This window comes from Streptodolium elevatio (assembly GCF_053592165.1).
This window is the reverse complement of the sequence record NZ_JBSFVE010000008.1, coordinates 115,344-173,014: the sequence shown is the minus strand read 5'-3', so window position 1 is coordinate 173,014 and position 57,671 is coordinate 115,344. Positions and strand designations below refer to the sequence as shown.

The 57,671-nt window shown below is 72.1% G+C and carries 43 protein-coding genes (1 of these 43 only partly in view); 30 read left to right on the top strand and 13 right to left on the bottom strand.

Annotation, left to right across the window (positions count from 1 at the left end; all coding sequences use genetic code 11):
* Positions 1 to 392, top strand: the 3' portion of a protein-coding gene (locus ACWD12_RS17075; protein WP_450100166.1) for an aminotransferase class IV family protein. 436 nt of this gene lie to the left of the window's left edge; only the last 392 of its 828 coding nucleotides appear in the window; its start codon lies off the left edge, out of view; it ends in the stop codon at positions 390 to 392.
* 87 nt (positions 393 to 479) lie between these two features.
* Here ACWD12_RS17075 and ACWD12_RS17070 read toward each other — a convergent pair whose 3' ends face one another.
* Positions 480 to 1,928: an APC family permease gene (locus ACWD12_RS17070; RefSeq protein WP_450100165.1), complete on the bottom strand. Its 1,449-nt coding sequence runs from the start codon at positions 1,926 to 1,928 to the stop codon at positions 480 to 482.
* Positions 1,929 to 2,281: 353 nt separating this feature from the next.
* On the opposite strand from ACWD12_RS17070, the gene ACWD12_RS17065 reads away from it, so the two are divergent.
* Positions 2,282 to 3,226 carry an NAD(P)H-dependent flavin oxidoreductase gene (locus ACWD12_RS17065; protein WP_450100164.1) on the top strand — a complete coding sequence of 315 codons (945 nt, stop codon included), beginning with the start codon at positions 2,282 to 2,284 and terminating at the stop codon, positions 3,224 to 3,226.
* On the opposite strand, the gene ACWD12_RS17060 is transcribed toward ACWD12_RS17065, so the two are convergent.
* Complete coding sequence (locus tag ACWD12_RS17060; RefSeq protein ID WP_450100163.1) at positions 3,187 to 4,035, bottom strand: phosphatase PAP2 family protein; 849 nt, start codon at positions 4,033 to 4,035, stop codon at positions 3,187 to 3,189. The genes ACWD12_RS17065 and ACWD12_RS17060 overlap by 40 nt on opposite strands.
* A 352-nt stretch (positions 4,036 to 4,387) precedes the next feature.
* Between ACWD12_RS17060 and ACWD12_RS17055 the strand changes: the two genes are divergently transcribed.
* On the top strand, positions 4,388 to 4,873 hold the full coding sequence (locus tag ACWD12_RS17055) for an STAS domain-containing protein (protein WP_358353886.1): 486 nt from the start codon (positions 4,388 to 4,390) through the stop codon (positions 4,871 to 4,873).
* A 237-nt stretch (positions 4,874 to 5,110) separates the two neighbouring features.
* On the opposite strand, the gene gabT is transcribed toward ACWD12_RS17055, so the two are convergent.
* Positions 5,111 to 6,466: a 4-aminobutyrate--2-oxoglutarate transaminase gene (gene gabT, locus ACWD12_RS17050; protein ID WP_450100162.1), complete on the bottom strand. Its 1,356-nt coding sequence runs from the start codon at positions 6,464 to 6,466 to the stop codon at positions 5,111 to 5,113.
* A gap of 237 nt (positions 6,467 to 6,703) precedes the next feature.
* On the opposite strand from gabT, the gene ACWD12_RS17045 reads away from it, so the two are divergent.
* The 11 genes from ACWD12_RS17045 to ACWD12_RS16995 all read left to right on the top strand — a co-directional run bounded on the left by ACWD12_RS17045 (position 6,704) and on the right by ACWD12_RS16995 (position 23,999).
* On the top strand, positions 6,704 to 9,109 hold the full coding sequence (locus tag ACWD12_RS17045) for a hypothetical protein (RefSeq protein ID WP_450100161.1): 2,406 nt from the start codon (positions 6,704 to 6,706) through the stop codon (positions 9,107 to 9,109).
* A gap of 128 nt (positions 9,110 to 9,237) precedes the next feature.
* Positions 9,238 to 10,923 (top strand): PucR family transcriptional regulator ligand-binding domain-containing protein, encoded by a 1,686-nt coding sequence (locus tag ACWD12_RS17040; RefSeq protein WP_450100160.1) that lies wholly within the window; start codon positions 9,238 to 9,240, stop codon positions 10,921 to 10,923.
* A gap of 173 nt (positions 10,924 to 11,096) precedes the next feature.
* Positions 11,097 to 12,539: an aldehyde dehydrogenase family protein gene (locus ACWD12_RS17035; RefSeq protein ID WP_450100159.1), complete on the top strand. Its 1,443-nt coding sequence runs from the start codon at positions 11,097 to 11,099 to the stop codon at positions 12,537 to 12,539.
* A gap of 294 nt (positions 12,540 to 12,833) precedes the next feature.
* The gene (locus ACWD12_RS17030; protein WP_450100158.1) at positions 12,834 to 14,744 is read left to right on the top strand and encodes an acyl-CoA dehydrogenase family protein; all 1,911 of its coding nucleotides are present in this window, start codon (positions 12,834 to 12,836) and stop codon (positions 14,742 to 14,744) included.
* Between the two features lie 156 nt (positions 14,745 to 14,900).
* The gene (dxr, locus tag ACWD12_RS17025) at positions 14,901 to 16,169 is read left to right on the top strand and encodes a 1-deoxy-D-xylulose-5-phosphate reductoisomerase (protein ID WP_450100157.1); all 1,269 of its coding nucleotides are present in this window, start codon (positions 14,901 to 14,903) and stop codon (positions 16,167 to 16,169) included.
* Positions 16,166 to 17,467, top strand: coding sequence for a M50 family metallopeptidase (locus ACWD12_RS17020; RefSeq protein ID WP_450100156.1), 1,302 nt, complete (start codon positions 16,166 to 16,168; stop codon positions 17,465 to 17,467). Before dxr ends, ACWD12_RS17020 begins: the two co-directional genes overlap by 4 nt.
* Positions 17,468 to 17,732: 265 nt before the next feature.
* Entirely contained in the window at positions 17,733 to 18,890 is a 1,158-nt protein-coding gene (gene ispG / locus ACWD12_RS17015) for a flavodoxin-dependent (E)-4-hydroxy-3-methylbut-2-enyl-diphosphate synthase (protein ID WP_358353901.1), read from the top strand.
* 368 nt (positions 18,891 to 19,258) lie between these two features.
* Positions 19,259 to 20,767 (top strand): alpha/beta hydrolase, encoded by a 1,509-nt coding sequence (locus ACWD12_RS17010; RefSeq protein ID WP_450100260.1) that lies wholly within the window; start codon positions 19,259 to 19,261, stop codon positions 20,765 to 20,767.
* Positions 20,764 to 22,380: an alpha/beta hydrolase gene (locus ACWD12_RS17005; RefSeq protein ID WP_450100155.1), complete on the top strand. Its 1,617-nt coding sequence runs from the start codon at positions 20,764 to 20,766 to the stop codon at positions 22,378 to 22,380. The genes ACWD12_RS17010 and ACWD12_RS17005 overlap by 4 nt, the downstream gene beginning before the upstream one ends.
* Before the next feature lie 200 nt (positions 22,381 to 22,580).
* Entirely contained in the window at positions 22,581 to 23,423 is an 843-nt protein-coding gene (locus ACWD12_RS17000; RefSeq protein ID WP_435839048.1) for a GNAT family N-acetyltransferase, read from the top strand.
* Positions 23,424 to 23,465: 42 nt separating this feature from the next.
* Entirely contained in the window at positions 23,466 to 23,999 is a 534-nt protein-coding gene (locus ACWD12_RS16995; protein WP_358353906.1) for a GNAT family N-acetyltransferase, read from the top strand.
* A gap of 57 nt (positions 24,000 to 24,056) precedes the next feature.
* On the opposite strand, the gene ACWD12_RS16990 is transcribed toward ACWD12_RS16995, so the two are convergent.
* Genes ACWD12_RS16990 through ACWD12_RS16980 form a run of 3 tightly spaced genes read right to left on the bottom strand, consistent with a single transcriptional unit; the run spans position 24,057 to position 26,004 of the window.
* Positions 24,057 to 24,974: an aminoglycoside phosphotransferase family protein gene (locus ACWD12_RS16990; RefSeq protein ID WP_450100154.1), complete on the bottom strand. Its 918-nt coding sequence runs from the start codon at positions 24,972 to 24,974 to the stop codon at positions 24,057 to 24,059.
* On the bottom strand, positions 24,971 to 25,519 hold the full coding sequence (locus ACWD12_RS16985; protein WP_450100153.1) for a ferritin-like domain-containing protein: 549 nt from the start codon (positions 25,517 to 25,519) through the stop codon (positions 24,971 to 24,973). Before ACWD12_RS16985 ends, ACWD12_RS16990 begins: the two co-directional genes overlap by 4 nt.
* Positions 25,516 to 26,004 (bottom strand): hypothetical protein, encoded by a 489-nt coding sequence (locus ACWD12_RS16980; protein ID WP_450100152.1) that lies wholly within the window; start codon positions 26,002 to 26,004, stop codon positions 25,516 to 25,518. The genes ACWD12_RS16985 and ACWD12_RS16980 overlap by 4 nt, the downstream gene beginning before the upstream one ends.
* A 227-nt stretch (positions 26,005 to 26,231) precedes the next feature.
* On the opposite strand from ACWD12_RS16980, the gene rimP reads away from it, so the two are divergent.
* The 9 genes from rimP (at position 26,232) to ACWD12_RS16935 (ending at position 35,818) form a co-directional block, all read left to right on the top strand.
* Positions 26,232 to 26,780 carry a ribosome maturation factor RimP gene (gene rimP / locus ACWD12_RS16975; RefSeq protein ID WP_358353914.1) on the top strand — a complete coding sequence of 183 codons (549 nt, stop codon included), beginning with the start codon at positions 26,232 to 26,234 and terminating at the stop codon, positions 26,778 to 26,780.
* Between the two features lie 3 nt (positions 26,781 to 26,783).
* Positions 26,784 to 27,821 carry a transcription termination factor NusA gene (nusA, locus tag ACWD12_RS16970; protein WP_358353915.1) on the top strand — a complete coding sequence of 346 codons (1,038 nt, stop codon included), beginning with the start codon at positions 26,784 to 26,786 and terminating at the stop codon, positions 27,819 to 27,821.
* A 9-nt stretch (positions 27,822 to 27,830) separates the two neighbouring features.
* Positions 27,831 to 28,157, top strand: a complete 327-nt coding sequence (locus ACWD12_RS16965; RefSeq protein ID WP_358353917.1) for a YlxR family protein — start codon at positions 27,831 to 27,833, stop codon at positions 28,155 to 28,157.
* A gap of 135 nt (positions 28,158 to 28,292) precedes the next feature.
* A complete protein-coding gene (gene infB / locus ACWD12_RS16960) occupies positions 28,293 to 31,427 on the top strand; it encodes a translation initiation factor IF-2 (RefSeq protein ID WP_358353919.1) in 3,135 nt (1,044 codons plus the stop codon).
* Positions 31,428 to 31,674: 247 nt separating this feature from the next.
* On the top strand, positions 31,675 to 31,968 hold the full coding sequence (locus tag ACWD12_RS16955) for a DUF503 domain-containing protein (protein ID WP_358353989.1): 294 nt from the start codon (positions 31,675 to 31,677) through the stop codon (positions 31,966 to 31,968).
* A gap of 58 nt (positions 31,969 to 32,026) precedes the next feature.
* On the top strand, positions 32,027 to 32,503 hold the full coding sequence (gene rbfA / locus ACWD12_RS16950; RefSeq protein ID WP_358353921.1) for a 30S ribosome-binding factor RbfA: 477 nt from the start codon (positions 32,027 to 32,029) through the stop codon (positions 32,501 to 32,503).
* Positions 32,500 to 33,630: a DHH family phosphoesterase gene (locus ACWD12_RS16945; RefSeq protein ID WP_358353923.1), complete on the top strand. Its 1,131-nt coding sequence runs from the start codon at positions 32,500 to 32,502 to the stop codon at positions 33,628 to 33,630. The genes rbfA and ACWD12_RS16945 overlap by 4 nt, the downstream gene beginning before the upstream one ends.
* 146 nt (positions 33,631 to 33,776) lie before the next feature.
* A complete protein-coding gene (truB, locus tag ACWD12_RS16940; RefSeq protein WP_450100151.1) occupies positions 33,777 to 34,679 on the top strand; it encodes a tRNA pseudouridine(55) synthase TruB in 903 nt (300 codons plus the stop codon).
* A 191-nt stretch (positions 34,680 to 34,870) separates the two neighbouring features.
* Positions 34,871 to 35,818 (top strand): bifunctional riboflavin kinase/FAD synthetase, encoded by a 948-nt coding sequence (locus ACWD12_RS16935; RefSeq protein ID WP_450100150.1) that lies wholly within the window; start codon positions 34,871 to 34,873, stop codon positions 35,816 to 35,818.
* A gap of 118 nt (positions 35,819 to 35,936) precedes the next feature.
* Here ACWD12_RS16935 and ACWD12_RS16930 read toward each other — a convergent pair whose 3' ends face one another.
* The 3 genes from ACWD12_RS16930 to eccE all read right to left on the bottom strand — a co-directional run bounded on the left by ACWD12_RS16930 (position 35,937) and on the right by eccE (position 41,715).
* The gene (locus tag ACWD12_RS16930) at positions 35,937 to 39,653 is read right to left on the bottom strand and encodes a nucleotide-binding protein (protein WP_450100149.1); all 3,717 of its coding nucleotides are present in this window, start codon (positions 39,651 to 39,653) and stop codon (positions 35,937 to 35,939) included.
* Positions 39,654 to 39,811: 158 nt separating this feature from the next.
* Positions 39,812 to 40,501, bottom strand: coding sequence for a hypothetical protein (locus tag ACWD12_RS16925; RefSeq protein ID WP_450100259.1), 690 nt, complete (start codon positions 40,499 to 40,501; stop codon positions 39,812 to 39,814).
* Between the two features lie 5 nt (positions 40,502 to 40,506).
* Positions 40,507 to 41,715: a type VII secretion protein EccE gene (eccE, locus tag ACWD12_RS16920; protein WP_450100148.1), complete on the bottom strand. Its 1,209-nt coding sequence runs from the start codon at positions 41,713 to 41,715 to the stop codon at positions 40,507 to 40,509.
* Positions 41,716 to 42,111: 396 nt separating this feature from the next.
* Between eccE and eccB the strand changes: the two genes are divergently transcribed.
* The 6 genes from eccB (at position 42,112) to ACWD12_RS16890 (ending at position 48,151) form a co-directional block, all read left to right on the top strand.
* Positions 42,112 to 43,614 carry a type VII secretion protein EccB gene (gene eccB / locus ACWD12_RS16915; RefSeq protein WP_450100147.1) on the top strand — a complete coding sequence of 501 codons (1,503 nt, stop codon included), beginning with the start codon at positions 42,112 to 42,114 and terminating at the stop codon, positions 43,612 to 43,614.
* Positions 43,615 to 43,824: 210 nt separating this feature from the next.
* Positions 43,825 to 44,136 carry a WXG100 family type VII secretion target gene (locus ACWD12_RS16910; protein ID WP_358353938.1) on the top strand — a complete coding sequence of 104 codons (312 nt, stop codon included), beginning with the start codon at positions 43,825 to 43,827 and terminating at the stop codon, positions 44,134 to 44,136.
* A 133-nt stretch (positions 44,137 to 44,269) separates the two neighbouring features.
* A complete protein-coding gene (locus tag ACWD12_RS16905) occupies positions 44,270 to 44,560 on the top strand; it encodes a WXG100 family type VII secretion target (RefSeq protein WP_358353941.1) in 291 nt (96 codons plus the stop codon).
* Positions 44,561 to 44,681: 121 nt separating this feature from the next.
* Positions 44,682 to 45,926, top strand: coding sequence for a type VII secretion-associated serine protease mycosin (gene mycP / locus ACWD12_RS16900; RefSeq protein WP_450100146.1), 1,245 nt, complete (start codon positions 44,682 to 44,684; stop codon positions 45,924 to 45,926).
* 65 nt (positions 45,927 to 45,991) lie between these two features.
* Complete coding sequence (locus ACWD12_RS16895) at positions 45,992 to 46,735, top strand: hypothetical protein (RefSeq protein ID WP_450100145.1); 744 nt, start codon at positions 45,992 to 45,994, stop codon at positions 46,733 to 46,735.
* A gap of 84 nt (positions 46,736 to 46,819) precedes the next feature.
* Positions 46,820 to 48,151, top strand: a complete 1,332-nt coding sequence (locus ACWD12_RS16890) for a GH1 family beta-glucosidase (RefSeq protein ID WP_450100258.1) — start codon at positions 46,820 to 46,822, stop codon at positions 48,149 to 48,151.
* Between the two features lie 4 nt (positions 48,152 to 48,155).
* Here ACWD12_RS16890 and ACWD12_RS16885 read toward each other — a convergent pair whose 3' ends face one another.
* From ACWD12_RS16885 to eccCa, 4 genes are read right to left on the bottom strand one after another with little or no spacing between them, the layout of a single operon-like run.
* On the bottom strand, positions 48,156 to 49,238 hold the full coding sequence (locus ACWD12_RS16885) for a hypothetical protein (RefSeq protein WP_450100144.1): 1,083 nt from the start codon (positions 49,236 to 49,238) through the stop codon (positions 48,156 to 48,158).
* Entirely contained in the window at positions 49,235 to 51,406 is a 2,172-nt protein-coding gene (locus ACWD12_RS16880) for a hypothetical protein (protein WP_450100143.1), read from the bottom strand. The genes ACWD12_RS16885 and ACWD12_RS16880 overlap by 4 nt, the downstream gene beginning before the upstream one ends.
* Before the next feature lie 7 nt (positions 51,407 to 51,413).
* Positions 51,414 to 51,839, bottom strand: a complete 426-nt coding sequence (locus tag ACWD12_RS16875) for a hypothetical protein (RefSeq protein ID WP_450100142.1) — start codon at positions 51,837 to 51,839, stop codon at positions 51,414 to 51,416.
* A 25-nt stretch (positions 51,840 to 51,864) separates the two neighbouring features.
* Positions 51,865 to 55,833 carry a type VII secretion protein EccCa gene (gene eccCa / locus ACWD12_RS16870; RefSeq protein ID WP_450100141.1) on the bottom strand — a complete coding sequence of 1,323 codons (3,969 nt, stop codon included), beginning with the start codon at positions 55,831 to 55,833 and terminating at the stop codon, positions 51,865 to 51,867.
* A gap of 334 nt (positions 55,834 to 56,167) precedes the next feature.
* Here eccCa and eccD point away from each other — a divergent pair, with 334 nt between their 5' ends.
* Positions 56,168 to 57,613 (top strand): type VII secretion integral membrane protein EccD, encoded by a 1,446-nt coding sequence (eccD, locus tag ACWD12_RS16865; protein ID WP_450100140.1) that lies wholly within the window; start codon positions 56,168 to 56,170, stop codon positions 57,611 to 57,613.
* Positions 57,614 to 57,671 lie beyond the last annotated feature (58 nt).

Here is a 57,671-nt window from a genome sequence, read left to right as displayed (position 1 = left end):
GCGAGATCGCGAAGACCTACTACCTGCGCCGGGCCGTCGCCGAGGGCTTCGACGACGCCGCGTTCGCCGACCGCAAGGGGCGGCTGAGCGAGGCGTCCATCTGGAACCTCGCGTTCTGGGACGGCGAGGCCGTGGTGTGGCCCGAAGCGGAGATGCTGACCGGGACGACGATGGGCATCCTCCGCCGCCAACTCGACCGCATCGGCGTACCGCAGCGCGTCAGGGAACTCACCGTCGCCGAACTGCCGGACCTGGCAGGCGCCGTGGTGATGAACTCGTGGACCCCCGCGGTGCCTGTGCACCGGATCGGGACGGTCGCGATCCCGGCGGCGCCCGACTTCCTGGACACCCTGCGCCGCGCCTACGACGCCGAGCCGCAGACCTCGCCCTGACACGGAAGGCGCGGGCAACGCCGGAGAGGGCCCCGCGAAGTGCGGGGCCCTCTCCGGGACTTCAGGTCGCCCGGCCGGTGCCGGAGGTCAGTCCTTGTCGCCTTCGTCGGCGAGCGTTATGACCCAGCGGGTGTCCTTGCGGGGCAGCAGGTACACGGCCCAGTAGACGGCGGCCGCGGCGATGATGCCGAAGGTGACGTACATGGCCTTGGGCTCGCTCTTGGCCAACTCGTACATGACGTACAGGAGTCCGGCGATCAGCACGACCGGGACGGCGGGCCACAGCGGCATGCGCCAGGCGGGCGTGTGCTTGTGCACGCCGTGACGCGAGGCCAGCGCGCCGAAGGCGACGACCAGGTAGAGCAGGGTGACGGCGACGCTGGTGACGGAGCCGAGCAGGGTCAGGTCGACGAAGCACAGGACCGCGCCGGGGACACCGACGGCCAGCGTCGCGACCCACGGGGCGCCGAAGCGGTTGACGGTGCCGAAGGCCTTGCTGACCGCGGTCGGCCAGGCGCGGTCGCGCGCGGAGGCGTACAGGACACGGGAGTTCTGGATGACCATGACGATCGCCGCGTTGATGATCGCAAGCGCGATGCACAGGCTGATGAACGTCGCCATGCCGTGGCTGCTCCAGCCCTCGATCATGGTCGGCAGGTCGCCCTCGGTCAGCGTCTCCATGTCGGCCGCGCCGAGCGTGATGGCGATCGTGGGCAGGATCAGGATGACCGCGCCGAGACCGAGCGTCCACAGGACCGTGCGCGAGACGGTCCGGCGCGGCTGGTCCATCTCCTCGGCCAGGTAGACGGCGGTCGAGAAGCCCTGCAGGGCGAACAGCGCGACCGCGAGGCCGGAGACCAGCACCCCCAGGGTCAGCGTGCTCATGCCGCCGGCCTCGGTCAGCACCTCCGGCTTGACCAGCGTCGACGCGCCGCGTTCGGTGTGGCCGAAGCCGAGGAACGCGACCAGCGCGGCGGCGACGACCTCCAGAGCCAGGAAGATGCCGGTCACCCACGCGTTGGCGCGCAGGTCGAGTAGGCCCATGACGGTGGCGCCGAGCATGACCAGGGCGCCGGCCCACTTCATGCCCGTGGCGTCGAGGCTGACGATCGACGTGATGTATTCGCCGGTGCCGAGCGCGATGATCGGCGGCACCACCATCACGACGATGCCCGCGACGATGAAGGCGATCCAGGCCGCGAAGCGGCCCATGAACGTGCCGACCATCGCGTACTCGCCGCCCGCGCTGGGGACCATCGTGCCCAGCTCGGAGTAGCAGAACGCGACCAGGACGCACATGACGGCGGCGATGACCAGGGTGAGCGCGGTTCCCGTGCCCTGGGTCGCGAACATGCCGGGCACGATCACGAAGAGCGAGGACGCGGGGGTCAGACAGGACAACGTGAGCAACGTGCCGCCGACGACTCCGATGGACCGCTTGAGCGGCTTCGGGGCTCCGGCGTGGAGCGGGGTGGGGGTGGTCGCGTTGTCCGTCGCCGGGGGCACGTCGACCTTGGGGAGTATTGCTTCAGCCATGGGCGCGTTCCTGATTCAACAGGGGGTGCGAGGTATCGCCTCCGGTGACGGGAGCAGGCTCGGCCGTGGGTGCGGCGTCGAACACACGGCTTTGCCTGCAAGGTGCTGCGTTATGTAATCCGCCGTTCGTTCGAGCGTCAAGATGCCGTTGGCAACCGGATCCGAAGGTCAACAGCTGATCTGACGTCAGATTTCAATGCTCTCGGGAATTTCCCACAACCGGATCCGCAACTTGACGCGGGCAAAAACTTGTCGGCTTCAGGGGCCCGCAGCCGCCCTGCCCCGGCGTTGTGACCGCCGTCTCGCCGCGGGCTCACTTCAGGCGTGCGACGGTGCGCGGTACGTTCCGCCCCATGAGCAACCGTGTCCTCGCGCACACCGGTGCCCGGCACCCGATCGTCCAGGCCCCGATGGGCTGGATAGCCCGCTCCCGGCTGGCGGCCGCGGTGTCCGCGGCGGGCGGGCTCGGCATGATCGAGACGTCGTCCGGCGAGATCGACAACTGCAAGGCCGAGATCGACGCCATGGTCGCCACCGGTTTGCCGTTCGGGGTCAACCTGCCGCTGTTGTTCCTGCGCGACGAGACACTCGTGCGGTACGTCGCCGAGGCGGGCGTACGGTTCGTGACCACCTCCGCCGGCAGCCCGGCCCGCCACCTGCCGCTCCTCAAGGAGCACGGCCTGACGGTGTACCACGTGGTTCCCTCGGTGCGTGCCGCACGCAAGGCGGTCGACGCGGGCGTGGACGGACTGGTCGTCGAGGGCGCCGAAGGCGGCGGCTTCAAGAACCCCGACGAGGTCTCGCTCCTCGTCCTGCTCCAGGCGGTACGCGCAATCACCGACGTGCCGCTCATCGCCGCGGGCGGCATCGCGGACGGCCGCGGCATGGCCGCCGCCTTCGCCCTCGGCGCGGAAGGCGTCCAGATGGGCACCCGGTTCCTGTCGAGCGCGGAAAGCCCGGTGCACGGCAACTTCAAGCAGGCGATCGTGGACGCCGACGAGACCGGCACGGTCGTGGTCAACCGGACGGGAAGCCCCACGATGCGCGTGCTGCGCACCGGCTACTCGGCCGAACTCGCCGCGGCGGGCGGCCCGGCCGCGAGCTCGCTGGCCGCGGTGCAGCGCCTGTACTTCGAGGGCGAGATGGAGCTGTCGCTCGCCTCCGCGGGCCAGTCGGTCGGGCTGGTCGACGCGGTGCGCCCGGTCGCCGAAATTGTCGAGGAGACGATGCGCGGCTTCCGCAAGAGCTTGGACGAGGCCTACGGGCGGGCGGCCGAGCTGACCGAACTCGGCGACTGAGGCCCCGTGCCCGGACCGCCGCGGTCCGGGTGTCCGCCGCTCGGCAGCACCCGGGCGGCGGTCCACAGCACGATTCCGCACAGCGCCCAACTGGCGAGCACGTCGCCCAGCCAGTGGTAGTCGCACCACAGCAGCGCCAGGCCGATCAGCGCACACAGCAGAGGCGTTCCGGCATATGTGCGGCGCCGCGCGGCCGGAGACAGGACCGTGCCGAGCACGAGCGCCGCGGTGCCGAAGCAGACCGCCGACGTCGCGGTGTGCCCCGACGGGAAGAAACCCCACTCGCCGCCCGTGACTTCGCCGCCGGACGGGCCCGCCCGGTCGATGGCGTTCTTGCCGACGATCACCAGCACGGAGACCACCGCGACCGATGCCGCTGCGACGCCGGCCAGGCGCAGCCGGGCCGCGCGGTCCCGAGCGCGGAGGCAGGTGTACGCACAGGCCGCGACCAGGGCGACCCCGCCCGGCACCGGGCCGCCGAGGTCGGCGAGCAGGTGCATCGGACCGTCGAGCCAGCCGAGGCCGGAGGCGGCGGCCGCGTCGCGCACGCCGTCGCGAACCGCCTCGTCGAGCGGGATCAGCGGGCCCGCGTCGACGACGACCTGCACGGTCAGGAACACCAGGAAGACGGCCAGAACCGCGGGGAAGAGGATCGAGGCAAGGGCGGACCGGCCGTACGCGGACCACCGCCCCGGGACGGGGGGCGTTGTCCCGGGGCGGCCGCCGGCTTGCTCAAGGCCGGCATGGGGTCCGCCGGGGCCCGGACGGGGGGGCGTGCCGGGTCCGGCATCTGGGGTCCTCGCGTGCATCTCACTCGAAGATACGTGGAAGCATCCCAAGTTGTTCCCCGCCGACATGGTCGACACAAAGCCTGCACAGCTTCTCCACGCCGCTCCGACGGCGAAGGATTGACGCACGCACCCAACCGAGTCCCCGTTCGGAGTCCGCCTCACTCTGGATTGTCCGACGTGGGCGATGTACGGTGTCAGCCCCGGATGTGAGCGGCGTCACAGAACGGGTGATCCGGCGTCCCCGAAGACGGGAACCGGGCCGACGAGGGGCAGATCAGGCGATGAACCGCCTGAGGTTGTGTGACGTGACGTCAGCACACGGTCGTCCGACCCCCGCCCGCCGTCGGTCCGCAAAGGTAGGGTTCCCAAGGTGGTTGAAGAGTCCGGCTACCCGTCCCACCGAGTGCCGTCGATTCCGGCACCGGCCGCACCGGCGCGTGTCCGCCGGTTCACCACCTCGATCGCCGACACCAGGATTCCGCCGCGCGAACGGGCGCAGAACGACACCGGGATCGGCGTCGTCATCACCAGCGACCGCCAGCTCCGCGTCGTCCGCACCGCGCGCCCGCGCGGCATCCGGCTGGACGGCGAGGTCGACCTGGCCAACGTCGAGATCGTCCGCCACTCACTGCGCGCCGTCGCGCGCGAGGGGGCGGAGGTGACCGTGGACGTCACACGGCTCGGCTTCATCGACGTCGCGGGGCTCCGCGTCGTCATCGAGAGCGCCCACGAGCTGGCCGAACACGGCGGACACCTCGTGCTGGTCGGCGCGTCCCGGCAATTGCTTCGCATCCTGCGGCTGTGCGGCTGGGACACGGCGGCCGGGCTGCGGATCGGGGCGCCGGGGCCTGCCTGAGCGGCACGTACCGCGGCTCGCGAAGCCGCCGACGCCCGCAGCCGCCACCGCCCGCAGCCCATGGGTGGACCCGCAGTGGTCCCCGGCAGCCCGGACAGACCTGGCAGCCGCGGGGCTCCCCCGGGGCTCTCCCGGAAACACCAAAGTGCCACCGCCGTGCCCGCGAAGGGGAGAACCCCGGCTGCGACCCCCCAAGGACGGGGGCCGCAGCCGGGGTTCTGCTCGGACAGGCCGGGATCAGACGACCTGGCCGACGACCTTCTCGAGGATGTCGAGACCCTCGGTGAGCAGGTGCTCCGGCATCACCAGCGGCGGCAGGAAGCGCAGCACGTTGCCGTACGTGCCGGCCGTCAGGACCAGCAGGCCCTCGGCATGGCACGCCTTCGCGATCGCCGCCGCGGTCTCCGGGGCGGCCTCCTTGGTGCCCGGCTTGACCAGCTCGATCGCGATCATCGCGCCACGTCCGCGAACCTCGCCGATCGCCGGGTGCTTCTCCGCCATCGCGCCCAGGCGGGCCTTCATGACCTCGCCGATGCGCGTCGCGGTGCCGTTGAGGTCGTGCGCGCGCATCGTCTCGATCGCGCCGAGCGCCGCGGCGCACGCGACGGGGTTGCCGCCGTACGTGCCGCCCAGGCCGCCCGCGTGCGCGGCGTCCATGATCTCGGCACGGCCGGTGACGGCGGCCAGCGGAAGGCCGCCGGCGATGCCCTTGGCGGTCGTGATGAGGTCGGGGACGATGCCCTCGTCCTCGCACGCGAACCACTGGCCGGTCCGGCAGAAGCCGGTCTGGATCTCGTCGGCCACGAACACGATGCCGTTCTCGCGGCAGAACTCCACGATGCGCGGCAGGAAGCCCTTGGCCGGCTCGATGAAGCCGCCCTCGCCCAGGATCGGCTCGATCACCACGGCCGCGACGTTGTGCGCGCCGATCTGCTTGGTGATCGCGTCGATCGCCGCCGCGGCGGCCTCCTCGGCGCAGTTCTCCGCACCGGTCAGCCAGCGGAACGGGTACGCGACCGGAACCCGGTAGACCTCGGGCGCGAACGGCCCGAAGGACTCCTTGTAGGGCATGTTCTTCGCGGTCAGCGCCATCGTGAGGTTGGTGCGGCCGTGGTAGCCGTGGTCGAACACGACGACCGCGCTGCGCTTGGTGTAAGCGCGAGCGATCTTGACCGCGTTCTCCACCGCCTCCGCGCCGGAGTTGAACAGCGCGGTGCGCTTGTCGTGGTCGCCCGGGGTCAGCTCGTTGAGCTGCTCGGCGACGGCCACGTACGAGTCGTACGGCGTGACCATGAAGCAGGTGTGCGTGAACCGCTGCAGCTGCTCGGTCGCGCGGCGCACGACGGCCTCGGCGCTGTTGCCGACGCTGGTCACCGCGATGCCGGAGCCGAAGTCGATCAGCGAGTTGCCGTCGACGTCCTCCACGACACCGCCCCCGGCACGCGTCACGAAGACCGGAAGGGTCGTGCTGACCCCGCGCGCCACGGCCTTGTTGCGGCGCTCCATCAGCTCGACGGACTTGGGGCCGGGGATGGCGGTGACGAGGCGGCGCTCCTGGGGGAGCGACGGCCCGCCGGGCTGCGTAGCGCCCATCGAGGTCTCCTTATGGCTGATGGCCGGGGTCGGTTGATTCGCAGGCTAGGTTCAGGGGGCGGGTCCCTGCATGCGCCACACCGGAGAAGTCACCCCCTCGCACATGTCCACCTCGGACAAGTCCCTGCGCGGACGGGGCGTGTCGGGATACGGAATGATCATCACGTGTGAGCAGCGTTCCACTACATTGAGTGCGTTCCCTGTGGCGGGAATCGACACGGCGGTGACGGGATGGACGTGGAACGCAGACGGGGCGCGAACGGCCGGAACCAGGCCGCGGCGACGACCGATGCCGCGGGGCAGCAGTGGTGGCACGACCCGGAGCTGGAGGAGCCCGTCTTCGGGACCCCGGTACCGGGCGGCGTGCCGCGCCCCGCCAAGCCGGCGTCCGCCGGCCCGAGGACCGGCTTCGACCTGAGGTCGTGGGTGTTCGCGCCGCGGTTCCGTGACGCGCCGGGGATCTTCGCGTACGGCCGCGACGAGGCCGAACTGCGGCTGCGGGCACTGGAGGAGCGGGCCAGGCGCCGTCCGGACACCGCCCTGATCAGGCGCGCGGTGCTGTGGCTGATCCTGGCGATCATCGGTTTCCGCTGGTTCGTGCTGGCGTACTCGTGGCTGGTCGTCAACATCGTCCCGGACTGGCTGTGGCCGCTGACCGCGCAGCTCATCCGCGTCGCGTACATCGGCCTGTTCGGATATCTCGGGCGCTGGCACGAGATTGCCTGGCACTATCTGGCACCCGCCTTCAAGCGTCTCGACCGGCGTGCCGAGGCCGTCGGCCGCCCCACGCCCGAGCAGTGGCGCCGCGCCTGGGTAGTTCTCGCCGCCGGGGTTTTCGCCTGGGTCATGCTCCAACGCCCCTTCGTGTGGCTGCTCTTGGAGACGTTCCCGGACAGCCGCCATCTGCTGCACCAACTGCAGCCGCTCATCCGCATCGTCTACAACGTCGCGTTCCTTGCCGCGGCGGCCTATTGGGGCCGCTGGGGCGACGTGATCCGCCCGTACGCCACCGCCCCCCGCGAAGCGGACCCGTCGACCGACGTGGAAGACGCCCCGGTCGACGACGAACTGTGGCCCGAGCTGCGCGACGCCGGACTCGGCGGCGCCGCGGACCGGCTCGACGAGGAGGTCGAACTCGGCCGCGTCGGCGACGTCGACTACCTCCGCCTGCGCCGGGTCCTGGAGGCCGGGGATGGCGACCAGGACTACCTGGTCGACGTCGCGCACGAGGTCGCCGAGCGGGGTGCCGGAGCGTGTACGCACGGCTCCGGCTCCCGCGACGTGCGCCCCCGGCGTGCGGTCCACGACCTCATGACCGGTCAGGTCAAGGTCGGCCGCGCGGTCGACAGCGAGCGCAACACCGCCCCGCTCAAGTCCGTCGGCTTCGCCCTCGAACCGGACGTGCTCGGCACGTCGATGGTCGTCGTCGGCCCGTCGGGGGCAGGGGAGTCCGAGGCCCTGCTGCGTCCCGTCGTCGAATCCCTGAGCCTGTCCGCGCTCGCCGGCGCCGCCTCGGTCGTCGTCCTCGACGCCAAGGGCGGCGCCTTCGCGCGGCCGGGTGCGTATGACATCGAGATCGTGCTCGGCGACCCGGACTCGCCCTGGGGGCTCGACCCGTACGGCGCCGCCAGCGGCTCCGAGGAGGCCGCGGACCGGCTCGCGGCCGCGGTCCTCACCGGCGGCGACGACGACGCCCGCCACCGCGACGGCGCGCGGGCGGCGCTCCAGCAGGCCATTTCCGCATACGTCGCGGGGTACGGCCACCACCCCGCGATCGCCGCGCTCCTCGACCTGCTGGACGGCCACACGGACGCGATCGACGCGCTGCGTGCGGAACTGGCGCGGGAGGGCCGGGAGACGGAGTTCGAGCGGGCGCTGCGCACGCTGGCCCGCGCGGACGATGCGGCGCGCCTCCTCGTCCAGCGGCTCTCGGTCCTCGAACGGCCGGGTATGGCCGCGCTGTTCGACCCGCGGCGCGAGCGGTTCGCGATGCGCCACGTGGACCGGCCGGTGCGGGTGCGCATCGCGCTGAACGAGGCCGCGTACCCCGATGCCGCACGCATCGTGGGACGCCTGGTGGTCGGCCAGTTCATGCAGGCCATCGCGGCCCGCGATCCCGAGCAGGCGGATGACGGGGTGTTCGCGTGCCTCGTCGCCGACGGGGCGGGGCCGTACGTCGACGACTACGTGGCCAACGGTCTTGCCTGGACGCGCGCCCGCAACGCGGGGCTGCTGCTGGCCGTCCGCTCGATGGACGACTTCGCGCCGCGCCTGCGCGCCGCCGTGTTCGGGGCGGTCGGGTGCAAGGCCGTCCTGCCGGGTGCGGCGGCCCGCGATGCGGAGGCGTTCGCCGAGTTCTGGGGGAAGAAGCTGGTCGAGGAGCGGTCCGTCACGCACGGGTCGCCCGAGGGTGGCCTCCTGCGCAAGGCCCGCTTCGCGGTCATGGGGGCGTTGTTCGGGGAGAAGGCGGCGGGCGGCTCGGAGAGCGTCACCGTCCGCAAGGTCGAGCGCTACCGCTGGACTCCTTCGGAGATCACCGGAGAACTGAAGACCCGCCACGTGCTGTGCAGCCTGACCACCCGCGAAGGCGACCGTACGGCCCCGGTCCTGGTGGAACTGGAGCCCCAGGCAGGAGCTGCCTGAGCCCGGCAGGGGCCCGTGCCTGGGGGCACTGCTTGGCGGGGTGTGTGGGGCGGACGGGGAGGCAGAATGGGAGGGCACGCTTACTCCACTTCGGCGCATTCGCCGCCCAGCTCGTCGGGACCCCCCTCATGCCCCCCACTCTCGAACAGCTCGTCCGAGCGCCCGCGCTCGACCTGGTCGTGCTGGCCGGGGAGCGGCATCTCGAGCGGGAGATCCGCTGGGTGCACACCAGCGAACTGGCCGATCCCACGCCCTATCTCGAGGGCGGCGAGCTGGTGCTCACGACCGGCATGAAGCTCGGGCGGTCGGCGGCCGAGCGGCGGGCGTACATCGAACGCCTCGCCGACGCGGATGTGGTCGGGCTAGGGATCGGGGTCGGGCTCACGCACGCCAAGGTGCCCGCCGCGGTAGTCGAGGCCGCCGAGGAGCGCGGGCTGCCGGTGTTCGCGGTGCCGCGCCCGACGCCGTTCATCGCGATCAGCAAGATGGTCTCGTCGGCCATCGCCGCCGACCAGTACGAGGCGGTCACCACCGGCTTCGCCGCCCAGCAGGAGCTGACCCGGGCGGTGCTCGGGCGCGAGGGTTCCGCCGCGCTCATCCGGCGGCTCGCGGTGCGCCTGGACGGCTGGGCGGCGCTGTACGACCAGTCCGGCACACCCGTGCACGTCAGTCCCGCGCCCGCCCGCGCCCAGGCCGCCGCGCTGGCCGCCGACGTGACCCGGCTGCGCGGGATGTCCGCGCCCGCGTCCGCCTCGTTGCAAGGGGCAGGGCCGCACGGGGAGCGCGTGGTTCTGCAATCCCTGGGCGCGGACCGCCGCATCCGGGGGTTCCTGGCCGTCGGCACCCACCGGGCCGCCAACCCGGCCGACCGGCAGATCATCGGGTCGGCCACGTCGCTGCTGACGCTCGCGCTGGAGCAGTCCCGCGCACTCGGTGCCGCCGAAGGACGCATGCGCACCGCGCTGCTCCGCCTGTGGTTCGGCGCGCCCTGGGCGGTGCCCGCCGCCGATGCATCCGCGTCCGCCCCTGACGCATCCGGCTCTGGAACGTCGGCCGCAGAGGCACCCGCCGGCGCTCCGGAAGCCGCCGACGAGCCCGCCCGCTCCTGGCCGCCCGGTCCGGCCTGGAGCACTTCCGCGGGCTCGGCGGACACCCTCGTCCGGGCCGTCGCACGCGACATGGGTTCCCCGCTGCCCGACGGCCCGCTGCTCGTGGCCGTCGCGCACGGGCCGGAGGCCGCGCGTACCTCGTTCGCGGAGCGGGTCGCCGGGGCCGCCAAAGAGGTCTTCGCCGCGGAGTTCGACGACGCCACGGTGCTCGTCGCCCCCGCGTCGCTGCTTGCCGACGACGCCGCCGTCCTGGACCGGGCCGCCCGGGCGGGGGCCGGCGGACTGGCGGTGGGCGTGTCGGGGGCGGCGGACCCGGGCGCGGGCGCCGAGGCGTTCCGGCAGGCGCGGCAGGCGTACGGCGTCGGCTCGCGCGCCGGGCGGGTGCTGACCGTCTACGGCCACGCGGGCGCGTCCCTGCTGCCGTTGCTCGGCGACCCCACGGTGCGCGGCTGGGCCGAGGAACTCCTCGCCCCGCTCGCCACACACGACGCCGGCGCGCGCGGCGACCTGGTGGCGTCCGTAAGGGCGTGGCTCGCCCGGCACGGGCAGTGGGACGCGGCCGCCGGCGACCTGGGGGTGCACCGGCATACCCTGCGCTACCGGATCCGCCGGGCCGAGGAGATCCTCGGGCGGCGTCTCGACGATCCCGACGTACGTGCCGAGCTGTGGCTCGCGCTGCGCCTGACCGAACGGGACGGCGGGTAGCCGGGCGCCTGGACTCGGCGCCGGCCTGGAACGTGTCCGCCGCCCTTCCACTGAGGCATATAGGCCGTCACTCATTTGGACACCGCGTACAAGGTCGCCCGCTTCCCGGCGCGCCTACCGTGGGGGAGCGGCGCATCGCCGTGTCCGTCCCGTACGCGATCCATGGAGTTCCAGTGACCACGACCCACGCGTTCTGGCTGGCCGGTCGGCAGGCGACCGGCGAGGCCGCCTTCGACGTCACCCACTCCTACGACAACAGCCTGGTGGGCCGCGTGAGCGTGCCGACGGACGCACAGGTCGAGGAGGCCGTCGCGGCGGCGTACGCGGTCCGTGACCAGTTCTCCGGGCTGCCCGCCTTCCGCCGCGCCGCGGCGCTCGACCACGTCGCGAAGCGGCTCGGCGAGCGGGCCGAGGAGATCGCGCGCCTCATCACCGCCGAGAACGGCAAGCCGATCAAGTGGGCGCGCGGCGAGGTCGGCCGCGCGGTCTCGGTGTTCCGCTGGGCCGCCGAGGAGGCCCGCCGCTTCAACGGCGAGGGCATGCGCCTTGACACCGACGCGGGCGGCACGGGCCGCTATGCGCTGGTACGCCGCTTCTCGCGCGGCGTCGTGCTCGGCATCGCGCCGTTCAACTTCCCACTGAACCTGGTCGCGCACAAGGTCGCTCCGGCCATCGCGGTCGGCGCGCCGATCATCCTCAAGCCCGCCCCGGCCACCCCGATCACCGCGCTGGTGCTCGGCGAGATCCTGGCCGAGACGGACCTCCCGGCCGGCGCGTGGAGCGTCCTGCCGGTGCCCAACGACAAGATGCCGGCCCTCGTCCAGGACGAGCGCCTGCCGGTCATCTCGTTCACCGGCTCCGGCCCGGTGGGCTGGTCGATCATGGACTCGGTGCCGCGCAAGCACGTGACCCTCGAACTGGGCGGCAACGCGGCGGCGGCCGTGCTCGCCGACTGGTCGTCGGACGCGGACATCGAGTGGGCCGCGTCGCGCGTCGCGACATTCTCGAACTACCAGGGCGGCCAGTCCTGCATCTCGGTGCAGCGCGTCATCGCCGACGCAGCCGTCTACGACCGCCTGGTCGAGAAGATCGTCGAGAAGGTGGGCGCGCAGGTCACCGGCAACCCCGGCGACGACAGTGTCGACGTCGGCCCGCTGGTCAGCGAGGACGCCGCCAAGCGCGTCGAGGCGTGGGTCGACGAGGCCGTGGCGGGCGGCGCGAAGCTGCTCGCGGGCGGTACGCGCGACGGAGCGACGTACGCCCCGACTGTGCTCGCCGAGGTCCCCGACAACGTGACGATCGCGTGCGAGGAGGTCTTCGGGCCTGTCCTCACCGTCACGAAGGTCGACGGGGACGACGCGGCCTTCGCGGCGGTCAACGACTCGCGCTACGGCCTCCAGGCGGGCGTCTTCACGCACAACCTGCAGACGGCGTTCAAGGCACAGAGGGCCCTGGAGGTCGGCGGCGTGGTCATCGGCGACGCGCCGTCCTACCGTGCCGACCAGATGCCGTACGGCGGCGCCAAGGAGTCCGGCGTCGGCCGCGAGGGCGTCAAGTACGCCATGGACGACTTCACGTACGAGCGCGTAATGGTCCTCACCGGTCTCGACCTCTGAGCCATCAGGGCGAGACCCCGCATACGACGGGCCCGGCGACCTGGGGTGGGTTGCGCCGGGCCCGTTTGCGTTTCCGCGGCCCGGCCCGCGGCCGGCTAGAGCCCGCCGCGGCCCCGGAAATGCGCACGCGTGGCTGCCGGAACCGCGTGATTCCGACGTTCGGCGTCCGCCAGGCGGGTGACCTTGGTGTGCTTCGGGTAGGTACGTCGCGGTAACACCGGCCGGTAACGGGCGGAATCCTCCGGGGCGGGCCGGGTACGTGAGGGGAACCCGCACGCGAGGAGGCCCACCGATATGCCCCCTGTCACGGAACGTGAGGCCCGCAAGGTCGCCGAGGAGGCGCGCGAGAGCGAGTGGCGCAAGCCCAGCTTCGCCAAGGAGCTCTTCCTCGGCCGGTTCCGGCTCGACCTGATCCACCCCCACCCCGAGCCCGACCCCGAACAGGTCGCCCGCGGCGAGGAGTTCCTCGCAAAGCTGCGGCGCTTCCTGGAGCAGGAGGTCGACCCGACGGTCATCGAGCGCGACGCCCGCATCCCCGACGAGGTGGTGCGCGGACTGCGCGAGATCGGTGCGCTCGGCATGAAGATCGACCCGGAGTACGGCGGGCTCGGGCTCAGCCAGTACCACTACAACAGGGCCCTGGTTCTGGTCGGCTCGGTCAACCCCGCACTGGGCGCGCTGCTGTCCGCGCATCAGTCGATCGGCGTACCGCAGCCGGTGAAACTTTTCGGGACCGAGGAGCAGAAGCGCGAGTTCCTGCCCCGTTCGGCGCGCGGCATCACCGCGTTCCTGCTGACCGAGCCCGACGTCGGGAGCGACCCGGCGCGGCTGGCCACGACGGCGGTGCCGACCGAGGACGGCGAGGCGTACCTCCTCGACGGCGTGAAGTTGTGGACCACGAACGGCGTCGTCGCGGACCTCGTCGTCGTCATGGCCCGAGTGCCGAAGACCGGCGACCGTAAGGGCGGCATCACCGCATTCGTCGTCGAGGCCGACTCACCCGGCATCACCGTCGAGAACCGCAACGCGTTCATGGGCCTACGTGGCATCGAGAACGGCGTAACGCGCTTCCACCAGGTACGCGTGCCCGCGGCCAACCGCATCGGCCCCGAGGGCGCGGGCCTGAAGATCGCCCTGACCACGCTGAACACCGGGCGCCTCTCGCTGCCCGCGATGTGCGCGGGCGGCGCCAAGTGGTCGCTGCGCGTCGCGCGGGAGTGGTCCGCGGAGCGCGAGCAGTGGGGGCGCCCGATCTCGGGGCACGAGGCGATCGCCGGCAAGATCGCGTTCATCGCGGCGACCGCGTTCGCGCTGGAGGCGGTGCTCGACCTGACCGGGCTGATGGCCGACGAGAACCGGCACGACATCCGCATCGAGGCCGCTCTCGCCAAGTTGTACGGCTCGGAGATGGGCTGGCTGGTCGCCGACGAACTCGTGCAGATCCGTGGCGGCCGCGGCTACGAGACCGCCGCGTCGCTCGCCGCGCGCGGCGAACGGGGTATCCCCGCCGAGCAGATGCTGCGCGACTCGCGGATCAACCGCATCTTCGAGGGCTCCACCGAGATCATGCACCTGCTGATCGCCCGTGAGGCGGTCGACGCACACTTGGCGGTCGCGGGCGACATCATCGATCCCGAGGCGACGCTCAAGAAGAAGGGCAAGGCGGCCGTCGACGCCGGCGGCTTCTACGCCAAGTGGCTGCCGAAGCTGGTCACCGGGGCCGGGCAAGTCCCGACGTCCTACAAGGAGTTCGGCGAACTCGCCGGGCACCTGCGGTATGTCGAGCGGGCCTCGCGTAAGCTCGCCCGCTCGACCTTCTACGGCATGGCGCGCTGGCAGGGGCGCATGGAGCGCAAGCAGGGCTTCCTCGGCCGCATCGTCGACATCGGCGCCGAGCTGTTCGCGATGAGCGCGTGCTGCGTACGTGCGGAGCAGTTGCGGCGGCGCGACCCCGAGCAGGGCGGTTCGGCGTACGCGCTGGCCGACCTGTTCTGCCGCCAGGCGCGCGTGCGCTGCGACGAGTTGTTCGGTCGTCTGTGGACCAACACCGACTCGTACGACGTCAAGGTGACCGAACAGGTCATGGCGGGCCGGCACCGCTGGCTGGAGGACGGCGTGGTCGACCCGTCGACGTCGGGTGCATGGATCGCGGCGGCGGACCCCGGACCGGCCAAGACCGACAACGCGCACCGCACGATCGACTGACCGACCGCAGGACCGGACGCGACGAGGCGGGCGAGCGGCAGAAGTCGGCCGCTCGCCTGTCGGCGGGAGCATCGTGTTCCCCGGGGAGATCGAAAGCGTGGGAATTGTCCCGGGGGCGTACGACGGGAGGCCTCCGAGGACCGTCACAATGGTTCGATGGACTCCCTGGCAGATCCGTACGCCCCCTTCTCCGACCCGGCGCAGCCCTCCGCGCGGCGCGACGTCGTGCTGCTCGGTTCCACCGGTTCGATCGGGACGCAGACGATCGACGTCGTCAAGGCCAATCCCGACCTGTTCCGCGTGGTGGGCCTGTCGGCCGGCGGCGGGCGTGTCGACCTTCTGGCCGCCCAGGCACTGGAGCTCGGGGTGGACGTCGTGGCCGTGTCGCGCGCGACCGCCGCGCAGGACCTCCAGCTCGCGTTCTACGCCGAGGCCAAGCGCCGGGGATACGCGACCGGCGAGTACAAGGTGCCGCGCATTCTGGCGGGGCCCGACGCCGCGACCGAACTGGCCGCGCACCCGTGTGACGTCGTCGTCAACGGCATCACCGGGTCGATCGGCCTCGCGCCGACGCTGGCCGCGCTCAAGGCCGGCACGATGCTCGCGCTGGCCAACAAGGAGTCGCTGATCGTCGGCGGCCCGCTGGTGAAGGCCGCCGCGCGGCCCGGCCAGATCGTGCCGGTCGACTCCGAGCACTCCGCGCTGTTCCAGGCCCTGCGCGGCGGACGGTACGACCAGGTCCGCAGGCTCGTCGTGACCGCCAGCGGCGGCCCGTTCCGCGGCCGGAGCCGTGCCGACCTCGGCGACGTCACGCCGGAACAGGCGATGGCGCACCCGACGTGGGACATGGGCCCGGTCATCACGATCAACTCGGCGACGTTGGTCAACAAGGGCCTTGAGGTCATCGAGGCGCACCTGCTCTACGACATCCCGTTCGACCGCATCGACGTCGTGGTGCACCCGCAGTCGATCGTGCACTCGATGGTCGAGTTCATCGACGGCTCCACCCTCGCCCAGGCCAGCCCGCCCGACATGCGCCTGCCGATCGCGCTCGCCCTCGGCTGGCCCGACCGGGTGCCCGACGTCGCCCCGGGGATGGACTGGACCAAGGCGCAGAGCTGGGAGTTCGCACCGCTGGACAACGAGGCATTCCCGGCCGTCCAGCTCGCGTGTGCGGCCGGAACCACCGGCGGCACCGCACCCGCCGTCTTCAACGCCGCGAACGAGGAGTGCGTGGACGCCTTCGTCGCCGGGAACCTCTCCTTCCTCGGAATCGTCGACACTGTGGCCCAGGTGCTGGGCGAGCATGATGTCCGCGGCACCGGGGGACAAGTCCTCACACTTGAAGATGTCCTCGACGCCGAACTGTGGGCCCGCCACCGCGCCCGCGAACTTGTCGCCGACGCACTGGGAGTAGCCCGATGACGTTGTTCATGACCGTGCTCGGCATCGTCGTGTTCGTGGTCGGCCTGCTGTTCTCGATCGCCTGGCACGAGGCCGGGCACCTCGCCATGGGCAAGCTCTTCGGGGTGCGCGTCCCGCAGTACATGGTCGGCTTCGGCAAGACCATCTGGTCGAAGAAGATCGGCGAGACGGAGTACGGCCTCAAGGCGGTCCCCGCGGGCGGCTACTGCCGGCTCATCGGCATGTTCCCGCCGGACAAGGACGGCAACCTCAAGGCCAAGAGCACCTCGCCGTGGCGCAGCATGATCGAGGAGGCGCGCGAGGCGTCGTACGAGGAGGTCGGTCCCGGTGACGACAGCCGCCTCTTCTACACCCGCAAGCCGTGGCAGAAGTTCCTGATCATGTTCGCCGGGCCAGCGATGAACCTGGTGCTGGGCGTGGCGATCCTGGCCGGGGTGTGGATGACGTACGGCGTCATGGAGCCCGGCACGAAGGTCGCGGTGGTGACCGACTGCGTGGTGAAGGCGAGCGAGGCGGGCCGCGAGTGCGCGCCCGGGGACGAGGCCGCGCCGGGCAAAGCCGCGGGACTCCAGGTCGGCGACCGCATCGTGCAGTTCAACGGCGTGCCGGTGAAGTCGTACGACGACCTGCGCCCGCTGATCCGGGAGAGCAGCGGCCAGGTCACCGTGGTCGTCGACCGCGGCGGCCAACTGGTGACGCTCACGCCGACCCTCGCCCAGAACGAGATGGCCAAACTCGACGGCGACGGCCGGCCCATCGAAGGCAAGTACGTCAGCACCGGCTTCCTCGGCTTCAGCCCGCTGAACGAGCAGCACACGCTCGGCGTCGGGGGCGTGGTGGACGAGCTCGGGTTCTACATGGAGAAGTCCGTCGAGGGCCTCATGCGGATCCCGGAGAAGGTCCCCGCGCTGTTCGGCGCGGCGTTCCAGGGGGACGAGCGCGACGAGGACTCGCCGGTCGGCATGGTCGGCGCCGCGCGCATCGGCGGCGAGGTCATGGCCGCCGACGTGCCCGCCGAGTCCCGGCTGATCATTTTCGTGCAGTTGCTGGCCATGGTGAACATCGGTCTGTTCCTGTTCAACATGCTGCCGCTGCTGCCGCTCGACGGCGGCCACATGGTGGGTGCCATGTGGGAGTCGCTGCGGCGCCGCCTCGCCCGGCTGTTCAAGCGGCCCGACCCCGGCCCGTTCGACGTCGCCAAGCTGATGCCGGTGGCGTATGCGGTGGCGGTCGTCTTCATCGGCTTCACCGTGCTGGTCCTGATCGCGGACGTGGTCAACCCCGTCAAGGTGACCTGACCACGACCGCCCCGGCCGGCGACGGGCCCGACGACACGACGACTATCGAATCCGGAAAACCAACCCGGTCGTTTCCAGAGGCGACCGCGTGGTTGTCGAAACGCTGTGTGCCGGTACTGCAACAGATTCGCTCGGTACCGGGCGCGTTTACCCGGCAACCGGGTGCGTGCCGTAGCTTGGTGATCGGCCTCTCCCGCCACCTGTGCGCCACCCGGCGGAAGGGGCCGAGCATCTTTCGTCCGACCTACCCGGGACTGAATCAGCTATGACCGCGATCACTCTGGGAATGCCTTCCGTACCCGCCCGGCCGATCGCTGCGCGCCGCAAGTCGCGGCAGATCATGGTCGGCAACGTGCCGGTGGGCGGCGACGCCCCGGTGTCGGTGCAGTCGATGACCACCACGTTGACCTCCGATGTGAACGCGACCCTGCAGCAGATCGCCGAGCTGACGGCCTCCGGCTGCCAGATCGTCCGCGTGGCGGTGCCGAGTCAGGACGACGCGGACGCCCTCCCGGACATCGCGCGCAAGTCCAAGATCCCGGTGATCGCGGACATCCATTTCCAGCCCAAGTACGTCTTCGCGGCGATCGACGCCGGGTGCGCTGCGGTCCGCGTCAACCCGGGCAACATCAAGGCGTTCGACGACAAGGTCGGCGAGATCGCCAAGGCCGCGTCCGCGGCCGGGGTGCCGATCCGCATCGGCGTCAACGCCGGATCGCTCGACAAGCGGCTGCTCGAGAAGCACGGCAAGGCCACCCCCGAGGCGCTGGTCGAGTCCGCGCTGTGGGAGTGCTCGCTGTTCGAGGAGCACGACTTCCGGGACATCAAGATCTCGGTGAAGCACAACGACCCGGTCGTGATGATCGAGGCGTACCGGCTGCTCGCCGAGCGCTGCGACTACCCGCTGCACCTCGGCGTGACCGAGGCGGGGCCGGCGTTCCAGGGCACCATCAAGTCGTCCGTGGCGTTCGGCGCGCTGCTGAGCCAGGGCATCGGCGACACCATCCGGGTCTCGCTGTCCGCGCCGCCGGTCGAGGAGATCAAGGTCGGCAACCAGATCCTGGAATCGCTCGGCCTGCGGCAGCGCGGCCTGGAGATCGTGTCGTGCCCGTCGTGCGGGCGCGCCCAGGTCGACGTCTACAAGCTCGCCGAGCAGGTCACCGCGGGCCTGGACGGGCTCAAGGTGCCGCTGCGCGTCGCGGTCATGGGCTGCGTCGTCAACGGCCCGGGCGAGGCGCGCGAGGCGGACCTCGGCGTCGCGTCCGGCAACGGCAAGGGCCAGATCTTCGTCAAGGGCGAGGTCATCAAGACCGTCAAGGAATCCCAGATTGTCGAGACGCTCATCGAGGAGGCGCTGATCCTCGCCGAGCAGATGCAGAAGGACGGCATCATCTCCGGCGATCCGATCGTCGACGTGAGCTGAACGACGGGACTGCCCCCGGACGTTCGGGGGCACGCGTCACGAGATCAGCGCGGGAACGGCGGCGAAAGCCGCCGGTTTCCGCGGACGGCCCCGCACCGGTCATCCGGTGCGGGGCCGTCGCACGTCGTGCGCGGGCAGGCGACTCGGTCGGCCGCGGGCGGGCCCGACCTCGCGCGGCGCGTCCGCTCGGCTGCCAGGTGTTCGATCGCGTTCCACCGCGGTGCACGCCTCCACCCGATCGGGGGTTTTCGTGGCCCGTGGGAGTGACAAGGCGTTACAGGACTTCCGCTCACGGTGAGCGTTGCTGATCATCGGCCGTAGAGACGGCGCACACGGCGTCGGCGGGAGGGGGCGCTGCGGTGCGACGCATGGTCATCCGGGGGCTCGCCGCGGGAGTCGCGATGCTCGGCACACTCGCCGCGCTCGCCACCGCCGGACCCGCCGCCACCGCGCTCCCCGAAGCACCGCCGCGCGTCTCGCCAGGCCTCGCCTGGGGGACCTGCCCGCCCGACCTCTCGCGCGCGCTGCGCTGCGGCACTCTCGACGTCCCGCTCGACCACACGCGCCCCGACGGGCCGACCACCTCGCTCGGCGTCTCGCTCGCCCAGGCGACCGGGACCAAGATGGGCACGATCCTCGTCAACCCCGGAGGGCCGGGCGGCCAGGGCATGTGGCTCGCGGCGGCCGTGCAGCGGGCGCTGCCCGCCGACCTGCGCGCGGCGTACGACATCGTCGGCGTGGACCCGCGTGGCAACGGGCACAGCTCGCCCATCCAGTGCGTCGACACCGAGGCGTTCGACAAGGCACCCAAGCCCGACCCCGTGCCGCGTTCGGACGCCGACAAGCAGGTGCTGCTCGCCCGGGCGAGGGCGTACGCCGAGGGCTGCGCCGCCCGGGCCGGCGCGATGCTGCCGTACCTGAGCACCGAGGCGAACGCGCGCGACCTCGACGCGGTGCGCGCAGCGCTCGGCGAGGAGCGGATCGGCTACATCGGCTGGTCGTACGGCACCTACCTCGGCGCGGTCTACGGCCACCTCTACCCGCAGCGCGTCGACCGCATGATCCTCGACAGCATCGTGGACCCGAGCCCCGAGGGCATCTGGTACGGCGTCAATCTCGGCCAGGACATCGCCTTCCAGGCCCGCTGGCGCGACTTCACCCGATGGGCCGCCCGGCACGACGCCGCGCTCCGGCTCGGCGCCACCCCCGACGGTGTGGAGGACTCGCTCGCACGGGTGCTGGCCGGCGTACGCGCGGCTCCGGCCGGGCCGGTCGGACCGGCCGAGGTCTACGACATGCTGTCCGGCGCGATGTACGACGACGACGGCTGGACCCCGCTCGCCCGCGCCCTCCGCGCCTACCTCGACGCCGACCACGGCCCGATCACGAAGCTGTACGAACCACCCAGCGCCGACAAGGCCAACAGCACCGCCATCTACACCGCGGTCGAGTGCGCCGACGGCCCGTGGCCGCGCGACTGGGCCGTATGGAACCGCGACGCCGACGCGCTGCACCGCGCCAACCCGATCCTCACGTGGCCGAATACCTGGCTCAACGCACCCTGCCAGTTCTGGCCGGTGGCGCCGCGCGAGCCCGTGCGGCTGACCGGTGCCGGGCTCCCCGGGGTGCTGCTCGTGCAGGCCGAGCGCGACGCGGCCACGCCGATGATCGGCGGCGTCGCCATGCACCGCGCGCTGCCGACCTCGCGCCTGGTCACCGTGACCGATGGCGGCAACCACGGCGTCTTCGTCTTCAACCCGAACAAGTGCGTCGCCGACATCGCGCACGCCTATCTGCGCGACCGCACGCTGCCCGCGAGCGACCGCACATGCGCGGCGGGCGCCGCACCGGATCCGGACACCGGGAAGGACCGATGACGACGACCCGCGCCGTGCGGCCGCGGCGCCCCCACGGCCGGCCCATCCGGCGCGCCGCCGCCGCGTCCGCCGCCCTGCTCCTCGCCGGCTCGCTGACCACCGCGACACCGCCCGCGGCGGCCGACACCCCGCCCCCTCCCGGCAGTGGCCCTGAGGCGGCCCCCGAGGCTCCTCCGGCGCCCGGCGTGACGTGGGGATCGTGCCCGGCGGGCGCCCCCGCGACCGAACGCTGCGGCACCATCCGCGTGCCGCTCGACCACGATCGCCCAGGCGATCCGGCGACGCTCCGCATCGGCGTCTCGCGGTCACCGGCGACCGGCCGCGCCGCGGAGCGTCAGGGCATCCTCGTCTTCAACTTCGGCGGCCCGGGAGCCGCCGGCGTCGGCTCGGCGGCCTCGCTCGCGCGCTCGCTGCCCGAGCCGGTCCGGCGGGCGTACGACGTCGTCGGCTTCGACCTGCGCGGGCGCGCCACCAGCAGTCGGCTGGACTGCCTCGACCTCGCGACCTTCGCCCGGGCGCCGAAGCCGGACACCGCGCTCACCACCCCGGCGGGGCAGAAGGCGATCACCGAGGCGGCCCGCGTGTTCGCCGAGGGATGCCGGGCCGACTCGCCGGAGATGCTGCCGTACCTGACGACCCGGCAGATTGCCGAAGACGTCGACGCGGTGCGCGAGGCGTTCGGCGAGACGAAGATCAACTACCTCGGCTACTCGTACGGCAGCTACCTCGGCGCCGTCTACGGCCAACTGCACCCCGACCGCGTGCGGCGCATGCTCCTGGACAGCGTCGTCGACCCGACCAAGGTCTGGTATGAGACCGGCTTCGCCCAGGCGCGGGCCTTCCGCGAGCGCCAGCGCGACTGGGCCGAGTGGGTCGCGCGCCACGAGACGACGTACCGCATGGGGAAGACCCGGTCCGACGTCCTCGCGCAATGGGACCGCGCCCGCGAGGAGTTGGCCGCGAAGCCCGCCGACGGCGTCTTCGGCGGCACCGAGTTCGACCTGATGACCATCGCCAACCTGTATTCGGACCGGCAATGGCCGCGGCTGGCCGCGGCGGTGTCGGCGTACCGGGTGCGCGGCGACGCGGCGCCCATGCGGGACCTCAAGGGCCCGGTGACGGGCGACGACGAGAACTTCGAGTCGGTCATGCAGGCGGTGACGTGTGCGGATGCGCCCGCTCCCGACGACCCGGCGGTGTTCGCCGCCGACACGGTGCGCCTCAAGGCCGAGCACGGCTACCTCGGCGCGACCGTCGCCGCCGCGGGCGCGTGCCTGTACCTCCAAAGCAACACCCTGCCCCCGGTCACCGTCGACGGCGCCGGGCTCCCCGGAGTCCTGCTGGTGCAGGGCTCGCGCGACCCGGCGACGCCCTATGCGGGAGCCGTGCGGATGCGGACCGCACTGCCGTCGTCGCGAATGCTGACCGTCGACGGGAGCGGCAACCACGGTCAGTTCGTCGGGGGCGGCAAGTGCGTCGACGACGCCGGTGCCGCGTACCTCGCCCGGGGCGAACTGCCCGCGCGCGACTGGAGTTGCCCCGCGCTGCCCCCGCCCACCCCGGACACCCGTGTCGCGCCCGGGGATACGCGGACGCATCCGGCGGTGCCGTAGCCCCACCCCGCCCCCACCTGCCCCTCACTGCCCCCGCCTGCGCCTCTTGCCCTGAACTGCCCGCCCGCGCACCGTGCGGGCCCCCGGCGTCATCGGCCGGCGAGGGGCGGTTCCCGGCGCGCCGAGGGGCGTCGCGCAACCGTGGCCCCGACTCCGTACTCTGGTGGGGTGATCCGCCGGATGGCAGGGTGAGCCACGTGTTGAGCTCGGTTTCCTCCAAAGTCCTCGACGGCACCGACCTGCCCGCGGTCCTCGAACTGCTGGACAGCGACCCGGTGACCAACGTCTTCGTCGCCTCGCGTGTGCACCTGGCCGGTGCCGACCCGTGGCGGCTCGGCGGCGAGCTGTGGGGCTACTACGAGAGCGGGCGGCTGGCGTCGCTGTGCTACGCAGGCGCCAACCTCGTCCCCGTGGCGGCCGGACCCGAGGCCATAAGATCCTTCGCCGACCGCGCCCGCCGACAGGGCCGGCGCTGCTCGTCGATCGTCGGCCCCGCCGACGCCGCGGCGAACCTGTGGGGACTGCTGGAGCCCTCCTGGGGCCCCGCGCGCGACGTACGCCCGGTGCAGCCGCTCATGGTGGCCACCCGGCCCTCCACGGCCGTCACGCCGGACCCCGCGGTGCGGCGGGTGCGGCGCGAGGAGATCGACATCGTGATGCCCGCGTGCGTCGCGATGTTCACCGAGGAGGTCGGCGTCAGCCCCCTGGTCGGCGACGGCGGCGCGCTCTACCGCGCCCGGGTGGCCGAACTGGTGAACTCCGGCCGCGCGTTCGCCCGCATCGAGGACGGCCGCGTGGTCTTCAAGGCGGAGATCGGCGCGGTGACCCCGCACGCGTGCCAGATCCAGGGCGTGTGGGTCGCCCCCGAGAGGCGCGGCGAAGGGCTGTCCGAGACCGGTATGGCCGCGGTGCTCGACTTCGCGCTGCGTGAGGTGGCCCCGATCGCGAGCCTGTACGTCAACAGCTACAACGTGCCGGCCCGCGCCGCGTACCGCCGCGTCGGCTTCGCCGAGACCGGCGCGTTCATGAGCGTGCTGTTCTGAGCCGCCGCTGTTCCGAGCAGCCGCTGCGATAGCGTCCCCGCCATGGAATGGACGTGTCGGCTGATCGACCTCGCCGCGTACACCGTCGAGACGGTCGAAGTGCAGGCGCTGGCGTTCGGACTCACCGACGACGAGATGTCGGTGCGCCGCCGCATAGTGCAGCGGCACGCCCAGTTCGCGGGGGTGCGCGCGCTCGGCGCGTTCTCGCCCGAAGGGCACCTGGTCGGGTTCGGCTACGGCTACCCGAACATCAAGGACCAGTGGTGGAGCATGGTCATCGAGCCGTACCTCGCCCGGACCGGGCACGCGGACTGGCTCGACGACGCCTTCGTCGTGGGGGAGTTGCACGTGCTGCCGGCGTGGCAGGGGCACGGCGTCGGGCGCACGCTGCTCAGCTTGTTGTGCCAGGGGCAGGACCGTACGCGCATCCTGCTGTCGGCCGTCGACGAGGACACACCGGCCCGACGGCTGTACTACGGCGTCGGGTTCGTCGACCTGGCCGTGCCGGTGCTGTTCCCCGGCAACGTCAGGCCCTACTGCGTGATGGGTGCGGAACTGCCGCTGCTCGTAGAGTGAGCGCGCGAAGCGGACCCGGAACGGGCCCCGTGCGCAACCCGAGGGAAGCCCGAGCGGTCAGGAGAGCCATTCGGCGACCGACAGCATGTCCTCGCCCGCGGGGTCGCCGACCGAGACGCACCAGAGCCCGAGGGCGAGCGCCTGCACCAGCGCCCAGCCGCGTACGCGCTCGACGTCGAGGTCAAGGGAGTTCGCCAGCCACGTCACACGCCGCCTGACCACCGCCTGAGGGCGGGTCTCGGCGACCACGGTGGCCAGCCGGTCGCGCACCAGCGGGCCCAGGTCGAACGCCGGCTCGCCGAGCATCGGCCGCGGGTCGATGGCCAGCCACTTGGCGCGCTCGGCGGCGAGCACGTTGCCGTGATGGCAGTCGGTGTGCAGGACGACGACGCCCGGCTGCGACGCCGCCAGATCCGCGCACAGCGACACGGCCTCGTCCAGCAGGGACTTGGGGCAGGGGCCGCCGAGTTCGGCGAACCTCCGGGGCATCGACTCGACCCAGTGCCCCACGCGGTCGGCGACCAGGTCGATGGCCGAGTCCTCGGGCGGCGCGATCCACAGGTGCCGCAGGACCTCGACCGCTTCGAGCATCGCCCGGTCCTCGGGGAGCGAGCGCAACGAGACGTCGGGCTGCAGACGTTCGAGGAGCAGCGCCCCACGCGGCGCGTCGGCGTCCAGGAGGCGCACCGCGCCGCGGCCCGCCCATATCGCCAGTGCGTCCGCCTCGTGCGCCGTGTAGCGGTCGACGAACCCGAGCTTGAGGGTCGCCGGGGTGTCGTCGTCGCGCCGCACCAGCAGCGTCAGGCTGAGCGCGCCGCCCGGCAGTACGGGCCGCTCGGCGGTCAGCCGCCACCGGTCCAGGAACTCGGCGGCGGATTCCGGCAGGCCCGCCAGCCACGGCCGGGCCGCCTCCTCGCCGCACCAGCGCAGCGCGGTGCGTACGAGCCGCTCGGGCACTTCCACCGGCGAGGTCACGAGGGCTTCCCCGAACCGGTGTGCGAGGCACCCGATTTGGCAGTGGACCCGGCGGGCGTCGCCGACGGTGCGCCGGGACCGGCCGCGGTCCCGCCCGGTGCGGCGCGTTCGGGCAGGCCGGGGAAGGCGATGCCCGCGCCACGCCACCGCGCGCCCTCGACGGCGGTCTGCTGGAGCCATTTGGCGGCCGAGATGCGCTGGTCGCCACCCGAGGCGGCGACCAGGTCGACCAGGTGCGCCGCCACACCGTCCTCCAGGTACACGGCGAGCCGCGAGGCGTCGGCGGCGGTGTCGACCGCGAACGGGAGCGTGTACGCCGGCGCGGCGGCCCGCGGCTGTCCGCCCTGCCCGGTGATCAGCCGCTCGATCTCGTCGCGTCGTGCGCGGTGGGCGTCGTACGCCGTGCGCGCCTGCGCCTTGGCGGCCCCCTCCGACTTCGCCCCGACGACGCCGTAGCCGTAGACGGCCGCGTGCTCGGCGTCCAGCAGCGACTGGAGCGCCTGGAGGACCGGGCTCTCCTTGCCCGAGGGGGAGGGGGTCGTCATGCGGCGCTCCCGAGGTTCTGCGCGTGGACGAACTGGCAGGCGGAGACCGACGCGAGGACGCGCGCCAGCTCGGGGGTCGCGGCCGGCAGGTCGACCAGGCGGCCGTCCGCGCCGCGCTGTTCGCGCGACGCCAGGTCGGCGAGTGCCGCCTTGGCGTCGACCGGCACGGATTCACCCGGGGGAGTGGACACCGGCGGCGGAGTGCGCGTTCCACCGAAAGCGGTGAGGTGCAGGCCCACTTCGTCGGCGTACGGGCGCAGTCGGCCGCCGAGGTCCGGATGCGCCGCGATGACCGCGTCGTAGCGGTCCAGGAGAGAGGCCGACGCCTGCTTCGCGCGCTCGCGGATCTCGTCGTCCGCCTTGCGTTGCGCGGGGGTCGGACCGGAACTGTCGTCCGAGGTACAGGCCGTCGCACCGAGCCCGACGGCGACGAGCGCGCCCAGGCCGGTCAGAACGGTCCTGCGCGTCGGCCCAGCGTCGCGCATTGCTTCGACTCCCGCTGATCGTGTGCACCCGTTTTCCCGCATTTCCCGCGCACGGCGCGGGTCCAGTCGGACGCTACCGCATCGGTCACCGTGCGGCCGGGCGGCTGACCGCGCGTGCACGCGAACTGTTGCGGACCGGATACTGTTGTCTATCTCAGCGGTCGGCCCCGAGGCCGACCCGCCCGCAGATACGCGACAACAGCACACGCAGCCGAGGAGTCGTCCGGATGAGCACCACCCAGAGGGACCGGCTGCGGGAGCTGCTGGAACCCGTCGCCTCGGGCGCGGGGGTCGACCTCGAGGACGTCTCGGTCAGCCCCGCGGGCAAGCGCCGGGTGCTGCGCATCGTGGTGGACGCCGACGGCGGTGTGGACCTGGACGCGGTCGCGTCGTTCAGCCGCAAGTCGTCCGAGGCCCTGGACGCCTCCGATGTGATGGGCAGCCAGCCGTACGTCCTGGAGGTCACGACCCCGGGCGTCGACCGGCCGCTGACCGCCGAACGCCACTGGCGCCGGTCCGCCGGGCGCCTCGTGGAGGTGCAGCTCGCCGAGGGCGGCAAGGTGACCGGCCGCGTCACCGCCGCCGACGCGGACGGCGTGGACCTGGACGTGGACGGCACCGCGCGGCGCATCGCCTACGCGGACGTCGCCAAGGCCGCGGTGCAGATCGAGTTCAACCGCAAGGCCGCGGACGACGCGGATGCGGACGCAGATGCGGACACCGACGCGGGCGACGACGCCGGCGAGGACACCGACGACATGGACGAGGAGGCGTAGGACGTGGACATCGACATGAGCGCCCTGCGCGGGCTCGAGCGCGAGAAGGAGATCAAATTCGATCGCCTGGTCGAGGCGATCGAGTCGGCGCTGCTCACGGCGTACCACCACACCCCGGGCAGCCAGCCGCGGGCGCGCGTGGAGCTGGACAAGGCCACCGGCCACGTGACCGTGTGGGCCGCCGAGACCGACGACTCGGGCGCGACCGTGCGCGAGTACGACGACACCCCGCACGACTTCGGCCGGATCGCGGCGACCACCGCCAAACAGGTGATTCTCCAGCGTCTGCGCGACGCCGAGGAGGAAGTGACCTTCGGCGAGTACGCGGGCCGCGAGGGCGACATCGTCTCCGGCGTGGTCCAGCAGGGCAAGGATCCCCGCAACGTCATGGTCGACCTCGGCAAGGTCGAGGCGATCCTGCCGCACGCCGAGCAGGTGCCGGGCGAGCGCTACGAGCACGGCCTGCGCCTGCGCGCGTACGTCGTCACCGTGCGCCGCGGCCCCAAGGGCCCCTCGATCGGCCTATCGCGCACCCACCCCAACCTGGTGCGCAAGCTGTTCGCGCTGGAGGTCCCGGAGATCGCGGACGGCTCGGTGGAGATCGCCGCCATCGCCCGCGAGGCCGGCCACCGCACCAAGATGGCCGTCTACTCGACCCGGCAGGGCCTCAACGCCAAGGGCGCGTGCATCGGCCCGATGGGCGCCCGGGTGCGCGCGGTGATGGCCGAGCTGCACGGCGAGAAGATCGACATCGTCGACTGGTCGGACGACCCGGCCGCGATGGTGGCGAACGCCCTGTCGCCCGCACGGGTGAGCCACGTCGAGATCGTCGACCTCGCGGCCCGCTCGGCGCGCGTGACGGTCCCCGACTACCAGCTGTCACTGGCGATCGGCAAGGAAGGGCAGAACGCCCGGCTCGCCGCACGCCTGACCGGCTGGCGCATCGACATCCGTCCCGACACCGAGTCAGGTGGCGGAGAAGGCGGCCAGGCGCGGCCGGGCGGCGGAACGCCCGAGCCACGTCGGGGTGGGGAGCGGTAGACTTACTTGATGTCTGGTCGGACACGGGTTAACGCATGCCCATCTACACGTAAGGGACAGGCCCTGCCGGAAGCGGCGGGACCGGTGCGTACGTGTGTGGGATGCCGGGCCCGTGCCGCCAAGACCGACCTGGTGCGAGTCGTGGCGGTCGAGGGCGCATGCGTCCCCGACCCGCGCGGCACCTTGCCCGGGCGTGGTGCGCACGTGCACCCCGACCCGGAATGTCTTGCCCTCGCGGAGCGCCGGAAGGCGTTCCCGCGGGCGTTGCGCGTGAGCGGGCCTTTGGAACTGGCCCGATTGCACGCATTGGTCGCCCCGGATGGTGAGGGGCAATGATCGGCACGGAACAGCAGTACCTCGCGAGTTGGAAGTAGGTCGAGATTGCGATGAGCACTCGATGAGTACGCGATGAGTACGTACATGCGGTAGCGACGGTCCGGCGGACGACCACCCCGGACCAGAAGGAGCGACGTGGCAAAGGTCCGGGTATACGAGCTCGCAAAAGAGTTCGGAGTCGAGAGCAAGGTCGTCATGGCCAAGCTCCAAGAACTCGGTGAGTTCGTCCGGTCGGCGTCCTCGACAATCGAGGCACCGGTCGTACGCAAGTTGACTGACGCATTCAAGAAGGACGGCGGACCCTCCGCACGTCCTGGCGCGCGCAAGCCCGCGGCCCCCGCGGCCCCGGCTTCCGCTCAGGGTCCGGCTGCCGCCGCGGCCCCCTCCACCTCCGCACGCCCGGGCCCGCGCCCGGCCGGCGGAGCCCCCACTCCCGGCCCGCGGCCCGCCGCGGGTCCGCGCCCGGGCGGCGACGCCCCGGCGCCCGCCGGTCGTACGCCCGGCGGAGCTCCGCGCCCCGGCGCCCAGCCCGGACCCGGCCAGCCGGCTCCGGCGCAGCCCGGTCCCGCGCAGCGCACCGGCGGTGCGCCCGCTCCGGGTGCCCGTCCGGGCCCGCGTCCGGCCGCCGCCCCGGCAGCCGGCGCCCCGCAGACGCCGAGCGCACCGCGTCCGGCCGCCGCGTCCCCCGGTGCCCCCGCGGCCCGTCCGGGCGCGCGTCCGGGTGGCCAGGGCTCCGGCGCCCCGGCGCGTCCGGGCCAGTCCGGCGGCCCCCGTCCGGGCGGCCAGTCCGGTCCCGGCGGGCGCAGCGGCGCCCCCGGTGGTCCCGGCGCACGTCCGGCCGCCCCGCGTCCCGCGGGTCCGCGTCCGGGCAACAACCCCTTCACCTCGGGCAGCACGGGCATGCCCCGTCCGCAGGCTCCGGGCGGTCAGCGCCCGGGTCCCGGCGGCGGTCCCGGTGGTCCGCGTCCGGCGCCTTCGGGCGGTCCGGGCGGTCCCCGTCCGGGTGGCTCCGGCGGTCCGGGCGGTCCGCGTCCGGGCGGCTCGGGCGGCGGCCCCGGTGGTCCCCGTCCCAACCCCGGCATGATGCCGAACCGTCCCGCTCCGGGCCCGCGCCCGGGTGGCGGTCCGGGTCGTCCCGGCGGCGGCCCCGGCGGTCGTCCCGGCGGCGGTGCCGGTCGTCCGGGCGGCGGCGGCTTCGCCGGTCGTCCGGCCGGTCCGGGCGGCGGCGGTGCCGGTCGTCCCGGCGGTCCCGGTGGCGGCGGCGGTGCCGGTCGTCCCGGTGGCGGCGGCGGTTTCGCCGGTCGTCCCGGCGGCGGTCGCGGCGGCCCCGGCGGTCGCGGTGGTACGCAGGGCGCCTTCGGTCGTCCCGGCGGTCGTCCCGGCCGTGCCCGCAAGTCGAAGCGCCAGCGTCGCCAAGAGTTCGACAACATGTCGGCTCCCGCGATCGGCGGCGTGCAGGCTCCCCGTGGCAACGGCGGCGTTCTCCGCCTGTCGCGCGGCGCCTCGCTGACCGACTTCGCGGACAAGATCGGCGCGATCCCCGGCTCGCTCGTCCAGATCATGTTCCACCTGGGCAAGATGCTGACCGCGACGCAGTCCTGCTCCGACGAGGACCTGAAGGACCTCGGTGTGGAGCTGGACTGGGACGTGCAGATCGTCAGCCCCGAGGAGGAGGACCGCGAGCTGCTCGAGTCCTTCGACCTCGAATGGGGCGAGGACGAGGGCGACGAGGAAGACCTTCGTCCGCGTCCGCCGGTCGTGACCGTCATGGGCCACGTCGACCACGGCAAGACCCGACTCCTCGACGCGATCCGCAAGACCAACGTGGTCGCGGGCGAGGCGGGCGGCATCACGCAGCACATCGGCGCGTACCAGGTCGCCACCGAGGTCAACGGCGACGAGCGCAAGATCACGCTCATCGACACCCCGGGCCACGAGGCGTTCACCGCCATGCGTGCCCGTGGTGCCAAGTCGACGGACATCGCGATCCTCGTGGTCGCGGCGGACGACGGCGTGAAGCCGCAGACGATCGAGGCGCTCAACCACGCGCAGGCGGCGGACGTGCCGATCGTGGTCGCGGTCAACAAGATCGACAAGGAAGGCGCGGACCCGACCAAGGTCCGCGGCCAGCTGACCGAGTACGGCCTCGTGGCGGAGGAGTACGGCGGCGAGACCATGTTCGTCGACATCTCCGCCAAGCAGGGGATGGGCATCGACGAGCTGCTCGAGGCGGTCATCCTGACCGCCGACGCGGCGCTGGAGCTCAAGGCCAACCCCGACCAGGAGGCCCAGGGCATCGCGATCGAGGCGCACCTGGACAAGGGCCGCGGCTCCGTCGCGACCGTCCTGGTGCAGCGCGGCACCCTGCGGGTCGGCGACGCGATCGTGGTCGGCGAGTCGTACGGCCGCGTCCGCGCCATGCTGGACGAGAACGGCAACAACGTCACCGAGGCGGGTCCGGCGCGTCCGGTCCTGGTGCTCGGCCTGACCACGGTGCCGGGCGCCGGTGACAACTTCCTCGTGGTCGAGGAAGAGCGCACCGCCCGCCAGGTGGCCGAGAAGCGCGCCGCGGCCAACCGCAACGCGCTGCTCGCCCGCCGCAACAAGCGGGTCTCCCTTGAGGACCTGGACCGGGCCCTCAAGGAAGGCCAGATCCAGCAGCTCAACCTCATCCTCAAGGGCGACGTGTCCGGTTCGGTCGAGGCCCTCGAGGACGCGCTGCTCAACCTGGAGGTCGGCGAGGACGTCGAGCTGCGGATCATCGACCGCGGCGTCGGTGCGATCACCGAGTCCAACGTCACCCTGGCGGTGGCCTCGGACGCGATCATCATCGGCTTCAACGTCCGGCCGGAGGGCCGGGCGCGGACGATGGCCGAGCGCGAAGGCGTGGATGTCCGGTACTACTCGGTCATCTACCAGGCCATCGAGGAGATCGAGGCCGCGCTCAAGGGCATGCTCAAGCCCGAGTACGAAGAGGTCCAGCTCGGCACGGCGGAGATCCGCGCGGTCTTCCGCTCGTCCAAGCTCGGCAACATCGCGGGCTGCATGGTCACCTCCGGCCAGATGCGCCGCAACGGCAAGGCCCGCCTCATCCGCGACGGTGCGGTTGTCGCCGACAACCTCACCATCGAGGGCCTGCGCCGCGAGAAGGACGACGTCACCGAGGTCCGCGAGGGCTTCGAGTGCGGTATCAACCTCGGGTCGTACAACGACATCAAGGTGGACGACCGCATCGAGACGTTCGAGATCCGCGAGAAGCCCCGGGGCTGACGCCTTCGGCAGGCTTCGCAGTACCGCAACGGGTGCCCTCCGCGCCGACTCAGTCGGCGCGGAGGGTTCTCCGTTGCACCGCCGAGGCACCGCCAAGGCACCGTGAGAACAGCAAGACACAGCAAGACACAGCAAGACACAGCAAGACACACAGGGAAAACACGCAAGGAACACAACCGCACCACGAGCCGTTCAAGCTATGAGCGGCACACCCTGATGGCCCCCGGGCGCCTGGCCCGTGATGCCCGTGTTCGTAGGAACGATCACCCTCGACCTGCTGTTCGGCGACGTGCACTCCCTGAAGGAGAAGCGCTCGCTGCTCCGCCCGATCCTGGCGGATCTCCAGCGCAAGAATGCCGTTGCCGCGGCCGAGGTTGACTATCAGGATCTACATCGGCGCAGCCGGATCGGCCTCGCGGTGGTCTCCGCGACCGTGGAACGGTGTGCCGAAGTGCTGGACGAGTGCGAGCGGCAGGTCGCCGGGCGACCTGAGCTGGAATTGCTGTCCGCCCGCCGCCGGGTGTTCAGCGAGGATGATTGACACGCCGGGCCTGGACGGCCCCCCGAGGGCTTGACGGCCCGCCCAAGTTGGAGGATCAGTGACCGACACCGCGCGGGCGCGCAAACTGGCGGACCGCATCAAGGTCGTGGTCGCCGAGACGCTGGACCGGCGGATCAAGGACCCCCGCCTGGGCTTCGTCACCATCACCGATGCCCGGGTGACCGGCGACCTGCGGGAAGCCACGGTGTTCTACACGGTTTTCGGCGACGAGACCGAGCGGGAGGCCAGCGCCGCGGCGCTGGAGAGTGCCAAGGGCATCCTCCGCAGCGAGGTCGGGCGGCAGACCGGCGTGCGCTACACGCCGAGTCTGGCGTTCGTCGCCGACGCCGTCCCGGACAACGCGCGCCAGATCGATGAGCTGCTTGCCAGGGCGCAGGAGGCCGATGCGGCGGTACGCTTCACCGCTGCGGGTGCCAGCTATGCCGGCGACGCGGACCCGTACCGCACTCCGGCCGAGGACGACGACCTCGACGAGGACGGCGGGGACTCCACGAAGGAGGACGAGCAGCGTTGAACCCCACGGTGTCGGCGGCCGGAATCCCGGGCCCCACGAAGGCGATGGACCAGCGCGGCGCCTCGGCGCCCCCGTCCGCCCTGCCCGCGGGGCCGCCGACACCGCCGGGCGAACGGGAATGGGACGAGGTGGCCGCCCTGGTGGCCACCGCGTCCCGCATCGACCTGCTCGCCCATGTCAGTCCGGACGGCGACGCGCTCGGCTCGGCCCTCGCGGTCGGCCTCGCGCTGCGGGCGCAAGGTCGCGACGTGCATGTGTCGTACGGCGACGACCCGCTCGTCGTCCCCGCGTCGCTCACCTTCCTGCCGGGCCTCGACATGCTGGTGCCGCCCGCGGAACTGCCGGACCGGCCCGACCTGGTGATCGTCTTCGACACCGCGGCCGGCGCCCGGCTCGGCCTGCTGGAGGCCAAGGCCAAGGCCGCACGGGCGCTCGTGGTGGTCGACCACCACGCGTCCAGCACCCGCTTCGGCACCCACCACCTGATCGACGTCACGGCCCCCGCCACCGCGGTGCTCGCCGAGGAACTGGTGCGCCGCGTCGGCGGCACGCTGACGGCCGAGGTCGCCACCGCGCTCTACACGGGCCTGGTCACCGACACCGGCTCCTTCAAGTACGCCGCGACGACCCCCGAGACCCACGCGATGGCCGCACGCCTCCTGGCCACCGGCATCCCGCACGACCTCATCTCCCGAGCCATCTGGGACACCTGCCGGTTCGGCTACCTCAAGGTGCTCTCCGCGGCCCTCGACGCAGCGCGCCTGGAGCCCGGCGCGGCCGGGGGACTGGGCCTGGTGTGGACCGTGGTCACGCGCGCCGACCGGGCCGAGTACGGCGTACGCCTCGACGAGATCGAGGGCATCATCGACGTCGTCCGCAAGAGCGCCGAAGCCGAGATCGCGCTGGTGCTCAAGGAGGACGACAAGGGCCGCTTCCAGGCGTCCGCGCGCTCCAAGGGCCGCGTCGATCTCGGCAGTGTGTGTGCGGCACTGGGTGGCGGCGGGCACGCGTACGCGGCCGGGTACACAGCCGCCGACGAGCCGCTCGACGCCGTGATGGACCGGTTCCGCGCGCAACTGGAGGCGGCGGTGGGCGAGGCGGGGCGCGGGGACGAGGGGTCGGCCTGACCGGACCCGTCCGACCCTGACCTCTTGCCTGTCAGCCCACACGACGCTCTGACCTCCTGACCCTCGTTGACAGTCGGCCGTCGGACGCCCGGCCACCGGGACGCCGAAGCCGAACGCTCCGCAGAAAGCCGGCCCGGAAACCCACCATGAGCAAGCCACGCCGCAACGCCGGACCCCCGCCCCCCGACGGCCTCGTCATCGTCGACAAACCCGCGGGACTCACCTCGCACGACGTCGTCGGCCGCATGCGCCGCATCGCCGGTACGCGACGGGTCGGCCACGCCGGAACCCTCGACCCGATGGCCACCGGGGTCCTGGTTATCGGCATCGAGAAGGCCACCCGCCTGCTCGGCCACCTCGCCCTGACCGAGAAGACGTACGAGGCGACGATCCGCCTCGGCCAGGCCACCGTCACCGACGACGCCGAGGGCGAGGTCACCGCGACCACGCCCGCGGGCGAGGTGACCCGCGAGGCCGTCGACGCGGGCATCGCCGGGTTGACCGGCGCCATCATGCAGGTTCCGTCGAAGGTCTCGGCCATCAAGGTCGACGGCAAGCGGTCGTACGCGCGCGTCCGCGAGGGCGAGGAGGTTGAGCTCGCGGCGCGGCCGGTGACCGTGTCCCGGTTCGACGTGCACGACATGCGCCGCGACGCGGACGTGGTCGATCTCGACGTCACCGTCACCTGCTCGTCCGGCACGTACATCCGCGCGCTGGCCCGCGACCTGGGCACGCACCTGGGCGTGGGCGGCCACCTCACGATGCTGCGCCGCACCGCGGTCGGGCCGTACCCGATCGAGGGCGCGCGCACGCTGGAGCAGTTGGAGGAGTCCTTCTCCGTCCTGCCCATCGCGGACGCCGCGGCCGCGGCCTTCCCGCGCCGCGACGTGACCGCCGACGAAGCCCGCCTGGTGGCCCACGGCGGCCGTCTGAAGGCCGAGGGAGCCGCTGCCGGGCCCGTCGCCGTCTTCGACCCCGACGGGGCCTTCCTGGCCCTTGTGGAGGAGGCGCAGGGGCAGGCCAAGCCCATCGCGGTGTTCGTCGGCTGAACCGGCCCCGCCCCGGCGACCCGCGGGAGTCCGGGCCCGATCAAGCGCGGCGGGCGGCGCATGGCAGGCTTGGTCCTGTGGCGGTCCCCAGTGCCGCGGGAATCCCTCACCGGAATCCGCGGGCGGCAAGTCCCGGGGCAACCGCCACAGGTACGGTCGCAGGAACCGTCACAGGAACGAGGAGCGGTCAGGTGCAGCGCTGGCGTGGCTTGGAGGACGTCCCATCCGACTGGGGGCGTTCCGTTGTCACCATCGGGTCCTACGACGGTGTGCACCGAGGGCACCAGCGCGTGATCGGCCAGGCCGTGGAGATCGCCCGCGAGCGCGGACTCCCCTCGGTCGTGGTCACCTTCGACCCGCATCCGAGCGAGGTGGTCCGCCCCGGCAGCCACCCGCCGCTGCTCACGCCGCACCACCGGCGGGCCCGGCTGATGGCCGACCTCGGTGTCGACGCGGTGCTTATCCTGCCCTTCACGCTGGAGTTCTCGCGCCTGGACGCGGCCGACTTCGTGCGGCAGGTGCTCGTCGACGCGCTGCACGCCCGGGTCGTCGTCGAGGGCGCCAACTTCCGCTTCGGCCACAAGGCCACCGGGAACGTCGAGCTGCTCGAACGGCTGGGCGAGCAGTACGACTTCACCGTCGTCGAGCCTGAGCTGTTCACCGACGGCGACACGGTGTTCTCCTCGACCGTCGTGCGCGGCCTCGTCGCCGACGGCGATGTGGACGGCGCCCGCGTGGTCCTCGGCCGCCCGCACCGCGTCGAGGGCGTCGTCGTGCGTGGCGACCAGCGCGGACGCGAACTCGGCTATCCCACGGCCAATCTGGAGACTCTGCCCTACACCGCGATCCCCGGCGACGGAGTGTACGCGGGGTGGCTCGTCGTCGACGACGAGCGGCTGCCCGCGGCGATCTCGGTCGGCAGCAACCCGACGTTCGACGGCACGGAGCGCCGGGTCGAGGCGTACGCGCTGGACCGCACCGACCTCGACCTGTACGGCGTGCACGTCAGCGTCGAGTTCCTGGCTTGGCTGCGCGGCATGGAGAAGTTCGACTCGATCGAGGCGCTGCTCGAGCGGATGGCCCACGACGTGAAGCGAGCGCGCGACCTCGTGGACGCCTACGACGCCGCGGCCGCCTGAGGCCGCCACCACCAGGACGCACGGTCCGCGTCCGGGCCCGGGCGTTGCCGCCCGCACAAACGACGACGAAGGGCTCCCACCGGATTCGGTGGGAGCCCTTCGTCGTACGCCCGCCCTCTCAGCCTTGCTGCGGAGGCTGCGGCGGTTGCTGCTGCGGCGGTTGCTGGTACTGCGGCGGCGGGCCGTCCTGCTGCTGCGGCCAGGGCTGGCCGGCGTGCGGCTGCTGAGGGGACGGGTAGGGCTGCCCGTACTGCGGCTGCCCGGGATGCTGCTCAGGCTGCTGCCCTGGCTGCGACTGCGGTTGGGGGTAAGGCTGTTGCTGGTACGGCTGCTGCTGCGGCGCGGGCTGCTGGGGGGCCGCCTGGTAGGGCTGTTGCGGCCACGGCTGCCCCTGCGCGGCGTACTGCTGCTGCGCCGGAGCCCACGCGTTCTGCTGCCACGGTTCGTCGGTCGGCGCGGTACGGCCGAAGTCCTCGGCGACCAGGGCCGCGAGCTCGAAGTACGCTTCGCGTGTCTTCGGCCGCATGAGGTCGAGGTCCAACTCCGCGCCCGCGGAGAGGTGTTCGTCGAACGGGACAACGAGGACCGCGCGGCAGCGCGTCTCGAAGTGCGCGACTATGTCCTCGGTCTTGACGACCCTGCCGCTCTCGCGCACCCCGGAGATGACGGTGATGCTGCGCGCGACGAGGTCCGCATAGCCGTGCGCCACCAGCCAGTCGAGTGTGGTGCTCGCGCTGGTCGCCCCGTCCACACTGGGCGTGCTGATGACGATCAACTGGTGGGCCAGGTCCAGGACTCCGCGCATCGCGCTGTAGAGGAGGCCGGTCCCGGAGTCGGTCAGGATGATCGGGTACTGCTTGCCCAGTACGTCGATCACCGCGCGGTAGTCGGCGTCGTCGAACGTCGTGGAGACCGCCGGGTCGACGTCGTTGGCCAGGATCTCGAGGCCGCTGGGCGCCTGCGACGTGAAGCGGCGTATGTCCATGTAGCTGTGCAGGCGCGGCAGCGCGGTCACCAGGTCGCGGATCGTCGCGCCGGTCTCGCGACGTACCCGGCGGCCGAGGGTGCCGGCGTCCGGGTTGGCGTCGATCGCGATCACCCGGTCCTGGCGCTCGGTGGCGAGGGTCGCGCCGAGCGCGGTGGTGGTCGTGGTCTTGCCGACGCCGCCCTTGAGGCTGATGACGGCGATGCGATAGCCGTTCAGGACGGGGGTACGGATGCGGGCGAGCCGTTCCGCCCGCGCCGCCTCGGCGGCCCGGCCGCCGATCCGGAACCGCGACCCGGTGCGCTTCGCCTGCGGCTGGCGGCGGAGCAGACGGTCGGAACTCAGCTCCACGGCAGCGGTGTAGCCGAGCGGGGCTCCCCCGACGGAGCGCTGGGGGCCGGACGAAGTGTCGGGGCCCCACGCGGAGTTGGCGGGTGGGCCTTGCTGGGCCTGCTGAGTTTGCGGGGGCTGTTGAGGGTGTTGGCCGTGTTGGGGTTGCTGGGCTTGGGGGGCTTGCGGGCCGGGTTCGGCGGATTGGCCCGGTTGACCCGGTTGGCTGGGCTGGCCGGGTTGGACGGGTTGCTGGAACAGCGGGGGGCCCTGCGGCGGGGCGAGCGGGGCTTGGCCGTAGGGCGACGCCTCGGCGTCCCCCTGCGTCGGGTACCCCTGATGAGGCGCACCGGGCCCTGAGCTGTCACCAGGGGGAGGCACGGGACCAGGCGTGCCTTGGCCCGGTGCCTGCCATGCGCCTCCGGGACCGGATTCCCCGCGCGGGGGCTCCCCCTGAACGCCTTGTGGATGCGGCGCGTTCTGGGCGTACGCGCCTTGCGGGTACCCGGGGTTCTGCGGATAGACGGGCTGCTGGGGTTGTCCGGGCGGCTGCGCGTACCCCGCGGGCGGGACGGTCCCGGGGGTCTGCGGAACGGAGTACCCCTCCGGACCCGGACTTGGTGCCTGGCCCTGGGGCGGACCCTGCACGTGGCCGTGTGCCGGGGCGGCCGGTCCGTACGGGCCGGGCTGCGGGTTCGGTCCGTGTGCTTGCTGCTGTGTCTGCTGCGCGGGGAAGGGAGGCTGTCCGTACTGCGGAGCGCCGGGTGCCGAGCCTCCGTGGCCTTGCGGCGGGATGTACGCGCCCGGCTGCGGCGTGAACTGAGCTGCGGCGGCAGCCGGTTGCGCGTACTGCTGGGGGTAGCCGCCGGGGACCCCGCTGTCCGGGCCGGGAGGCCCGGGCGCGAACTGGGGTCCGGGCGCCTGCTGTCCGGGGGTGCTGCCGGGCGCGGGCGGGCTCCACGCGGGCGCACCGGGGCTCGAACCGGGCGATGAAGCAGGCGACGAACCGGCTGATGAACCGGGCTCCGCGGCACTGTCGTTGTCGACGTCGTGTGCGGCCGCGGACACCTCCGCGTCCTCGTCCGGGGAATCGCCGGTGGTCGGCTCCGGTTCGGGGCCTGCGTCGCTGTCGGAGCCGGTGTTCTGGTCCGCGACAGCCTCGGGGACGTCGCGTACGTCGTCGCCCAGGTCGTCCGCTTGCGCGTCCGCGGAGTCCGGCGCATCCGCCTCGGCGTCCGAGTCCTCGGGGGTCGGAGTGTCCTCCAGGTCTTCTTGGTCCTCCCGGTCCTCCCGGTCCTCCTCCGTGGACTCGACCGCGGCGCGCGGGTTGACGTCCGTCGCGTCGGGCGTGGGCGCGCGGTCCAAGCTCACACCGTGGCTTTGCGGCTCGTCCCGCTGCCCGTCGGCCGACGGAGCCTCCGGCACGGAACCGCCCGCGGGCTGTGCCTCCGGTTCATCCTCGTGAGCGACAGCAGATTCGCCCGCGTCACCCGCCCAGTTGCCCGACCACGGCAAATCGGCGGCGGGCTCCTCTGCGTTCGGCTGCGACGCGGCTTCCGCGGCGACATGTGGTTGCGGCGGCGGGAACGCGGACAGGTCGGGGCGCGGCGAGTAGACGGGGGAGGGCTGGCCGTACGCGTCGTACGGCGTCTGCTGCCCGTACGGGTGCCCCGCGGCTTCCTGCGGCGCCTGCGGGACGTACGTGCCCGGCGCCTGCTGCTGCCAGTCGTGGCGGCCGTACGGCGACTCGTACTGCGGCGCCTGCGACTGCTGCTGTCCGTACGCGGGATCCGGTGCGGAGGCGGGGGCCGTACCCGGGTGGTGCCAGGCGCCGCCCTGCCCGCCGGCGCCCTGCCCCGGCGGCGTCCACGAAGGTGCCGCGGGTTGCTGCGGCGGGATGCTCGGCGGCGTCGTCGGGCGCGGCGGCACGCCGGGCGGCAGCGGTCCGCCCTGGTATCCGGCGGGCGGGGGCATGTCATCCGTTATGCGCGGGAGAAGCCGCGTCGGGTCCTGGTTTCCGAGGCCACTGGAGCCACTGGATCCGCCGGCGCCGCTGGAGTCGCCGGAGTGGCCGGAATCGCCGGGGTTTTCGGAGCGCGGGTCCGGCGGGTAGCCGCCTGCCGCGGGCGTGTGCGGTTCGTGCGGCCCGGGCTGGTACCCGAAGGAGCTTCCCGGTTCTTCCCGGTGCCCCGAGCCCGCGGTGTGCCCGGCGGGCGCGGCTCCCCCCGCGGGAGCCGCGGCCCCCGGAGGAGTCCAGCTGAGCGGCGCGGGAGACGCGTCGTTCCCCACGCGGCGCTCGGTGTCCGAATCCTGACGTTCCGTCACCTCGTCGGGCGCGACCGGGTGCACGTACGGTGCCGGCCCCCGCAAGGGCTCGCCGCTCGGTGCGGGCATCGCCCCCGCGGAAGCGCGCCCGGAGGACTGTCCATACCACGAGGGCATGGTGAAGTCAGGGCCCGACCATTCCTCTTCCTCGTCCGCCGGGGTCTCGACGTGCCTGCCGTCCTGCTCGCTGCTCACCGCTGGTCCTTCCGATCATCCGGAGGACGTCGGGGCCGTGCCCCGAGGTCCCGCCTCCGGCGTTCCGGGCCATGTCCCCGTTTTCGGTCGCGGGGAGCCCCAGACTATTCAACCTGGGGCGCGGCGTCCCCGGTCGGCCGCCGAGCGCGGGAGATCCCTCAGTCCAGGCGCCTGGGCGGGCCCAAAAACGTGATCTCCGCCTGGGTCGGGGTGAGCAGGACGTACCTCCGTGTGCGCCCCGTGCACCACAGCGTCAACTCGTCGGCGAGGGACGGCAGCGCGGCGCCGTCCGGCTCGGAGAGCTGGAGTGCGCGGGCCGCCGAGTCGGCCTCGACCGGGGACACCCGCTGGAGTCCGACCAGGTCGGCGTCGGCAAGGCGGCCCGCGAGACGGGGGTCGAGGAAGGGCAGCAGGGTGAGCGTCGTCTGCCAGGGCGTCGCCGCCAGGCGGTTGCGCGGCGGGCGGGCGCCGCAGTCGCGGACGACCAGGACGGGACTCGAAGCCGAGGGCCCCTGTGGCCCGAGCCGGCCGACCGGGTGGACGGTGATGCACTGTTGGCCGCCACCCGCCTGCTGCGCCATCGGCGACCACAGGTGCGGGCGGCCGGACTCGATGGCGACGCGCGCGCCGAGCGCGGCGGCGCGCAGGGCGATCACCTGGATCAGGTAGGCGCCGCCGACGAAGGAGATTTCGTAGGGTTCAGGGCGGAACAACCCGAGAACAGCCGGTGTGCGCTCCTGGTCGACGCCCACGACGATGCCGTCGTCGCTCACCGGCAGCGTCAGCGCGCCCAGTTCCTCCACCGTCAGAGCGTGTCGTTCGACGCGAGGCCCGGCAGCCCGCAGCATCCCGATCACGCGTGCCCTCCCAGCGGAAGAGTGGCGACCAGGCCCGGCTGCTGTTCCCAGTCGAGTCGTACGAGTCCCACGCGCAGCGACCGGGCACGTGCCTCCAGGCGTTGTGCGGCCCGGTCCAGTTCGTCGGCGGAACGGGCCGAGACGCGCAAGTGGCCGGTGAGTCCCACCGAACCGCCGCCGCCCTGCTGGGCGGTCAGGGAGAAGGTGGTGGCCAGCCCGGGCGTGCCGGTGAGCGCGCCGACCAGGTCCGGCGTCCCACCGGGGGACAGCCGCGGCCACCGGGAGATCCAGTACGTCGTGTGCCACCGGTCGTCGCAGCGCCATGCGTGCCGTGTCTCGGTGGTCCTGGTTCCGCCGCGCCCCGTGCGGCGTACCGCGGGATTGGCACCGCAGGCGGCGAACAGAGCCTGCACCAAGGCCTGTTCGTCGAGGACGCGGCAGTCGAGGCCGGACTGGCCGAGTGTCGCGCTCAGTTGGTTGACCGCGCGCAGCAGGGTGCGCTGGGCGCCTTCGAGTCCGCCGCCGCGCGCGGCCACGGCGGTCGCGCACTGCTCCGGGACCAGGCGCAGGGCGATCCAGGTCTGGCGAACCGCCGGCACGTCCAGGTTCTCGCGGTCGCGCAGTTCGGTGTACGAGCGGGACGCGAGCGCCTGCGCCGGCAGGTGCGGTGCGGGCGCCGGCTGGGTGAGCTGCACGATCTGCGCGGACGCCAGCGCCACATCGTCGATCCGCAGCGCCTCGGCGACGGCGGCCAGCGGCAGCGGACGCCGCGTGCGGCGGGGGCGCAGCGGTTCGTCCGGGGCCTCGACGAGCATCACGGCGGTCAGGAACGTGCCGTCGCCCGCCATGCCGACCGGCCGCCGCGTGCGGTCGGTGGCCGAGGTGAACGCAAGGCCGGGCAGGCACTCGCGTACGGGTGACAGGTCCGGCTCGGTGGCGCTGTGCTGCGCGCGTTGCGGTGCCGGGGTGTTCGGCCGTGCTCTGCGGCGGTTGCGGAAGCCGAGCAGGATCCCGGGCCATAAAGCGATCCTGCGGCCACGGTAGCGCGGGAGGACGCTGGCGAGCAGGAGCGCCGCCGCGATGCCGCCCGGGACCACCAGGCTCTTGTCCGTGGCGAGCGGCAACGCGACCAACAGCAACGCGAGTTCGACGGCCACCAGTTGCTGGACGAGGACCGCGCCCATACGTCCGGGGCGCGCCTGCACGTGTGGAGTCGCGGTTCCCCGCGCGGTTCCCGCGGCGCCGGATGCCGGCGCGGACCGCCGTGCGGGCGCCGTCCTTTGGCGCGAATGCGGAGGTGCGGAAACAGCCACCTTGGTACATCCCCCTGAGTACAACGGCGCGGCGATGGACCAACGCGTCCGGTGCGGAACACCGTACGGTACGGGCGCACCCGCGTCGCGCGGAAGTCCGCGGCGCCACCCGCGTTGCCGGGTCCGGAACTTCGTGGCGTCGGCGGGGCCGCGGGGCAGCGGCCTATGGGTCTGCGGGTCCACGGCGATGCGCGCAAGTGTCGCCGTCGTCGGCGGCGAGGATGCGTGGCGCGCCGACCGCATGGTTGAGTACGCTGCCGCACGCCAATCGTCGAAACGGGGAGAACGATGGCATCGCGCCGTGAGCAGTTGGATGCGTACAACTTCGCGCGCCGACGCCTGGTGGCCGGGTTTCTGCAGCCTGTGCAGGCGAACGGTTCCGAGGAGAAGGCGCCGCGGCCGTTCCGCGCCGTCCTGCCGGGAATCATCGTGGGTGCGCTCATCCTCACCGCGTTCGGGGTGTACGGGCTCATCAGGCCGGGTGTTCCGCCGGGCTGGAAGAACAAGGGCAGCCTGATAGTGGGGCGTGATTCGGCGAGCCGATACGTCTATCTGGAAGGGAAGTTGCACCCGGTTCTCAACATCGCCTCGGGCCGGCTCCTGCTCGATCCCGGCAAGTTCAAGGTCAACCTGGTGCCGGAGAAGGCCCTCAACAGCGTCGACCACGGCGCGCCGCTCGGCATCCCCGAGGCACCGGACCGCCTTCCGTCGGCGAAGGAGGTACGGCGGCCGAAGACCTGGACGGTGTGCGAGCGTCCGGTGGTGGCCGCCGACGGCAAGAACGACATCGGCGCGAAGCCGCAGCGCAGCTTGTTCATCGGCGCCGCACCGGAGTTCGGCCTCCTGCAGGGTGCGGAGGCGCTGTTCGTGCAGCAGTACGAGGACAAGGCGGTGGACGCGGACAAGGCCCCGTTGTTCCTGGTGCAGAACGGGCGCGCGTACAAGATCGCGAGCAAGCCGGTGCGCACCGTCCTGGCGTTGGACGCGGTGCGGCCCCAGCGGGTGAGCAAGGAGTGGCTGGACACTCTGGAGCCCGGCCAGGACATCGACTTCCCCACGATCCCCGGCTACGGGACCCCGGCGACCGTCGACATCCCCGAGCAGTTCCGCACGGTCGGCACGGTGCTGCGGGCCGAAAGCAACGGCCAGTACTACGTGGTGGGCAAGGACGCGGTGCTGCCGGTCAGCCCCCTGGTCGCCGAGCTGATGGCGAACCGGCCGGACGCCGATGAGAAGGTGTACAAGGACCGGAGTCCGCAGGCGTTCCCGGTGGCGGTCAGCGTGTTGGGGACGACGATCAGCCAGGGCACGCCGTACGCCGACGAGAAGGGCTGGCCGACCCAGTTACCCCAGACGGTGAACCGGGTCGACCTGCTCGTGGACAAGGGCCGCACGACGCTGTGCAACACGTACACCGGGAACTACAGCGGCGGCATGGCGCAGACTCAGCAGTCGGCCTGGACCGCGTTGCCCGAGCGCCTGGTGGAGGGCATGGGCGGGGTGTACGTCGAGCCCGGGGCCGGTGCGCTGGTCCGCGAGGTGACGGGCCGTGCCGACGACAAGACCGGCATCGTCTTCCTGGTCACCGACGCCGGACTGCGCCACCAGATCGTGAACGATCCACCGAAGGAAGGCGGTGTCGCGCCGGCGCCGGGCGCGGACAGCGAGGCGAAGATTCGCTTGGGATACAAGGGAGTTGAGCCGACGCCGGTGCCGCGGTCCTGGACGGGACTGATGCCGGTGAGTGTGCCGCTCAGCGTCGATGCCGCGAGGAATCCGCAAACCTCTTGAGTAGTAACGGAATTGATGGGCCGTCAGCTTTTGCGCGCGGGGAGATCGCGTGTCGGATTTCCACGAGTCATGACGCGCCTATTGCGCAAGGGGAGTCGGGCAAGATCGACGTAAAGCTTGAGTAACCAGGGGCATGGCGCTGCTTGGGAGGCGCGGCAAACAACCGTTAGAGTCGGCGCACCAACGGTCACTCATGGGGGATGGTGGATCATGGCAGGTTCTTTCAAGGCGACTACCGAGCAACTCGACGCGCTGGCCAAGAAGATCGACAGCGAACAGGCCGCGATCCAGGGCCAGATCACCCGGTTCAACGGGATCGTGGACTTCGTGCAGGCGGGCTGGCAGGGCGACGCCTTCCGGGCGTTCGACACCCTTCAGGACCGCGTGAACGTCCTGCTGACGCAGCTCAACCAGCAGCTCGACGACATCGGCGTGCTCATGGGCAAGGGCGCGGTCAACTACGCGCAGACCGAAGAAGCGAACAAGGTGCAGATCAGCCAGATCACGTCCGCGCTCGGCTGATCAGCCGGTCAGGCCCAGAGGCGGTGCCGACGTCGCTGTCGCGGCACGCCTTCTCGGGTCCTCCCGGGCCGGGCCCGCCCCGGCCCTCTCGCCGTCACGGCGCTCTCGTTCTTCACAAAATCGGGGAGTCACCATGGGTTCGCCCATCGTCGTAACTTTTGCCACCATTCAGGAGGCTGCGGGCCAGATCCGCACCATCAACGGCGACGTCAGGTCGCGGCTCGACGAGCTCAAGCGCCAGGTCGACGCGGTCGCGGCAGGCTGGGAAGGCCAGGCCCACTCCGACTACATGGTCCGCCAGGCCAAGTGGACCGAGGCGCAGACCGCGCTGTGCGCGCTGCTCGACCAGATCGCCACCGCGCTGACCCAGACGGCGGACGTCTACCAGCAGACGGAGTCCGCGAACGCGAAGATGTGGGGCTGACCGCGGCGACCGACCCGGACAGGTCGGCCCGCACAGGTGAACGCCACGCGGAGGGGCGGCGGCAAGGCCGTCCCTCCGTCCCGCCGCCCGCCCCGCCGCTCACCGGAGGACTCCACCCACCGTGCCCACCGTCCCGCGCCACCGCGGCGGTGCGTTGTCGGCCGCCTTCGCCCTGCTGTGTGCCCTGTGCGCGGCCCCCGCGTTCGACGCCGCGTCCGGCCCGGCGCAACTTGCGCCGCCTGCGCAGATACGCCTGTCCGCCGAAGGCGAATGCACCTTCCCCGCGCCCCCGCTCAAGGGCAAGCCGTGGGCCCTCCAACGGGTGATGCTCGACCAGTTGTGGTCCAAGGCGACCGGCCGAGGGGTGCTGGTCGCCGTCATCGACTCCGGTGTCGACGCGGGCAATCCCCAACTCGCGCCCGCACTCAGCGACAAGGGGCAGGACGACTTCGCGACCGGCACCGGCGGCAAGGTCGACGAGAACAGCCACGGCACGATGGCGGCCGGCATCATCGCGGCACGGCACCGCGACGACACCGAGTTCACCGGGCTCGCCCGCGACGCCATGATCCTGCCCATCCGGCAGAACGGCGGCACCGACGCCCAGAAGGGCAACGTCGAGACGCTGATCAGCGCCATCCGCTACGCCGCCGACCAGGGCGCAACGGTCATCAACATCTCCCAGGAGACCAGCGGGCCGAACGGAAAGGCACCCGATCCGCGCCTGGAGGCGGCGATCCGCTACGCCGTCGACATCCAGGACGCGGTCGTGGTCGCCGCCGCCGGAAACCGCGGCGACAAGGACAACCTCGACACGTACCCCGCCATGTACGAGGGCGTGCTCGCGGTGGGCGCGTCCGACCGCAACAACGACCGCGCGGCGTTCTCGCAGAACAAGCCGTACGTCGGCGTGCTCGCCCCGGGGGTCGACATCTGGTCGACCGTCCCCAAGGGCGGGCACTGCTCCGGCAGCGGCACGTCGTACGCCGCGCCGTACGCGTCCGCGGTCGCCGCGCTGGTGCGCTCCATCCACCCCAACTGGAGCGCACGCCAGGTCATCACCGTCATCGAGCAGACCGCGCAACGTGGCCAGGCCGGCAGCAAGGACGGCAGCGGATGGGGCGTCGTCGACCCGCTCAAGGCCGTGACGTTTGTGGGGGAGCCCGGCCTGAAGCCGGTCGAGACCGCGATGCTGCCGCCGCAGGCCGCCCCGGTGCACGTCGAACCGCTCTCCTTCGGTCCCACGCGGGCGGAGCGCGACCGGCGGACCGGGACCGTGGTTGCCGCCGTCGGCCTGGCCGCCGTACTGCTGCTCGTCAGCGGGGCCGTGGTGCTGCGTGACGCCCGGAGGCGCCCGCGCGCTTGACCGGCGCGGCGCCGGGGGATACCGGCGGGAAGGCCGGAAATCGCGCACAGCCCGGGGAGTCCGCCATGCAGCCGTCCCGCAGACGCGACCGAACGGGTGCTCGGCGGCACACCGCGCGGCGTGCGCGGCGGGCGGGCACGGCAGTCGGACTCGCGACCGCGCTCATGCTGCTCGTCACGGGCGCGGCGGCGTGCGAAGGCGACTCCCCGGGCGCGTCGGGCAACTCCAAGTCGCCTGCGCCGCCGACCTCCGAGCAGTTGAAGGCCGTGCTCGTCACCACCGCGGACTTCACCGACGGCACGACCGTCACCACGTCCGACCGGCCCGACACCGAGACCACGGTCACCGAAGATCCGGCGTGCAGGCCGGTGATGGACCTCCTCGGCGTGCAGGCGAACGAGGACACCCCGGTCGGCACCGCGAGCGCCATGATCACCACTTCCCGGGGCGGTGCGGAGGTGGTGGTCGTCCTGCTCGCCTCGTTCCCCGTCGGGTACGCCTCCCAGCTCCTCGGCCAGGGCCTCGCCGTGCTGCCCAACTGCGCGGCGTTCACCGGCAGGACGGACGCCGGCGACCGCGTCTCGTACACCGCCGCGAGGGTGCCCGCGCCGGCGTACGGCGAGGAGTCCCTCGCGGTCAAGCTCGTCACCACGGCGGACGGCCAGGAGGTCACCGCGCACTACGTCATCGCCCGGGTCGGGGACACCCTCGCCGACTTCGCCGTCGCCGACACCGCCGGAGGACCGGGCCGCCTGCCGGACGCGGCCCTGGTGGCGAAGCAGATCGACAAGCTGAACGCGGTTAAGTAGCGTCCGTACCGGCCGGTTTGCCGACGTCTCCGGCCGCACGCGAGGGCCGGCGTCGGCGACCGACCGGAGGTGCACATGGAGCCGATGCCGCGATTCCCCGCGGACTTCCTGTGGGGCACGGCGACCGCCGCCTACCAGATCGAGGGGTCGGTCGACGAGGACGGCCGGGGGCGCTCCACCTGGGACACCTTCTGCGCCGAACCCGGCAGGGTCCGCGACGGCCACACCGGCGAGGTGGCCTGCGACCACTACCACCGCTACCGCGAAGACGTCGCGATCATGGCCGAACTCGGCCTGAACGCCTATCGGTTCTCGGTCTCATGGCCGCGTGTCCAGCCCGGCGGCACGGGCACGCCCAACGCCAAGGGGCTGGACTTCTACGACCGGCTGGTCGACGAACTGGCCGCGCACGGCATCACGCCGTTCCTCACACTGCACCACTGGGACCTTCCGCAGGAACTGGAGGACGCGGGCGGCTGGTTGGTGCGCGACACCGCCTTCCGCTTCGCCGACTACGCGCAGCTCGTGCACGCCCGCCTCGGCGATCGCGTCGCCCACTGGACCACCCTCAACGAGCCTTTCGTGCAGATGGCGTTCGGGTACGCGCTCGGGGTCCACGCCCCCGGCAAGGCCCTGCTGATGGACGCCCTTCCGGCCGCTCACCACCTGCTGCTCGCGCACGGCCTCGGCACCGCCGCGCTGCGGGCCGCGGGAGCGACCCGGATCCTGTTGACCAACAACCACACACCCGTACGGCCGGCGTCCGCCGATCCGGCCGACATCGCCGCCGCGGACGCCTACGACGCCCTGCACAACCGGCTGTTCCTCGACCCCGTGTTCGAGGGCCGCTACCCCGACCTGACCGCGTATGGCGTGTCGGAGGTCCCCGGAGTCGCCGACGGCGACCTCGGCCTGATCTCCGCGCCGCTGGACGGCTTCGGCGTCAACTACTACAACCCCACGCGCATCGCCGCCCCCGAAGGGCCCGACGCCGCCCTCCCGTTCACCGACGCCGGGATTACCGGAGTCCCGCGGACCGGCTTCGACTGGCCCGTCGTCCCCGAGGGCCTGACCGATCTCCTGGTCGACCTCAACACGCGGTACGACCTCCCGCCCGTCTACATCACCGAGAACGGGTGCTCCTACCCGGACCCCGACCCGGGGCCCTCGGACACCGGCGTCCCGGACCCCGAGCGCATCGCTTACCTCGACAGCCACATTCGCGCTGTGGCCGCCGCCCGCGCCGCCGGGGTCGACGTACGCGGCTACCTGGTCTGGTCCCTCCTCGACAACTTCGAATGGGCCGAGGGCTACCACCAGCGCTTCGGCCTGGTCCACGTCGACTTCGCCACCGGGAAGCGCACCCCCAAGGCATCGGCCCACTGGTACCGCGACCTGGTGGCCGCCATGCGCTGACCGGCTACTTGGCGGCGCAGCCCGCGCGCCCGGCGAAGGTCTCGGACAGGGCGAGGAAGGCGCGCTCGGTCTCCAGCGGTCGGCCGTCGGCCGTCTGCAGGTCGGTGCCCAGGCGCATGGTGTCGATCACCGGGACGCCGCCGCACTGTGTGGCGCCGATGTAGGTCCGGTCCCCGCGCGAGCCGCCGTCGTCCTTGAAGCGCTCCGTCGGCGGCGGTTCCAGCAGGTTCGCCAACACTCCGCGGAGTTGGACGTACCTCAACACCACGGCGCCGTCCGGGGCGGTCCGTATGACGCACTCCGACCATGTCGGGGACTGCGCCGTCGTCACCGCCCAACTCGCTCCGGGACGCCGGGCCAGTCCCACTCCGTCGGCACCGCAAGCCGTGCCCGCGCCGCCCGGTGCGGCGGTCTGCTCCACCGTGCCGTGGAGGTCGGTGGCGACGAGCTGCGGCCCGTCGCATCCCGCCCGCGCACGCAGCCCGTTGACGATGTCGGCCAGCAAGCCCACCAACTCCCGTGCGGCACCGGGCCGCCCGGCGACGAGGTGATCGGCGGCGTCCACACTCTCGGGCGGCTTGGTCTCGGCGGCCCGGTCCCGGGCGATCACGGTGGCGATCATCGGCTCCTCGCCGGTATCCGCGCCGTGGCACCGGGGGAGGACCGTCCACGCCTGGTGGTCCGCGACGATGATCTCGTCGGACACTCCGGCCGTCCGGTACCCGGCCCCGACGCCCTCGCCGAACTCCAGGAACGGCGGATCGGTCTGCCCCAGCAGCGTTCCCGTGTAGAAGGCGAAGCTCCGGTCACCGGGCTCGGAGTCCGGCAAACGCAACGTGCACCGCGCGTCGGTCGAGGGATAGCGCGTGTCCGCCGTCTCCGAGTGCTCGTACGACCCCTCAGGCAACACCCCCAACACCCGCCGAGTCTCCACGGATCCCCAACACACCCGATCCGCCAGTGCCGTGCCTCCGTCATCTCCGTCCCACGGCCGGACCACCAGCAGTACGGCCGCGGCCGCCGCCAACGCGGTCACCGCGGCGACCAGCACGCTGCGCCCCTTCGTCCAACCGCTCCCGCCGCTCATCCGGACTCGTTCCGGGCGCTCTGGTCACCGGAGGTGAATCCGGAATGCGCCTGGTTGTTCGCGGTGTGCGGGCTCACGCCGGACTCGGGGTGCTGCTCCGCCCAAGTCGTCATGACGCCTTCGGAGTACGCGGCGCCGTTGGTGTACACCTCGGAGACCCGTGCGTCCGCGTCAGAGGAATTGTTGGACGCTCCCAGGAAGTCGCCCACCCACGCGTTCACATACGTCGCGCCCAGCGTGACGGGGACACCGACGACCGGATTTGCCGCGACGGCGCTCGCACTGACGACAGTGGTCGTCGTGTCGATGGCGAGCCCGGTCCACATGGCGATCTGCGCGTTGCCCTTCTCGCCGTCCGCCTTGGTGTTCTCGTCGGTCGCCCGTATGTCCTGGGCAACCACGCTGTCCATGATGCCGAACGCCTCCGAGGAGGAGTACATGACGTCTTTCAGAGACGTGGCCTTGTCCTGCGGTGAAACGTCGGCACGGGCGTTCACCTGGTCGAGAGTGGCGTACGTGTAACCCTCCTGGACTTTCTTGAGGGTCTCGATGTTGCCGGGATCCGAGGCGACCTCGCTCAGCACCTTGGTCATGTCGCCGCGCGAAATCTCCGCCAGCGGACCGTGGTCGATCGGCATCGTCGGGCCCTTGTCCTCGGACCGTGCCTGGGTCAGCGCGGCGTTCAACGACTCCGCGTTCCCGGACAGCATGTCGACGACGCTGTCCTTCAGCGGCTCGGGAGTGCCCTTCTCGGCGAAGGTGTTGATCGTGGTCTCGAGGATGCCGACGCGCTGCTCGGCGAGTTCGGGGCTGCCCGGCGGGCCGGTCGTGGCTGACACGAGCGCCTGCCCGAGGGTGTCCTGGCGCGCCGCGTCCACCGAGGGGCTGCCGCTGTTGTTCTCGAGCAGGTACTTGATCTTGGCTTCACCGGTGGCGGTGACTTCACGGCCGTCGGGGAGCCGGTCCGGCTTGTCGTCGAAATACGCCGTGGACGCATCCGGGTTGTTCTTGAACCCGGTGAGCACGCCCGCCATGGGGTCCAGGGCGGATTTGGGATCGGCGCCGTTCAGGTTGAGGTTGAGCGGGAACTGCGGCTGCGGGGCGGCGGTCTTGCCCCACACGGAAGATCCGCCGTTCTTGTTCTCGAACTGCCGGATGTCCTCGGCGGTGGTGAGCAGGAAGTCCTTGTCGTACGTTCCCTGGCCCAGCAATGTGCCGAACACCTGGTATCCGTAGACGTCGGTCATGGCCGAACCGTCCTTGGCCGAGATCTGGAACTTCTGTTCGCCGGCCGCCCGGTAGCCCGCCATCCAGGCATTGTCCTTGGCAAGTAAGGGGCTTGCGGTCGCCAGATGGCCACCGAGAAGTGTCTGTATCTGTTTGAAGTCCTCAAGCCTCGGGTCGCTTTTGCTCTGGACCGGCTGGAACTGGGACAGCGACAGGTTCGCCTTCACCAGGCCTTCCGGGCCCACCTGCTTCAGCATGGTGGTCGAGAACTCCGCGTTCCCGGCATTCTGCGTCAGCGTCGTCCGTACGATGTCCGCTTCGCTCGCGGTCAGCGTGCCGTCCTTGCTCAGCTTCGCCAGCAGAGTGGCCGTACGTTGGGCGTCGGCCGCCGGGTCGGCGCCCAGGGACCCGGCGTTGAAGTCGTTCTTCGGGGCGCCCTTCGCGTCGTTCCAGTTGACGTTGGCGAGGAGCGTCGTGGCGGCGAGGACGTCCGCGTCGACGGCCTTCTGCAGCAGGGATGTCATCCGCGCGCTGATCTGGCGAGCCGTCTCCGACTTCTGTCGGTCGGCGAGGTCGTCGGGCGCGCTCCACGACAGGCTGCCGTCGGGTTTGAGGGTGAGGCCGTTCGCCTGGACGTCGCGCAGGGCCGTGATCATGCCCAGCTTGCATTCGGCCAGTACTGTCTGCGCCTCGCGGAGGATCGCCGCGTTGGCCGCCGCCTCGATGCGCGCGGCCTCCAACTGGGCGGCGAATACGCGGAGCATCTTGAGCGCCGTGTCGGCGTCCTTGCCGGTCCAGGCGCCGAAGTCCAATGGCGCGATGACGTCCCGGAGGCAGCGCTCCTGGTCGCCGGTCATCGCCTTGGCCAGGCGTTCCCAGCCTTCGGCAGTGCTGTCGATGACGGTGAGGTCCACGTCGGCGAGTTCTTGGAAGGTCAGCATCCGGGCCTCAGATGACCGTCAGTGTGGTGGCGTTGCCGTCGTCGGCTTGCTTCCACTTGTTCGCGTTGTCATGGAGCTTGCCCACGTATTCGTCCATGGTCGAGGTCAAGTGGGCGAGCTTCTCGCCCCAGCGTTTCTGCACCTGTTCCAGGGCCTTGGCGAGTTCGAGTCCGCGAAAGACCGCCTCGTCGGCGGTGGCGTTGACGGCCGCCTGGACGTCTGCCTGGACCTCGGCGCGGAGGGCTTGCAACGCGAAGGCCGAGGCGTGCAGCGTGTCCGCGGTCACCAGTACCCGGCCGCCGCCGGCGCCCGGCTCCTGCGCGGAGAGAAGGTGCGTCTCCGCCGGTTCGGCCGGGGCGTCGAGGGGTCGGGCGGTGGGTGGGGCGGCCGGGTCGATGAGCCACGCGTCGAGGACCGGGTCGAGCTCGGGCATTTGTGCCTCCGGTTCTGGTGCTCGGTCAGTGGGGGAGCCAGGCCGTCTGGATCATCTGGGTGCCGCGACGGCGGGAGATCAACTGGCCGCGACCCGGAGGGAGCCGGGTGGGCCGTACGCCACCGATCAGCGGGCCTTCGTCACGGTTTCCGGACAGGAGGAGGCCGCCGGTGCCGAGGTCGAGGAGCTTCTGCATGACGGGTTCGTAGAGCGCCCGGCTCGCGCCGCCGGAGCCGCGGGCGATCACCAGGTGCAGGCCGACGTCGCGGGCCAGCGGGAGGTATTCGAGGAGCGGCGCGAGCGGGTTGCCGGAGGACGAGGCGACGAGGTCGTAGTCGTCGATGAGGAAGTACACGTCGGGGGCCGACCACCAACTGCGGTTGCGCAATTGCTCCTGGGTGACCTCGGGGCCGGGGATGCGGCGGCTGAGGGAGTCGCAGACCTGGGCGACGGCGGGGCCGAGCGCCGGGTTCGCGGCGACATAGTGCAGCAGGTGGGTCTCCGGGACCGCGCCCAGCAGGGAACGGCGGTAGTCGACGGCGATGATGCGCGCTTCGGCGGGCGTGAAGCGCTCGCTGATGCCGCGGGCGACGGTACGCAGGAACCCGCTCTTGCCCGACTCGCTCTCGCCGAACAGCACGAAGCTGGGATCCGCGGTGAAGTCGAGGAACACCGGTTCGAGCGCGGCCTCGTCGATGCCGATGGGCACCGCGTGGCCCGGGACGGCGTCGGGGGTCGGCAACTGCTCGTACGGCAGCAGGCGCGGCAGCATGCGTACCCGTGGCGCGGGGGCGCCCGTCCACGCCGCCTTGACCCGGGCGACGAAATCCGCGGCGCCGTCGGCGAGATCGGACGCGTCACCCGTACCGTCCGCGCGCGGCAGCGCGGCGAGGAAGTGCATGCCGTCGGGAGTGAGGCCGCGGCCGGGCGCGTCGGTCGGCACGTTGACCGCGACGCGCCGGTCCACCTCCGACTCCATCGGTTCCCCGAGCCGCAGTTCGAGGCGAGTCTGGATCTGGTCCTTGAGGGCGGGCCGCAACTCCGGCCACCGGCCCGCGGTCACCACGACGTGCACGCCGTAGCCCAGACCGCGCGTGGCGATCTCGGTGACGGTGGCCTCCAGCGCGTCGAACTCGTTCTTGACCGTCGTCCAGCCGTCGACGACGAGGAACACGTCGCCCCACGCCTCGCCGGGCAAGAGCCCTCGCGCGCGGCGCTGGCGGTAGGTCGCGATCGAGTCGATGCCCTGGGCGCGGAAGAGCTGTTCGCGGCGGTCGACGATGCCCGCCACCTCGCTCACCAGGCGACGTACCATCTCGGCGTCGAGGCGCCCCGCGACACCGCCCACGTGCGGGAGTTCGCTGAGCGACGAGAGGCCGCCGCCGCCGAAGTCCAGGCAGTAGAACTGCGCTTCGGCGGGAGTGTGGGTGAGCGCCAGCGAGGCGACCAGGGTCCGTGCGAGTGTGCTCTTGCCGCTGCGCGGGCCGCCCACGATCAGCACGTGTCCGGCCGCGCCGGACAAGTCGATGTACATCAGGTCGCGGCGCTGCTCGAACGGCTTGTCGACCACGCCCAGCGGAGCCGTCAGCCGCCCGTTGCCCGCCCACCCGGCCGCGGCGAGCCCGCGGTCCGGCGTCACGGCGATCGGCGCGATGGAGGTGAACAGCGCGTCCAGAGCGGGTGATTCGCCCAGCGGCGGCAGCCACACCTGGTGCGCGGGCGGACCCTGCCCCGCCATGCGCCGCACGATCACGTCGAGCACCGTGTCCGCGAGTGCGGACGATGTGCCCGGGTCGGCCAGGTCCGGGTCCGGCGCCGGCGCGGGGGCGTGTGCCGGCACGAAGGCGGCCTCGGGGGTCCACGCGTTGGTGAAGAGCACGGGCTGAGGGGCGCCGCCGGTACGGCTCGCGCCCTGGTTCGCGCTGCGGTAGGGGCCGGAGACGTACGCCGCCTTGAAGCGCGACATCGACTCCGTGTCGAACTTCAGCAGCCCCGACCCGGGCACCGGGGGCAACTGGTACGCGTCCGGGACCCCCAGCACCGCCCGCGACTCCGCCGCCGAGAAGGTGCGCAGCCCGATCCGGTACGACAGGTAGGTGTCCAGCCCCCGCAGCCGCCCCTCCTCCAGCCGCTGCGACGCCAGCAACAAATGCACGCCAAGCGACCGGCCGATACGCCCGATCTGGATGAACATATCGATGAAATCCGGCTTGGCGGTGAGAAGTTCGCTGAACTCGTCGATGATGATCACGAGCGACGGCAGCGGTTCCAGCGGTGCCCCCGCGGAACGCGCCCGCTCGTAGTCGTGGATGTTCGCGTAGTTGCCCGCGGCGCGCAGCAGTTCCTGCCGCCGCGTCAGCTCACCCGTGATCGAGTCGCGCATACGGTCGACGAGCGTCAGGTCGTCGGCGAGGTTGGTGATGACCGCCGCCACATGTGGCATCTCCGACATCCCGGAAAACGTCGCACCGCCCTTGAAGTCCGCGAGCACGAAGTTGAGGATCTCCGAGCTGTGCGTCATCGCGAGCCCCAGCACCAGCGTGCGCAGCAGCTCCGACTTGCCCGAACCGGTCGCCCCGACGCACAGGCCGTGCGGACCCATGCCCTCCAAGGCCGATTCCTTGAGGTCCAGGAGAACCGGCTCGCCGCTCTCGCCCAGCCCGATCGGCACCCGCAGGCGATCGTGCGGTGCGCGCGGGCGCCAGGTGCGCGTCACGTCGACCGACGCGGCGTCGCCCACCCCCATGAGTTCCGTGAAGTCGAGGTTGGCCAGCAGGGGTTCGTCGCCGTCCGCGCCGGACAGCCGCAGCGGCGCCAAGCCGCGCGCCAGCGCCTCGGCGTCGGGCTCCGTGAGGACGTCGGGGCGGCCCTCGTACGCCGTTCCCGTCGCGGCCTCCAGCACCAGCCGGTCGGGCTCGGCGACCACCGCCAGGCCGCCGCGCAGCTCGTCGAGGTCACCCGCGACGATCTCCAGCACGGTGACGCCCTGGAGGCCCTCCGACCCGGCCAGCACCGAACCGGACGGCACCGTCCCGCCGTCCAGCACCACCACCACATGCGGCTGGTCGAGCACCGGCGCACCGGTGGCGGTGAAGCGCGGGCGGTTGGTCAGTTCGTCGGCCAGCAGCCGTTCGACCTCGCCCAGGTCGTCGACCACCATGCGCAGCGCGCCCGCGCCGTCCGACTCCCTGGGGTGCTGGGCATGCGGCAGCCACTTGATCCAGTCCCACTTCTTCCCCCTGGACCGGTGCACGGCCGCGGCGACCACCACGTCGTCGGGGGAGTGGAGTGTGGTGAGTTGGCCGAGCATCGCGCGCGCCAGGCCGTACACGGTCTCCTCGTCGCCCGACAGCGTCAGGTGGTAGAAGGACCGCAACGACACCGCCATCGGCAGGTCGTCGAGCATGGACTGGGTCAGCAGGAAGCGCCGCATCGCCTCGGCGCACAGCGGTTCGAGGTCGTCGAGCGGTGCGGTCTGCGGCGCCACCAGGGCCGTGGCCAGGCGCTGGCGGCCGGTGCCGACCCGGACCTGGGCGAAGTCGGCGTCCCCGGCCCGGCGTTCCCACAGGCGGCGGCCGCCCGCGACGACCGACCACAGCTGGTCGGGGGCGGGGTGCGTCCACAGTTGCGCGCCGCGCTGGCGGCGCGCGGTGCGGCGTACCTTGGTGCGCTGCTGGTCCAGGTAGCGCAGGTAGTCGCGGCGGGCGTCGAGCATCGCGGGCGTGTTGCCCCGGCGGGCGCGTACGACGTTGGCGATCACCATCGCGAGCGACGACACCATCATCATGCCGCCCATCACGAACATCATCTTGTTCGCGCCGGGCATGAACAGGAACCCGGCCGAGCCGAGCATGGTCATCATCGGCATCAGGCTGTTCATCCAGCCCTGGTCCTGCGGCCGTTCGAGCTCCGGGGGCGCCTCGAGGACCAGTTCGTCGGACGGCACCGCGGGCGGGAACACCCTCGGCGGTCTCTTGACGATCACCACGGTCACTCGAATCAGCCCCCATCCACCTGGTGTTCGCATCGCCGGGCAGGCCGGGGTGCGCGGATCCGTTTCCGGACACGGCGGATGGACTGGAACCAACCCACCCCGTCAGGGTCGTCTCCATACCCCAGGCGGATGCCGAAGTGACCGGCACCGTCCGGGCGATGGCCGATACTACTGGTTGGCGCCGCCGGTGCCACAGGCTCGCAGGTCGGCGCAACTTCCGGTGCCCGCACGGCGCGAACGGAATCGAAGGTCCGTTAGGCTGCGTCGTCGGCCGGTCGGCGCAGGACGCGCCCCGGCGACACCGTCCACACCGGAAGCCACGGGGAGCCGCCGGGTGAGTACCGCAGTCGGCACGGTCGGAACACCGGGCGCATCGGCCCCTTCCGCCGTCACCATCTCGACCGGACTGGTCCGGGTCACGATTGTCGCACCGGACTGCCGCGTGGACGTCGCGCTGCCCGAGGAAGTCCCGCTCGCCGACCTCTACCCGGAGATCCTGCGGCTGTCCGGACAGGTGCAATCCCCGGGCGCACCAACGGGGTTCCGCCTCATGAGCATGGACGGCGGGCTCCTGGACAGCACCCGCGGACTGGGCGCGCAGTCCGTGCACGACGGCGCGCTGCTGCGCTTCACACCGCTCGCCGACGCGCTGCCGCCACCGGTCTACGACGATGTGGTCGACGCGGTGGCCTCGTCCGTCACCGCCGACCACCGCCTGTGGTCGCCCGATCTGCTGCGGACCGCGGCGCTGTCGGGCGCGGCGACGTTCCTGTGCCTGGCGCCGGTCGCGCTGTGGCGTACCGCCGACCCGAACTCGGCCACCGGAGTCGTCGCGGGCACGCTCGCCCTGCTGCTCGCCGTGGTCGCGGGCGTCCGGGCCCGGGTGTACGACGACCACGGCGCGGCGGCGGCCCTCGGCCTCGGTGCGCTGCCCAACGCCTTCTACGCGGGCCTCGGCGTCGTCGACCCGCCCGCCGGCGAGGGTCCCGGCCGGGTGCAGTTCCTCGCCGCCTGCGCTTCGGTGATGGTGGTGTCGACGCTGATCGCGGTCCTGGTCCCGCAGCGCAACGCGGTGTACGTCGCGGGGGCGGGCGGCGCCGCGGCGGGCATGGTCACTGCGTTCGGCCTGATCGCCGCCGACGCCTCGCCGGGGGACGCCGCCGCGGTCGCCGGTGTCACCGGCCTCGCCGCCGTCGCGTTCCTGCCGTCGTGGTCGCTGCGCCTGGCCCGGCTGCCCATCGGATTCCTGCCCCCGGACGCGCCTCCGGCGGCCCGGGCGAGCGCCGACGACCCGGTGGACCGCAGCGCCCTGGCCGCCCGTGCCCGGGCCGGCCACCAGATCCTGACGGGCCTCGTGGGCGCCTGCGCGACCGTCGTCGCCGGCTCGGCCGTCGTACTGGGCTACTCCTCTTCTCTGTGGGCCCAGATCCTCACCGGCGCGCTCGCCGTCGCGCTCCTGACGCGCGCCCGGCTTTTCTCACACACCGCGCAGGTCACGCTTCTGTTGGCGGCCGGGGCGCTGTCCCTGGTCTTCCTGGCGGCCGGGCTGACCCTGCACACGGACTTCCTCGACGCCGAGCGACCGCACTGGATCTACGCGGCGACCGCGGCGTTCGGCGCGCTGCTCGGCCTGATCGCGATCACCGTCCCGGCGCGCGGCCTCTCCCCGTTCTGGGGGCGAGCCATGGACATCCTCGAAGGCATGCTCCTGACCGCCATGGTGCCCGTGTGCCTGGCCGTCCTCGGCGTCTACAGCACGCTTCGCAACATCACCGGCTGAGACATCCGACCGTGGGCTGCTAGGGTGGTGTCATCCGGACCTTTGCGCCCGGTGTGTG

What these genes read in the sequence shown, in the direction of transcription:
- ACWD12_RS17070 (WP_450100165.1), bottom strand. Translation starts at nt 1,928, where the DNA reads ATGGCTGAAGCAATACTCCCCAAGGTCGACGTGCCCCCGGCGACGGAC.
- ACWD12_RS17065 (WP_450100164.1), top strand. Translation starts at nt 2,282, where the DNA reads ATGAGCAACCGTGTCCTCGCGCACACCGGTGCCCGGCACCCGATCGTC.
- ACWD12_RS17060 (WP_450100163.1), bottom strand. Translation starts at nt 4,035, where the DNA reads ATGCACGCGAGGACCCCAGATGCCGGACCCGGCACGCCCCCCCGTCCG.
- gabT (WP_450100162.1), bottom strand. Translation starts at nt 6,466, where the DNA reads ATGGGCGCTACGCAGCCCGGCGGGCCGTCGCTCCCCCAGGAGCGCCGC.
- ACWD12_RS17040 (WP_450100160.1), top strand. Translation starts at nt 9,238, where the DNA reads ATGCCCCCCACTCTCGAACAGCTCGTCCGAGCGCCCGCGCTCGACCTG.
- ACWD12_RS17030 (WP_450100158.1), top strand. Translation starts at nt 12,834, where the DNA reads ATGCCCCCTGTCACGGAACGTGAGGCCCGCAAGGTCGCCGAGGAGGCG.
- dxr (WP_450100157.1), top strand. Translation starts at nt 14,901, where the DNA reads ATGGACTCCCTGGCAGATCCGTACGCCCCCTTCTCCGACCCGGCGCAG.
- ACWD12_RS17020 (WP_450100156.1), top strand. Translation starts at nt 16,166, where the DNA reads ATGACGTTGTTCATGACCGTGCTCGGCATCGTCGTGTTCGTGGTCGGC.
- ispG (WP_358353901.1), top strand. Translation starts at nt 17,733, where the DNA reads ATGACCGCGATCACTCTGGGAATGCCTTCCGTACCCGCCCGGCCGATC.
- ACWD12_RS17010 (WP_450100260.1), top strand. Translation starts at nt 19,259, where the DNA reads ATGGTCATCCGGGGGCTCGCCGCGGGAGTCGCGATGCTCGGCACACTC.
- ACWD12_RS17005 (WP_450100155.1), top strand. Translation starts at nt 20,764, where the DNA reads ATGACGACGACCCGCGCCGTGCGGCCGCGGCGCCCCCACGGCCGGCCC.
- ACWD12_RS16995 (WP_358353906.1), top strand. Translation starts at nt 23,466, where the DNA reads ATGGAATGGACGTGTCGGCTGATCGACCTCGCCGCGTACACCGTCGAG.
- ACWD12_RS16985 (WP_450100153.1), bottom strand. Translation starts at nt 25,519, where the DNA reads ATGACGACCCCCTCCCCCTCGGGCAAGGAGAGCCCGGTCCTCCAGGCG.
- ACWD12_RS16980 (WP_450100152.1), bottom strand. Translation starts at nt 26,004, where the DNA reads ATGCGCGACGCTGGGCCGACGCGCAGGACCGTTCTGACCGGCCTGGGC.
- rimP (WP_358353914.1), top strand. Translation starts at nt 26,232, where the DNA reads ATGAGCACCACCCAGAGGGACCGGCTGCGGGAGCTGCTGGAACCCGTC.
- ACWD12_RS16965 (WP_358353917.1), top strand. Translation starts at nt 27,831, where the DNA reads ATGTCTGGTCGGACACGGGTTAACGCATGCCCATCTACACGTAAGGGA.
- truB (WP_450100151.1), top strand. Translation starts at nt 33,777, where the DNA reads ATGAGCAAGCCACGCCGCAACGCCGGACCCCCGCCCCCCGACGGCCTC.
- ACWD12_RS16925 (WP_450100259.1), bottom strand. Translation starts at nt 40,501, where the DNA reads ATGCTGCGGGCTGCCGGGCCTCGCGTCGAACGACACGCTCTGACGGTG.
- eccB (WP_450100147.1), top strand. Translation starts at nt 42,112, where the DNA reads ATGGCATCGCGCCGTGAGCAGTTGGATGCGTACAACTTCGCGCGCCGA.
- ACWD12_RS16910 (WP_358353938.1), top strand. Translation starts at nt 43,825, where the DNA reads ATGGCAGGTTCTTTCAAGGCGACTACCGAGCAACTCGACGCGCTGGCC.
- ACWD12_RS16905 (WP_358353941.1), top strand. Translation starts at nt 44,270, where the DNA reads ATGGGTTCGCCCATCGTCGTAACTTTTGCCACCATTCAGGAGGCTGCG.
- ACWD12_RS16895 (WP_450100145.1), top strand. Translation starts at nt 45,992, where the DNA reads ATGCAGCCGTCCCGCAGACGCGACCGAACGGGTGCTCGGCGGCACACC.
- ACWD12_RS16890 (WP_450100258.1), top strand. Translation starts at nt 46,820, where the DNA reads ATGCCGCGATTCCCCGCGGACTTCCTGTGGGGCACGGCGACCGCCGCC.
- ACWD12_RS16885 (WP_450100144.1), bottom strand. Translation starts at nt 49,238, where the DNA reads ATGAGCGGCGGGAGCGGTTGGACGAAGGGGCGCAGCGTGCTGGTCGCC.
- ACWD12_RS16880 (WP_450100143.1), bottom strand. Translation starts at nt 51,406, where the DNA reads ATGCTGACCTTCCAAGAACTCGCCGACGTGGACCTCACCGTCATCGAC.
- ACWD12_RS16875 (WP_450100142.1), bottom strand. Translation starts at nt 51,839, where the DNA reads ATGCCCGAGCTCGACCCGGTCCTCGACGCGTGGCTCATCGACCCGGCC.